43 protein-coding genes (2 of these 43 only partly in view) are annotated in these 57,671 nt (G+C 40.5%); 16 read left to right on the top strand and 27 right to left on the bottom strand.

The window, feature by feature from the left end; translation table 11 throughout:
• The 3 genes from FG28_RS15125 to FG28_RS15110 form a co-directional block, all read right to left on the bottom strand.
• Positions 1 to 2,949 carry the 5' portion of a SusC/RagA family TonB-linked outer membrane protein gene (locus tag FG28_RS15125; RefSeq protein WP_036384248.1) on the bottom strand. 147 nt of this gene lie to the left of the window's left edge, so 2,949 of the gene's 3,096 nt are visible here — the first part of the coding sequence; its start codon is at positions 2,947 to 2,949; the stop codon falls past the left edge of the window.
• 339 nt (positions 2,950 to 3,288) lie between these two features.
• Positions 3,289 to 3,729 carry a hypothetical protein gene (locus FG28_RS15115; RefSeq protein WP_156102292.1) on the bottom strand — a complete coding sequence of 147 codons (441 nt, stop codon included), beginning with the start codon at positions 3,727 to 3,729 and terminating at the stop codon, positions 3,289 to 3,291.
• A gap of 9 nt (positions 3,730 to 3,738) precedes the next feature.
• Positions 3,739 to 4,800 carry a carbohydrate-binding family 9-like protein gene (locus FG28_RS15110; protein ID WP_231562640.1) on the bottom strand — a complete coding sequence of 354 codons (1,062 nt, stop codon included), beginning with the start codon at positions 4,798 to 4,800 and terminating at the stop codon, positions 3,739 to 3,741.
• 201 nt (positions 4,801 to 5,001) lie between these two features.
• On the opposite strand from FG28_RS15110, the gene FG28_RS15105 reads away from it, so the two are divergent.
• The gene (locus tag FG28_RS15105; RefSeq protein WP_036384243.1) at positions 5,002 to 6,084 is read left to right on the top strand and encodes a sensor histidine kinase; all 1,083 of its coding nucleotides are present in this window, start codon (positions 5,002 to 5,004) and stop codon (positions 6,082 to 6,084) included.
• A complete protein-coding gene (locus FG28_RS15100) occupies positions 6,081 to 6,812 on the top strand; it encodes a LytTR family DNA-binding domain-containing protein (protein ID WP_036384242.1) in 732 nt (243 codons plus the stop codon). Before FG28_RS15105 ends, FG28_RS15100 begins: the two co-directional genes overlap by 4 nt.
• Before the next feature lie 51 nt (positions 6,813 to 6,863).
• Here FG28_RS15100 and FG28_RS15095 read toward each other — a convergent pair whose 3' ends face one another.
• Positions 6,864 to 7,577, bottom strand: coding sequence for a gluconate 2-dehydrogenase subunit 3 family protein (locus FG28_RS15095; protein ID WP_036384240.1), 714 nt, complete (start codon positions 7,575 to 7,577; stop codon positions 6,864 to 6,866).
• Positions 7,578 to 7,580: 3 nt separating this feature from the next.
• Entirely contained in the window at positions 7,581 to 9,302 is a 1,722-nt protein-coding gene (locus FG28_RS15090; RefSeq protein ID WP_036384238.1) for a GMC family oxidoreductase, read from the bottom strand.
• 599 nt (positions 9,303 to 9,901) lie between these two features.
• On the opposite strand from FG28_RS15090, the gene FG28_RS15085 reads away from it, so the two are divergent.
• Complete coding sequence (locus FG28_RS15085; RefSeq protein WP_036384236.1) at positions 9,902 to 11,773, top strand: fasciclin domain-containing protein; 1,872 nt, start codon at positions 9,902 to 9,904, stop codon at positions 11,771 to 11,773.
• 111 nt (positions 11,774 to 11,884) lie between these two features.
• Here the strand turns inward: FG28_RS15085 and FG28_RS15080 are convergent, their stop codons facing one another.
• The 9 genes from FG28_RS15080 to FG28_RS15040 form a co-directional block, all read right to left on the bottom strand.
• Complete coding sequence (locus FG28_RS15080) at positions 11,885 to 13,363, bottom strand: cryptochrome/photolyase family protein (protein WP_036384234.1); 1,479 nt, start codon at positions 13,361 to 13,363, stop codon at positions 11,885 to 11,887.
• Positions 13,360 to 14,778 (bottom strand): SDR family oxidoreductase, encoded by a 1,419-nt coding sequence (locus tag FG28_RS15075; protein ID WP_036384232.1) that lies wholly within the window; start codon positions 14,776 to 14,778, stop codon positions 13,360 to 13,362. Before FG28_RS15075 ends, FG28_RS15080 begins: the two co-directional genes overlap by 4 nt.
• An 8-nt stretch (positions 14,779 to 14,786) precedes the next feature.
• Positions 14,787 to 15,416, bottom strand: a complete 630-nt coding sequence (locus tag FG28_RS15070; RefSeq protein WP_036384230.1) for a flavin reductase family protein — start codon at positions 15,414 to 15,416, stop codon at positions 14,787 to 14,789.
• Positions 15,416 to 16,726, bottom strand: a complete 1,311-nt coding sequence (locus FG28_RS15065; RefSeq protein ID WP_036384228.1) for an AarF/ABC1/UbiB kinase family protein — start codon at positions 16,724 to 16,726, stop codon at positions 15,416 to 15,418. The genes FG28_RS15070 and FG28_RS15065 overlap by 1 nt, the downstream gene beginning before the upstream one ends.
• Positions 16,727 to 17,383: a TetR family transcriptional regulator C-terminal domain-containing protein gene (locus FG28_RS15060; protein ID WP_036384226.1), complete on the bottom strand. Its 657-nt coding sequence runs from the start codon at positions 17,381 to 17,383 to the stop codon at positions 16,727 to 16,729. It abuts the gene before it with no gap.
• Positions 17,384 to 17,460: 77 nt separating this feature from the next.
• Positions 17,461 to 18,855 (bottom strand): TolC family protein, encoded by a 1,395-nt coding sequence (locus FG28_RS15055; protein WP_231562639.1) that lies wholly within the window; start codon positions 18,853 to 18,855, stop codon positions 17,461 to 17,463.
• 4 nt (positions 18,856 to 18,859) lie between these two features.
• On the bottom strand, positions 18,860 to 20,209 hold the full coding sequence (locus FG28_RS15050; protein ID WP_036384224.1) for an HlyD family secretion protein: 1,350 nt from the start codon (positions 20,207 to 20,209) through the stop codon (positions 18,860 to 18,862).
• A gap of 5 nt (positions 20,210 to 20,214) precedes the next feature.
• The gene (locus FG28_RS15045; protein WP_036384222.1) at positions 20,215 to 21,882 is read right to left on the bottom strand and encodes a peptidase domain-containing ABC transporter; all 1,668 of its coding nucleotides are present in this window, start codon (positions 21,880 to 21,882) and stop codon (positions 20,215 to 20,217) included.
• Complete coding sequence (locus FG28_RS15040; protein ID WP_036384221.1) at positions 21,875 to 22,561, bottom strand: TetR/AcrR family transcriptional regulator; 687 nt, start codon at positions 22,559 to 22,561, stop codon at positions 21,875 to 21,877. The genes FG28_RS15045 and FG28_RS15040 overlap by 8 nt, the downstream gene beginning before the upstream one ends.
• A gap of 314 nt (positions 22,562 to 22,875) precedes the next feature.
• On the opposite strand from FG28_RS15040, the gene FG28_RS15035 reads away from it, so the two are divergent.
• Positions 22,876 to 23,934, top strand: coding sequence for a PAS domain-containing sensor histidine kinase (locus tag FG28_RS15035; RefSeq protein WP_036384220.1), 1,059 nt, complete (start codon positions 22,876 to 22,878; stop codon positions 23,932 to 23,934).
• Positions 23,935 to 23,947: 13 nt separating this feature from the next.
• On the opposite strand, the gene FG28_RS15030 is transcribed toward FG28_RS15035, so the two are convergent.
• Positions 23,948 to 24,712, bottom strand: a complete 765-nt coding sequence (locus FG28_RS15030) for an exodeoxyribonuclease III (RefSeq protein ID WP_036384218.1) — start codon at positions 24,710 to 24,712, stop codon at positions 23,948 to 23,950.
• A gap of 206 nt (positions 24,713 to 24,918) precedes the next feature.
• On the opposite strand from FG28_RS15030, the gene FG28_RS15025 reads away from it, so the two are divergent.
• Complete coding sequence (locus FG28_RS15025; RefSeq protein WP_231562638.1) at positions 24,919 to 26,130, top strand: MFS transporter; 1,212 nt, start codon at positions 24,919 to 24,921, stop codon at positions 26,128 to 26,130.
• Positions 26,131 to 26,175: 45 nt separating this feature from the next.
• Here FG28_RS15025 and FG28_RS15020 read toward each other — a convergent pair whose 3' ends face one another.
• From FG28_RS15020 to FG28_RS14990, 7 genes are all read right to left on the bottom strand, one after another.
• Positions 26,176 to 27,060 carry a dienelactone hydrolase family protein gene (locus tag FG28_RS15020; protein WP_036384217.1) on the bottom strand — a complete coding sequence of 295 codons (885 nt, stop codon included), beginning with the start codon at positions 27,058 to 27,060 and terminating at the stop codon, positions 26,176 to 26,178.
• Positions 27,061 to 27,629: 569 nt separating this feature from the next.
• Positions 27,630 to 29,363: a hypothetical protein gene (locus FG28_RS15015; RefSeq protein WP_036384216.1), complete on the bottom strand. Its 1,734-nt coding sequence runs from the start codon at positions 29,361 to 29,363 to the stop codon at positions 27,630 to 27,632.
• Positions 29,350 to 30,591: an MFS transporter gene (locus tag FG28_RS15010; protein ID WP_051947393.1), complete on the bottom strand. Its 1,242-nt coding sequence runs from the start codon at positions 30,589 to 30,591 to the stop codon at positions 29,350 to 29,352. Before FG28_RS15010 ends, FG28_RS15015 begins: the two co-directional genes overlap by 14 nt.
• Positions 30,591 to 31,643 carry a glycoside hydrolase family 130 protein gene (locus FG28_RS15005; RefSeq protein ID WP_036384215.1) on the bottom strand — a complete coding sequence of 351 codons (1,053 nt, stop codon included), beginning with the start codon at positions 31,641 to 31,643 and terminating at the stop codon, positions 30,591 to 30,593. Before FG28_RS15005 ends, FG28_RS15010 begins: the two co-directional genes overlap by 1 nt.
• A 93-nt stretch (positions 31,644 to 31,736) precedes the next feature.
• The gene (locus FG28_RS15000) at positions 31,737 to 33,221 is read right to left on the bottom strand and encodes a RagB/SusD family nutrient uptake outer membrane protein (protein ID WP_036386702.1); all 1,485 of its coding nucleotides are present in this window, start codon (positions 33,219 to 33,221) and stop codon (positions 31,737 to 31,739) included.
• 16 nt (positions 33,222 to 33,237) lie between these two features.
• On the bottom strand, positions 33,238 to 36,294 hold the full coding sequence (locus FG28_RS14995) for a TonB-dependent receptor (RefSeq protein WP_036384212.1): 3,057 nt from the start codon (positions 36,292 to 36,294) through the stop codon (positions 33,238 to 33,240).
• A 274-nt stretch (positions 36,295 to 36,568) separates the two neighbouring features.
• Positions 36,569 to 40,762 carry a two-component regulator propeller domain-containing protein gene (locus FG28_RS14990; RefSeq protein WP_051947389.1) on the bottom strand — a complete coding sequence of 1,398 codons (4,194 nt, stop codon included), beginning with the start codon at positions 40,760 to 40,762 and terminating at the stop codon, positions 36,569 to 36,571.
• Positions 40,763 to 41,415: 653 nt separating this feature from the next.
• Here FG28_RS14990 and FG28_RS14985 point away from each other — a divergent pair.
• The 6 genes from FG28_RS14985 to FG28_RS20850 all read left to right on the top strand — a co-directional run bounded on the left by FG28_RS14985 (position 41,416) and on the right by FG28_RS20850 (position 47,716).
• Positions 41,416 to 42,081 carry a peroxiredoxin gene (locus FG28_RS14985; RefSeq protein WP_036384211.1) on the top strand — a complete coding sequence of 222 codons (666 nt, stop codon included), beginning with the start codon at positions 41,416 to 41,418 and terminating at the stop codon, positions 42,079 to 42,081.
• Between the two features lie 53 nt (positions 42,082 to 42,134).
• Positions 42,135 to 43,463, top strand: a complete 1,329-nt coding sequence (locus tag FG28_RS14980; protein WP_036384210.1) for an MBL fold metallo-hydrolase — start codon at positions 42,135 to 42,137, stop codon at positions 43,461 to 43,463.
• An 86-nt stretch (positions 43,464 to 43,549) separates the two neighbouring features.
• Positions 43,550 to 44,896, top strand: a complete 1,347-nt coding sequence (locus FG28_RS14975; RefSeq protein WP_036384208.1) for a cytochrome ubiquinol oxidase subunit I — start codon at positions 43,550 to 43,552, stop codon at positions 44,894 to 44,896.
• A gap of 13 nt (positions 44,897 to 44,909) precedes the next feature.
• Positions 44,910 to 45,947, top strand: a complete 1,038-nt coding sequence (gene cydB, locus FG28_RS14970) for a cytochrome d ubiquinol oxidase subunit II (RefSeq protein WP_036384206.1) — start codon at positions 44,910 to 44,912, stop codon at positions 45,945 to 45,947.
• A 167-nt stretch (positions 45,948 to 46,114) separates the two neighbouring features.
• Positions 46,115 to 47,572, top strand: coding sequence for an NAD(P)/FAD-dependent oxidoreductase (locus FG28_RS14965; RefSeq protein ID WP_036384204.1), 1,458 nt, complete (start codon positions 46,115 to 46,117; stop codon positions 47,570 to 47,572).
• A gap of 6 nt (positions 47,573 to 47,578) precedes the next feature.
• Positions 47,579 to 47,716, top strand: a complete 138-nt coding sequence (locus FG28_RS20850; RefSeq protein ID WP_197062611.1) for a hypothetical protein — start codon at positions 47,579 to 47,581, stop codon at positions 47,714 to 47,716.
• A 776-nt stretch (positions 47,717 to 48,492) separates the two neighbouring features.
• On the opposite strand, the gene FG28_RS14960 is transcribed toward FG28_RS20850, so the two are convergent.
• Positions 48,493 to 49,764, bottom strand: coding sequence for a site-specific integrase (locus FG28_RS14960; protein ID WP_036384201.1), 1,272 nt, complete (start codon positions 49,762 to 49,764; stop codon positions 48,493 to 48,495).
• A gap of 419 nt (positions 49,765 to 50,183) precedes the next feature.
• On the opposite strand from FG28_RS14960, the gene FG28_RS14955 reads away from it, so the two are divergent.
• The 3 genes from FG28_RS14955 to FG28_RS14945 are packed head-to-tail and all read left to right on the top strand — an operon-like array spanning position 50,184 to position 51,992.
• Positions 50,184 to 51,398, top strand: coding sequence for a site-specific integrase (locus tag FG28_RS14955; RefSeq protein ID WP_036384199.1), 1,215 nt, complete (start codon positions 50,184 to 50,186; stop codon positions 51,396 to 51,398).
• A gap of 40 nt (positions 51,399 to 51,438) precedes the next feature.
• Complete coding sequence (locus tag FG28_RS14950; protein ID WP_036384197.1) at positions 51,439 to 51,708, top strand: helix-turn-helix domain-containing protein; 270 nt, start codon at positions 51,439 to 51,441, stop codon at positions 51,706 to 51,708.
• 8 nt (positions 51,709 to 51,716) lie between these two features.
• The gene (locus FG28_RS14945) at positions 51,717 to 51,992 is read left to right on the top strand and encodes a hypothetical protein (protein WP_036384195.1); all 276 of its coding nucleotides are present in this window, start codon (positions 51,717 to 51,719) and stop codon (positions 51,990 to 51,992) included.
• Between the two features lie 63 nt (positions 51,993 to 52,055).
• Here FG28_RS14945 and FG28_RS14940 read toward each other — a convergent pair whose 3' ends face one another.
• Genes FG28_RS14940 through FG28_RS14925 form a run of 4 tightly spaced genes read right to left on the bottom strand, consistent with a single transcriptional unit; the run spans position 52,056 to position 55,889 of the window.
• Complete coding sequence (locus FG28_RS14940) at positions 52,056 to 53,402, bottom strand: Fic family protein (protein WP_036384194.1); 1,347 nt, start codon at positions 53,400 to 53,402, stop codon at positions 52,056 to 52,058.
• A 54-nt stretch (positions 53,403 to 53,456) separates the two neighbouring features.
• The gene (locus FG28_RS14935) at positions 53,457 to 54,158 is read right to left on the bottom strand and encodes a TIR domain-containing protein (RefSeq protein ID WP_036384192.1); all 702 of its coding nucleotides are present in this window, start codon (positions 54,156 to 54,158) and stop codon (positions 53,457 to 53,459) included.
• A gap of 4 nt (positions 54,159 to 54,162) precedes the next feature.
• Positions 54,163 to 54,759, bottom strand: coding sequence for a hypothetical protein (locus tag FG28_RS14930; RefSeq protein ID WP_036384189.1), 597 nt, complete (start codon positions 54,757 to 54,759; stop codon positions 54,163 to 54,165).
• On the bottom strand, positions 54,741 to 55,889 hold the full coding sequence (locus FG28_RS14925) for a toll/interleukin-1 receptor domain-containing protein (protein WP_197062610.1): 1,149 nt from the start codon (positions 55,887 to 55,889) through the stop codon (positions 54,741 to 54,743). Before FG28_RS14925 ends, FG28_RS14930 begins: the two co-directional genes overlap by 19 nt.
• 686 nt (positions 55,890 to 56,575) lie before the next feature.
• Between FG28_RS14925 and FG28_RS14915 the strand changes: the two genes are divergently transcribed.
• Positions 56,576 to 56,956, top strand: coding sequence for a plasmid mobilization protein (locus FG28_RS14915; protein ID WP_036384186.1), 381 nt, complete (start codon positions 56,576 to 56,578; stop codon positions 56,954 to 56,956).
• 1 nt (position 56,957) lies between these two features.
• A protein-coding gene (locus FG28_RS14910; protein ID WP_036384184.1) for a relaxase/mobilization nuclease domain-containing protein crosses the window boundary here: on the top strand, positions 56,958 to 57,671 show its beginning. Its footprint extends 1,587 nt past the window's final position; only the first 714 of its 2,301 coding nucleotides appear in the window; it begins with the start codon at positions 56,958 to 56,960; its stop codon lies beyond the right edge, outside the window.

Here is a 57,671-nt window from a genome sequence, read left to right as displayed (position 1 = left end):
TATCAATCCCAAAGATGCAGAGTTGAGGCCTATTTTTTGAACCAAGTCCCTACTAAAGTTATAGGTAAATGCAAATTCCCTCAATCTCACGTTGGTTTGCTCGTATACATAGTTTTCGGCAATACCAGAAACGGCACCCCAGTATTCTTGAGCAGTAATACTCTCTGTATTGGCTGAGCCCGTATCACTATTAATGGCATCCACTACAACACCACCATCCCTATACAGTAAACTTCTTTCGGAAACACCCGCACCATCAAGGCTTGCTGACGTTACAGAGTAAATTTCACCGCCTACACGTCCATCGATCAAGAAACGGAGGGAAAGATTTTTGTATGAAATAGTGTTGGTCAAACCACCAATCCAATCGGGTTGTGCATTCCCCAAAAGTTCACGCTCTGAGGAAGCCATTGGAATACCTTCGGCATTGACCAATCTGTTTCCGTCATCATCAGTGGCCCAAACGGTTCCATAAATATCGCCGATACCACCTCCAACATTTGCCGCAATAGCCACGTTACCTGAGTTGGTTGTGTTTAAAATGGTGCCATCCAAGCCTTCAATCAATGAATTTACGGTGTTTTTGTTTTTAGAGAAGTTAAAAGATACATCCCAAGAAAAATCTTCTGTTCTCACCGGCATACCGCCTATCAAAAATTCAACACCCTTGTTCTGCACCTCACCAATATTTGATTTGTAAAAGTTGAATCCTGTGGCCGCAGGTACGGGCAGATCATAAATCATATCATTGGTGGTGATGTTATACACAGAAAGGTCGAAATACAAACGGTTTTTGAAGAAACGTCCTTCTGCACCAAATTCAACAGACTTTACGCTTTCTGGTTTTAGGTCTTCATTGTATCTGATATCGGGCGCACTCAAGGTGGTTAATCCCAAATACCCTTGTTGTGGCACATCAAAAGTTTGATACAACTGATACACTCCAGTATCGTTACCTACTTCGGCCCAACTGGTCCGCAATTTAAACATATCCACTACGTTTCTTTCTGGATCGATAAATCTGTCCAACAGAAGTGCAAAACTCGCAGATGGATAAAAATAAGAACGGTTATCAGCCGCCAAGGTTGACGACCAATCGTTTCTGGCTGTTAAATCCAAATACATGAAATTATCATATCCCAAGGATACAGAACCATATAGTGAGTTTACTTTTTTGGTTTCCATTGGCGTGTGCGTACTGGACTGGATGTTGGTGTTGGCCAACAAAGCCCTTGTAGGAATCTTAAACTGTGACCCCACAACTCCCATTCTTTCAGCGGTACGCTTTGACAAGTTACCACCCACATTGGCCGTAAGATTGATTTTTTCGCCAAAATCCTTGTTTGCAGTGATCAAGAAATCTGAGTTCATTTCGGTATATTTATCTGTGTTGAACTCCACACGACCATATCTATTGAAATGGTGTCCTACTGGGTTGATGAAGTCGGTTCGTACATTGGTAACATCGCCACCTACCCGAATGAAGGCTGACAACCAATCATTGAACTCATAATTCACTTTACCAAAACCAATGAAACGATCGCGTCTTTGGTCATTGGTGTCCTCATACTGAATCCAATATGGGTTACCAATACTTTTACCGCTTCCAGAATAACTGATCACATCATACTCACTGATTCCATTGTTTGGATCGTACAATGCAGGGTTGGCAATTTGATAGGTTTTAAGGTCGTTCACATCAACACTTCTGGGCATGTAGTACACGTATCCCAAAACCCCTTCGGAACCTAGATTTACCCTATTGTTCAACTCTTGGGTAAAGTAAGTGGCTTTTCCATCAAAGCTCAATTTGTCCGAAATGTCCACCAACGTTCTTAAATTAAAGTTGTGGCTATTTAATTTGGAATTTGGAATAATGGATGTTGTACTGTTATTGGTATAGGAGAACCGCATACTGTAATCATCTCCGCCTTTATCCACAGATACAGAATTGATAAGTTTTTCACCTGTTTCAAAATAATCCTCCACATTATTGGGCTGTGCCGAGTAGGCCTTTTGTTCCCCTGTGAAATAGATTTGCTGGGTACCATCCATTCTAGAACCCCAAGAAGAGGTTCCCATACCGGCAACATCAGGATAAGGAGCACCGTTGGTTCCTTGCCCATATTCATTCTGATACTCTGGCAAAAACATGGGATTTTCCAAGGTTACATTTGAATTGAAAGAAATACCAAGACCTCTGCCCTTGCTTCCTTTTTTGGTAGTGATCAATAAAACCCCACTGGCAGCACGTGATCCATAAAGTGCTGCTGCGTTTGGTCCCTTCAACACCGATACGGATTCAATATCCTCTGGGTTAAGGTCGGTGATACCACCACCGGTAACCGTACTACTGTACACACTACCTCCAGAAGATGTGTCGGACATATCAATAGGGATACCATCCACTACGATCAATGCCTGGTTGTTCCCAGTGATGGAATTGTTACCCCGAAGTACAATCCTGGAACTGGAACCTACACCACCGGATTGGTTCACCACCAATCCAGCGACCTTACCCACCAAGGAGTTGGCTACGTTGTAGTCCTTTACGGTGTTGATTTGCTCTGATTCCACCTCGGTTACCGCATAACCTAGTGATTTTTTCTCTCGACTGATTCCAAGAGCAGTAACCACCACCTCGTCAAGAAGTTCCGTATCTTCCTGCAGGGTTAGATCAATCGTTGTTCGGCCCGAAACTGGAATTTCAATGGTCTGGTAGCCTAAATAAGAAAACACCAAAGTGGCACCGCTGTCTGATACAGTAATGCCATAATTTCCATCGAAATCGGAAGTAACACCATTGTTGGTTCCTTTTTCAACAATGTTGACTCCAGGTAAGGGTGTCCCAGCTTCGTCAGAAACCGTTCCGGTAATTGTTTGCGCCATGGCCCCCTGAATGGAAACCATTACCGCAAAAACAAGTACATACTTAAGTTTTTGAATCATGTTAGTTTATTTGAATCGTTAGTAATTAAAAGATACGTTAATTTAAAGTTAACATACGTAGTGAAAATCCCTATTTGTTAAGGATTTCTGAAAAAATTTCGACCAACAACAAACGTGAAAAGCCGAAGGGAGTTTTTGTTTGCCAAAAGCTTATTCAATGGGTATCTAAAAAAGGGAATAGGTAAAATATACTTGCTTTTGTTATAAGGTTTTAAACCAAATCCATGTATGGGAAAAGATAATGCAATGCTGTGGAATTTGCCTGTCAGAACCAAAACCAAAAGTTTGCTGTAGTGGTTATGCCATATAGCTATTATTTAGGTCCGAAGTTCTAAACCTCTATTCTGATTGTGATGCCTTAATGACCTTGAACTGCTCATTGGTCAAAGTGGTCTGATCAAAGAAGAATGCTCTTTTGGTTCCATTTTTCTTGGCCTGTTCAATAGCTTCCTCCAATTTGTCGGCATTCATTGCAGGAATACCCAGTGCCTTATGCACCTCCAAACCTTCGCTCTCTGCCAATTCCACCAAATGATCTAAAAAAATAGAATCTGTACTAGCATTAACCAGAATAACATTTAGGTCGTTGGTCCTGTACTTTTTAAATTCATTCAAATAAAAAGTATCACCTTTTTTAGCATCAGCAGTTACGCATACCCAATAGGCAATATCTTTATCTCCCTTAGATGTGATATTGGCATTGGGTTTCATACCAATATTGTCCATACAGGAAACCAAGAATACGGATAGAAGCAATATAATTATGTAGCATATCCTCATTTCTACTTCTTATTTGATTTGCTGATATTTCCCATCCTGACCAATCACAAATACAGACCCCGTAAATGGACTTTCTGCCTGAATGGTCCATCCCATTCGGTGCAACTCCAAATCAAGGTTCACTTTTGTACCATCCTTCGCAATGGGTTCCAATCCGAGTTCATCCAATTGGGTTGCCCAGGAGCCATTTTGGGTTCGATATTTTTTTTGTGCTCGATAAAATGTATAGAGCATCCATCTGATCTGTTCATCTTCTGGAATCTTAAAACTATCCACTTCACCAGCGGCTTTTGGCGAAAAATAGGCATATCCCCAATGTTCGGGTTCGTGCATGTTAACAACCCCTTGTGGGGACCACACCCAATTATATTCAGGGAGAAATTTGCCGTTTGCGTCCTTTTTCCGTGCATATTTTCCATTAACAACATCAAAATCCCAGTTTACCCTTGAAAAATTGATGCGCCAAAAATCACCTTCCGGGATAGCATTGCTACCACTGGCCTCTTTCAAAACCTCCCAAGGCATGGCCACCTCAACACTCCACCCTTTATCAATATCATTGGGGTCATTCAAAGTACCATTGACATGCACAGCCGATTTTAAACCCAAAATTTCCCAACTATCCACAATGGGAGCACTTTCCCTGTACGGTTTTACTATGAACAAATCCCAAACAGTATTGAGGGCATTCATTTCAAACTCATAATAATTGTGCGTATCCCCATCAGGGTCGATGAAAATTTCAAAATCGTTGTTATAGAAAATAACCGTATCTCGCTGCTTTAAGGTTGCCCACACATGTGGTTCTTCCATTTCGGCTAAAAAATACAGGTATGTTTCGTCCCAAAGCATACGCACATTGGTTTTGTAGGTTGGGGTCTTCACACCTTCAATGTCAATAAAGTCATTGGAAACTTCAGCCTTTTCCCAAGATGCCTCATTGGCCAAACCATCAACCTTAACAGGTTCGTTGGTCTTGTACACAATAATGGATTCTGGCGCTGCTCCACGCTGCCCGGCACAAGAAACCGTGCCTGCCATCGCAAAGTACAACACCATTATTTGGAACATTTTTGACATTTGATTGAAATCAACGATCCATAAATTATAAACTTTACTTTGGTTACATTTGGCATCAAGCAGCACCTTCATAAATCCAAATAAAGTTTACTTTTTTGTAAAAATTCCTAATTTCATCCAGATTTATGCGCTTTATTAGACCAATGACAGCTGAGGGAAGCCAAATGTTCAAAAAATGTAATTCATAGCCAGATGCAACTTCAAAAACAAGTCAAGAATAGGTTTTTGGTAAATGCTGCAACCCAGTTCAAGATTACCCCATTGCACCATGTAATTTTCTGGCTTATCTATTTTACTTTTAATTTTTTGAGATGGGGCAGCTATTTCAATGATTACCTGTATTCTGTTAAAGCCAATCTCTTAGGGTTCCCCATCCATATTTTTCTAACCTACTTCACCATTTACTATTTGATTCCACGCTTTATTTTTAAGCGAAAGATCATACTTTTTATTCTGATTTTATTCTCCTCCATTTTTGTTATGGTGGTCATTAAATACCTGCTCACCTTTTTTTTGATAAGTTATGATGTATGGCCCGAAGGCCCTGAAACACATAGCCTTACCTTCAACTATACCATAGTGATGATGTTGGGTGAACTCTACGTGATTACTTTTGTGGCATCAATTAAATTGACCATCGACTGGCTTCGGGAAACAGGAAGGGCGGCAAGATTGGAAAAGGAGCAATTGGAAACCGAACTCCGTTTTTTGCGGGCCCAAATTTCCCCGCATTTTTTCTTCAACACCTTGAACAATATTTATTCACTGAGCCTGGAAAAATCAGACAAAACCCCTGAGACCATTATCAAACTTTCCGATTTGATGCGCTATGTGCTATATGAAACCAAGGACAAAAACCAAAGCCTAAGAAAAGAGCTCATTTTTATAAAAAACTATCTAGATCTTGAAAAGATACGGTACAACGAAAACCTGCAACTTGAATTTGAGGTTACCGGAGACCCCAAAGGGAAAAAAATCGCACCCATGCTATTGGTCCAATTTATCGAAAATGCCTTTAAACATGGGGCCAACCAAAACATTGGGAAAGTACGGATAAGCATAAAAATACTGATTGAAAAAAAGTTTCTTTACTTTGAAATCAGTAATACCAAACCCAAAAACCACTTGCAAAACAAAGAAAAATACGCTGGGGGAATAGGGCTTTTGAATGTCGAGAAAAGATTAAAACTACGGTATGGAGAAGATGAATACAAACTTGACATACATGAAGAATTGGATGAATATATTGTGAAACTAAAGCTCAAACTCAGATGACTATAAAATGCGTAATCATAGATGATGAACCCCTGGCCATTAAGGTCATCCAAAATTATATGGAACAAATTAAGGAGTTGCAGGAAATGGCCGTTTTCAACAATGCCATTGACAGCCTTGCCTACTTACGGGAAAACAAGCCCGACCTCCTTTTTTTGGATGTAAATATGCCTATTATTGACGGATTCAGTTTTCTTGATAGCCTGGATGAAAAACCTATGGTCATCATTACCTCTGCACATGCGGAACATGCTGCAAAAGGCTTTGATCAGGAAGTATTGGATTATTTGGTTAAGCCCATTTCCCTATCCCGGTTTATAAAGGCCGTGAACAAGGCCATAACAAAGGCCAAGGACCATCCCAAATGGGACGCAACCCGTGAGCACATTTTTGTGAAAGTGGACAAAAAGAAAATGAAAAAAATCTATCTGGACGAAATCATTTTGGTTGAAAGCTTAAAGGACTATATCAAAATCATTACCACAAAGGGCAACCATATTGTGCATAAAACCCTGAGTGCTTTCACAGAGGAGCTTTCCAATGATAAATTCATCAGAATTCATAGGTCGCACACCGTATCCATGGATAAAATAGACGCTTTGGAGGGCAATAGCGTTGAAATAGCGGGCAAACGGTATGTGATAGGAAGAAGTTATCTGGATGCCGTAAAAACCCATATTTTGGAGCGCTCCATTTCCACCACTGGAAACAAATCCAATCCAGAATAAAAAAAGCTTGCCAAAATTGGCAAGCTTCATTTTTTATTTTCTATTGGGAAATCAGGTGATTAAATTTCCGTTCTCGTCCCATTCAGCAATATCGTTACGTTTGCTCTGGTCCACACATTTGGCAATCCATTCCGGGTCATAGGAGACCCCGTGTTGCTCCAAAACATCCTCGGGAACCCCGTCCCAAACATTGGGCATATTCCCTTTATAACCCAATTCCTCAATGCCAATTTTTGAGGTATAGAAACCGGTCATGGTGAGGTTCCGTACCAAAGAGAAAAAATTAACCTCAAAGGGTCTTTCATCCTCTGGGATTTCCGGATCATAATAGGCTATTTTGTCCAAGATGCTTTTCTGTTGTTCTTCTGTGGCCGATTTAAATTCCACATTGAATTCCGTATTGCTCTTGTGGTCCAACCACATGAGTCCACCTCTAAGGTCGGTCTGCATCTCGGGCATATCCTTGGCCATAAATTCAATAAAAGAGACCACATCGGCATCTGAGGCACTTTTGAACTCATCACTACCTGGCAGAATTAAATCACAAAGCACGGTCATGGTGGCTATTTCATATTCATTGAAAAATTGCTCATCGTACAGTTTGGCAACTTCCTCATTTTCCTTTTCAGTACGCCATTTGACCGCTGAGCTCTCAATGGTCTTATCGTCAATGGCAACTTCGGTTCCGGGCTTACATCCGTTCAATGCCAGACCTCCGGCCACGGACCCCAATACAATCGATTTTAAACTTTTTCTTCTGTCCATTGCCTATAGATTTTGTTTTTTCAATTGGTCCACAATATAGTCCGATGCCCTCCATGAAAGTGCCAAAATGGTCCAGGTACAGTTTTTATCTGCCTGGGAAGTAAAAGGCCCGGCATCCACAACAAATACATTATCGGCATCATGTAGTTGCTGATATTTGTTGGTGACCGATGTTTTTGGGTCATCTCCCATTCGGGTGGTACCTACTTCATGAATGATTCGTCCGGGAACATGAAGCCCATAATCCACATCCTTACCCGGCTTTTTACCAACAGGCTCTCCGCCTAGATTCACCAAGATTTCTTCGAAAGTATCCTGCATGTGCTTGGCTTGATTACGTTCGTTATCGGACCATTTATAATGAAAACGCAGTACTGGAATTCCCCATTCGTCAACGGTATTGGGGTCAATTTCGCAGTAATTGTCCCGCATCGCGATAGATTCACCGCGCCCGCTGAGGCCAACAAGGGCACCATAGTATTTTTTGGCGTCGCTACGGAGCATATCTCCATAACCACCAACCTTGGTTCCAAAGAACTTATTGAACTCATTCACATTGAAACCAAAACCATAACTCGGCATTCCCATGCCACCCCATATTTCAATATGGTACCCTCGTGGAAAATCCAATTTGGAGTTATCGCCCCACCAAGGTGAATAGACGTGCATTCCACCCACACCATCTTCGTTATAGGATACTTTTCGGTTCATCAAATCGGGAACAAAGGCCATTCGGTCTGCTCCTGTGGAATCATGAAGGTATCTACCCACATTATCACTACTGTTCCCCAATCCGTTGGGATGTTGTGGACTTTTTGAATTTAATAGGATTCGAGCTGAGCTGCAAGCCGAAGCTCCCAGCACCACCACTTTACCTTTTAGTTTGTACTCTCTTCTATCTTCTTTGTTGATGTAGGAAACCCCAGTGGCTCTACCTTCATCATCGGTGGTAACTTCCCGCACAACACAATTGACAAAAAGGTCCACTTGTCCCCCATTCTTTTGGGCTGGAAACACCAGGCAGGTTCCTGCGGAAAAATCAGCATACACCTGACATGCCCTGGAGCATTGTCCGCAATAAAAACATACGCCTCTCTCATTGTTTATTCGCTTGGTGAGCATGGACAAGCGGGAGGGGTATACTGGAACACCTGATTTTTTGGCGCCTTTTATATAGAACAGCTCGTGCAATCTTGGTTTTGGGGGTGGCAAGAAAAATCCATCTGGATCATTGTGAAGTCCTTCTTTGGTGCCAAAAACCCCGATTAACTTATCCACCTTATCGTAATAAGGGCTAACATCGTCATAACTGATGGGCCAATCATCTCCGTGGCCATCAATGCTCTTGTGCTTAAAATCATCTGGTCCAAATCGCAAGGAAATGCGTCCCCAGTGGTTGGTTCGGCCTCCCAACATGTGGGAACGGAACCAATCAAATTTTGTCCCATCCTTATGGGTATAGGGTTCCCCTTCTATTTCCCAACCTCCATAAGCGGCATCAAAATCACCAAAGGGCCTTACCGTTCCTGCTCCCCTTCTTGGAGATTCATAGGGCCATCTTAGCTGTGTTCGTTGTTCGGGGTCCGCTGGGTCAAAAAATGGACCTGCTTCTACCACGGCCACCTTGAGACCTGCATCGGCCAAAACTTTTGTGGCCATGCCTCCACCTGCTCCTGAGCCAACTATTATGGCGTCGTAGACCGTTGAATTTTCTATTATCTGCATTGTGTTTTAAAACTACTTATTAACACTGATTAAATTCTATTTTATCACCTTAAAACGCAGGGCTAAAAATCTGCACTCCATTTCTATTCAGTTATATTTCTTGGGTGAATGGTTAATATTCATAATTTCCATACTGGAATCCCTACTTTTTAGACCAACGACCCACACCAGCGGCTTAATAACAACAAAAAAAGCTTAAGGGCAAATACCCTACAAGCTTATTTTTTTTTTTGATTTTGGTGAATTACCGAGTCATTACCATACAACAAATTGACACAAAAGATAACTCTCGTTTCCAATTCCAAGCCATTCCTGTACCCAGCAATCATTTCTATACAGATAAATATCGGTAAAATTTAAAAATCATTGACCCTACATGCAAATATTACATTTTAGGGAATTTCAATTTTAACGTAACTTTTTAAGCTTCAACTTTTTAATACCCCGTTATTTTAACTACCACTGTGGTAGGGTTCTATAAAGCCCGATACGTCGCATCCAAATTATAATTTTGTTAAACTTTTAAAAAATAATCTTAAACAAAAAATATATTGTTTAACTTTAAATCATATTTATTAAACATTTTAAACAACAATCCCATGAAAGCACTCTTAAGAATAACCAAACTAACTTCATTGGTTTTCCTGTTCATTTTCGCATCCTGTTCGGATGACGACGATGGAATGGTGGACCCACCAGAGACAACCGTTAACATTGTCGAAGCCGCTCAAGCCACATCAGATTTAAGCAGCTTGGTTGCCGCCTTACAAAAGGCTGATGAAAGCGCTAACAACGACTTAATAACTGCCCTCAGTGGCGATGGACCTATTACGGTATTTGCACCAACCAATCAGGCCTTTGCCGATTTACTGATTCAATTGGATGGATTTGACTCCTTGGATGATTTTAGCTCTCAAGAACTTCAAGATTTATTGGCTGTTATTCTAACCTATCATGTGGTTCCAGGAGCGGCTGCAATGTCTTCTGATTTGGCTGATGGACAATCGTTGACCACACTGCAAGGCCCTACCCTTAATGTAACTATCGATGGAGGTGTTTATATTGGTGATGCCACTGATACAGATGCACAGGTCACTACCCCAGACGTGGTAGCTTCCAATGGGGTAGTACATATTATTGACAAGGTTCTTCTTCCACAGACCATTATTGACCAATTGGGAGATATCATTTTGAAACCCATTACTGACTTGGCCATCGGAAATGAGAACTTGGAAAGCCTAGCAGCCGCCCTTGTTGCCGCTGATGGCGATTTACCCACTGTTCTTAGAGGTGATGGTCCATTTACCGTTTTGGCTCCAACAGATGAGGCTTTTGAAACTTTCTTGGACGGTGCTTCCCTTGATGACATTCCTATCGATATATTGACTCAGGTACTATTGAACCATGTAATTGAGGGTGAAATTTACAGCACAGACCTCCAAGGTTTAGGTGCTGGATATACCTCAACCATGGCCAGCGGAGCACAAGATGAAAATATTAGCATCTTCTTTGATACTTCTGATGGAGTGACCTTCAACGGGGTTTCAACCGTCGTCGCGCCAGACGTAAAAGCATTAAATGGAGTAGTTCACGTAGTGGATGCTGTAATTGATTTGCCAAACATTGTAGATCACGCCGTGGCCAATCCTAATTTATCTTCTTTGGTGGCAGCTCTTACAGATGGGGGCAATACTACTTTCACAGACCTTCTTTCCAATGAAGAAGAAGATTTTACTGTTTTTGCACCAGTCAACGATGCCTTTGCTGCCTTTACAAATCCTAACTCCAATGATATCAATGCGATTTTATCCAACCATGTTGTGGTTGGAGCATCAGCATTCTCATCAGGATTGACAAATTCTTACGTGAACACCGCAGCAGAATTCGATACAGACGAAAATCTTAGCCTTTATATTAATACAGATGACGGAGTCACCCTAAATGGTGTGAGCACTGTGGTAGCCGCTGATATTGTTGCAACCAACGGTGTCATCCACGCAGTTGATGCGGTGATAGACCTACCAACCGTAGTTACTTTTGCAGCAGCAGACCCCAACTTCTCCACTTTGGTTCAGGCTTTGACCGAACTTACACCAAGTGTTGATTTTGTGAGTGTCCTCTCTACGCAAGATGGCAACGGAGACGACCCATTTACCGTCTTTGCCCCGACCAACGCTGCATTTGAAGCTCTTTCAGCCATTCCAGATGAAGCTGACTTAATTCCAATCTTGCAACATCACGTAGTGGCGGGTGCCAATGTTCGTTCAGGTGATTTATCCGATGGTATCATGGCCACAACCCTTGAAGGTGATGCCATTACCATCAACCTGCCAGGAACTGGCGACAACATTGCAGATGTAACCGATGGCGCTGGAAATACCGGAATTGGCATTGATGCTGTAGATGTGCAAGCCATCAATGGAGTTATCCATGTTCTGGATGGAGTATTGATCCCTGATACTACAAACTAAGAATTGAATGTGAACGATTTATGTATTGTTTAGTTAAGTTAAGTTAATGTAGAAAGCCCTCAAGAAATGAATCTTGGGGGCTTTTCAATTTAAACAATGGTCTTTAAAAACTTAGGAAGCATCCAAGTTGTCCAAATATTCTTTTGCGTTTTGCAAATGCCGCTCTTTGGTATCCGGATTCATTTTGTCAAAATTTCGTAGTAACATGGCCAGTCTAGGGTTTTGCTCAAAAAATTCTCGATTCTTATCCATAAAATTCCAGAATAATCCATCCCATATTTCTTGCCATTGCCCCCCTTCATAATCCCCCATTTTTTTGATATAGTTACTACTGCTGATGTAAGGTTTGGTACTCATGAGACCCCCATCCGCAAAGAGCCCCATTCCATATACATTGGGTACCATGACCCAATCATATGCATCAATGAACAGTTCCATGAACCATTGGTATATATCATCTGGGTCAAATTCACACAATAGCATAAAATTGCAGAGCACCATCAACCGTTCAATATGATGGGCATAGCCTATTTTCAATACTTTTTTGATGGTGGTGTCCACAGGGGTAATTCCTGTTGTGCCATCATAAAAGGATTTTGGAATCTTTCTTGTATGATTCCAAAAATTACGGGTGCGTTCCTCGGTTCCTTTTATTTCGTAAATCCCTCGGATAAACTCCCGCCAGCCTATAATCTGTCGAACAAAACCTTCCAAGGAATTAAGTGGCACCTTATTTTCTTTCGCAAATGAAATTGATGTGTGCAGTACCCCTTCCACAGAAATCAATCCCACATTAAGTAGGGGCGACAATACGCTGTGATGCAAATATGAGGCGTCTTTCACCAAGGCGTCCTCATAATCCCCAAATTTGTGGAATCGGTTTTCCAAAAAATCCTTGAACCAACGGTCTGCTGACTCAAAATTTGTGGGATACAAAGGCGTTGGGGTAAGCGACCCTATATTATCCTTGTAATGGGATTCCACATAGCTTTTTGCTTCTTTAAAATAGGTGTCGGCATCTGGAAAAGAGATGGACGGAGGGGTTCTATTTTTCGGATATTTTTTTCGATTTTCCACATCAAAGGTCCACTTCCCTCCTTTTGGTTTTCCACCTTCCAATAAGATTTCCCATTTTCGGCGCTGCTGTTTATAAAACGTCGTTTGAAAGAAGTTTTTCTTTTGGGGTTTGAAAAAATGTGTCAAGTCATCTGTGGAATTCAAAAAAAGTGGGGAGTCGTACCACCTTACGGCAACATCTGAAGTGCTTGATTTGATTCGCTTTTCCAGCCAATTGTCCGTCGGGTCAATCATGTGGAATTCTTCGCATCCTTCAGCGACCAGTTCTTTCAATAATATTCTGATATCGGAACGTTCTTCCTGTGCATCAATGTAATGGACATCATACCTCTTTTCGGAAAGAAAGTCGGCATAGAACTTCATGGTGGCCCGGTGAAACAAAATTTTCTGTTTATGAAAATTATATTGATTGAAGAACAGGGTTTCTTCCACCAAAAAAACAGGAACATCCTCTGGAAGCAAATCTAGATTTTGAAAAAGCTGATGCGGGAAACGTATGCTTGCTTTTTTCATTTATGCACCAGAGAATTGATCATTCCTTGGAAAACCAGAGCATGAAAAGGGAGGACCATGTACCAATACACACGCCCCCAAAGTCCTTTGGGTCTAAAAACCGCTCGTTGGAACAAGGTATCTTCAACAATTTTAAACTCTAACCATGCCTCTCCGGGTAATTTCATTTCAGCAAACAGCAGTAGTCGCTTTTGCTTTTTGTCGGCCAGCAGTACACGCCAAAAATCCAAGGGGTCCCCGGCTTCCAACTTTGTATCATGTCTACGACCTCTGCGCAGCCCTACTCCGCCAAATATTTTGTCCAAATACCCCCGAATGCGCCAAAGACCATTAAACCTATACCATCCATTGACCCCGCCTATGGACCATATTTTATGAAGTGTATATGTTTCATCCTCTACTCTCTTGGAGCGGACATCCTTAAAACAACCATGATTGGGCACTTGGATATGGTCGGCCAACTGATCGTGAAAAACACCGCTACTTATGGCATCTTTCCAACTGGAGATTACCGAGTTCTGTTCAATTTTTTGGAAAGCCAACCGTACTGCCTCCTTATACGGCATGGGTTGCACATTGAGCATTTCATTGATATGACTGGGTTTGGCTATCACTTCCACCTTCATGCTATCCACCAATGCCTTTGCAAGATTAAATGAGGTTGAGGTTACAAAATAGAGCCAATAGGATGATAACCTGGGGGTAAGCACAGGCAGGGTCAGGATGTATCTTTTTAATCCCCTAACCTCACCAAATTGATACAGCATTTGTTTATAGGTGAATATCTCCGGACCACAAATATCAAATGATTGGTTCATTACCTCATCTGTTCCCGCTGCCCTTTCCAAGAATTGAAGTACATCACGTATGGCCAAAGGCTGCGTTCGGGTGTTCAACCATTTAGGGGCCACCATTACCGGCAGTTTTTCAACAATGTCCCGGATAATTTCAAAGGAAGCGCTACCACTCCCCACAATGATACCGGCCCTAAAAGTCGTCAATGCATACACATCCGATTTTAAGGTATTCTCAACGGCCAATCGAGATTTTAGGTGTTTTGATAGCGATTCATCGTTTACAATACCTCCCAAATAAATAACCTGTTGACAGGCTGTTTTTTCAACCAAACTCTTGAAATTTTGCGCACATTGTTTCTCCATATCGGCAAAATCATCCCCCGTGGCCGCCATGGAATGAATGAGGTAGTAGGCGACGTCTATATCTTCAGGAAAAACCACATCTTGAGTATCCAAAAAATCCACTTTAATGAATTCAATGCCTTTTTTGGATTCAATTTCGTCGGGAATACGGTTTAAATCACGAACACAACAGATTATTCGGTGATCTTTTTCCAGTAGGTTCAACACCAATCTCTTGGCAATATACCCTGTTGTTCCCGTCACCAATATCCGCATAGTACATCTTATTTTTTAGCTATCTGCTTGGGGTATTGAAATGGATATCTATTCTCCAATTTTGTAAGTGCATAACCGTCTGGCCCATTTACGGCCACTACATTTCCTTTGGAAAGATCAACAAACCCATCAACTCCCAATAAAGCATCTTCCATATAAACAGCGGTGATTTCGCCAACCATTAAAATGGTGCCATTGAATGCTATGGGGTATTCTTCCAGATATTTCATGGCTATTTTAATAGGGGCTTGTGCCACAAACGGGGCTCTAAAATCTTCCAGATACTCTGATTTTAAGCTGGTCATGTCAAACTCTGACACATCCCTTTCATACTTTGCAGATGTATGGTGGCCATCTTCCATAAGCTCTTTGGAAAGATGGTTGATGGTATAGAATCCTGTCTGCTTTATATTTTCGTAGGTGTTTCCTTCAGCTGTGATGGGCCTATGGATAAATCCCAAAATCGGAGGGTCCGATCCCAAATGAATCACAGAACTGAAAATTGCCACATTCTCGTTTCCATCCTCAGAAATGGTCCCTATTAAATTGGCTGATTTAAACCCAGAGAGTCCATTGATCAAGTTTATTCGATACAATCCATCCAAAGAACTTAAGTCCGATTGTGTAAAACACTTCATTACAACAAAATATAATTATTGATCTTAATTTGACTTGCTTTAAGTTCATGCAAAAGATTGTAAAGGCCAAAAAAAGTTCTGTTGATGTAAATAAAGTGTTTAGATCCCCTATTTCCATTCATTCGACGGAGTTCGGTGTTTTGGGCATATTTTTTTCCCAATTCGGTGATTTTTCCAAAAAAGACTTCATCAGAAAAATCAAACACCTCATTATGGAAAGGTTGGGTGAATAGGCTCAACATTTCCTGGAACATGGCTGTAAAGAACTCGATTTCCCCTGGGGAATCATCTGGACGTAGAATTTCCAGTTCAAAAAGTTTCTTTTCAAAAAATTCCGGATTGGAAATATTCTCCTTTTTAGCCAATTCAAAATAGGGAATGTAAAACGAATCGGGTATGGTCTTTATGCATCCAAAGTCCAAAACCACAAGTTCATTATCCTTCGAGACCAAAAAATTGCCCGGATGGGGGTCTGCATGTACACTTTTCAATTTATGAATTTGGTACATATAAAAATCCCAAAGTGCCTGCCCCAAGGTATTGGAAATATGGGTGTTGGAATTGTGCGCCGTAAATTCGGACAGGTGTTCTCCCTCCATCCAGTCCATGGTTATTACCTTTTCTGAAGAAAGATCCGTATAATAACTAGGAAATTTGATGTTGGGCAAGTGCTTACAAGCTTCTACAATGGCCTGGCTCTGTTCAACTTCCAACAAATAATTGGTCTCTTCCAGTAACTTGTCCCTGACCTCTTTAAAATACTTGTCACTATCCTTTCCCTTAATGTTGAACATTTTTAAGGCGATGGGTTTAACCATGGCCAAATCTGCGGCAATACTTTCAGAGACACCTGGATATTGAATCTTTACGGCCAGTTTCTTTCCATCTTTTTCGGCTTGGTGTACCTGTCCAATACTGGCACCATGGACAGCTTCGGGATTGAAAGAATCGTAAACCGCGGATGGAGACTTTCCAAAATATCTTTTAAAGGTTTTGTTTACCAAGGGCGCTGACAGCGGTGGCACTGAAAACTGGGAGAGCGAGAACTTTTCCACATAGGCTTGCGGCAACATATTCTTCTCCATACTCAGCATTTGGGCCACTTTTAGGGCACTGCCCTTTAGTTCTTTGAGGCCACCATAAATATCCTCCGCATTGTCTTGGTCGAGTTTTTCCTTGGCCTCTTTTTCCGAAGTGGTTATTTTGTTGCCATAATACTTGAGGTAATTCACACCTACTTTGGCACCGGTCTGGACCAGTTTTGTAGCACGTTGAATTTTGGAAGTGGGGATACTATCTATTGTTTTCATCTACGACATGGCCATTTTTTCCTTGAAGATGAACTTCCCCAAATCCACTAGACTTTGCAACGGGGTAGCCTCCAAAACATCAAAGGAACTATTCACGGTTTTCTCAATGAGAATATCGGTTTTCTCAAAAGATGGCGAACTGTCATCCAGCCAAAATTTTAGAATGAAAAGCAACTGTCCCCAAGCACTTTCTGAAATCGCCTTGCGCTGCATCTTTTCCATACGCTCTTGCTTGAGGTCCATTGTTTTGATATCCAGACCATCCACATACTTTTTAAAATCTTCCCTCAACTTTTGCAAGGTTTTGAGATTGTCCAAGGCATGCTTTCTATTTTGTAGGGTCAGCACAACATAACTTCTATTAGCTGTTAAAATCTCAAAAAAGGTAAAGTAAAAACTCAACAATTGGTTCCGTGCACTGGACGTCTTATAAGTTTCGTCTTCGTGCAATAATTCCAATGTATTCCCAAGAAATGTTGAGAATATGGAGGACTTGATGGAGCTAAAGGAACCAAAATGCTCATACAAACTGCTTTCATCCAGATTGTAGGTTTTGCAGAATTTATATATTGAAGTGGGTTCTTGATCGTGTTCCAGCACATATTCCATGAACCATGAGATTATTTGCTGCTTGGAAATATTCTTCTTTTTAGCCATTATCCTTGTTTTCTGTAAAGATACGAAATGTTTAATTTTTTTATTTCAAACATTAAACATTTTTGACAAGGTCTGTGCTATAGATTTTCTGGATTGATGGCCAAGCTCTTAAATAGTTTTGCCTTGGTATGAAAAAACTTGTTTTGCATCTCATTTCGTTTTAAGTAAGCATCAATCAACTTGCTTTCTCTGGAATTGATCAAGAACAATGAGCTTTCCCCAAAACTGAACTTACGTTCCTCTGCTTCCAACATGGTGGTGTAGTCATTTACAATGTCCGCAATCAATTGGTTTTGGTTGGTATACGAATCCAGCTCCCTGTAAATGGCAATTACCTTATTCTGGATCTCCACTTGTGCATTATCCCGCTCAAACTCAGCATCCATCAATTTGAATTTGGCCAATTTAAGGTCTCCCCGCTCCTTTCGTAAAAATAAGGGCAACTGAAATGTAATTCCGCCTTTGTAGTTTTCTGTGACAAAGGAGTTTATTCTATCTGGTGATTCAGCAAGGAAATTGTACTCCACATCCAATTTCGGTAACAGTTTGTTGGCCTTGAGTCGCTTATCCACAGTAAGCCCGTCAATTTTGTATTCCAGCGATCGTAATTTGGGATGGTTCTCCAAACTAAAACTGTCCAAAGGCTTGCCCAAAATTTCCAATGTAACATCAATCTCATTTTCTGTATTAAGGTCTGGGGTCACATCGGGCTGTAGTTCAACAGGTACGTCCTCAATCCACAAAAAGTTGGAAACTTCCAACGATTTCTTCATCAATTCCACTTTGGCCTGCTCATACCCAAGTTCCCGGTTTCTAACCGCTATTTTAGCCTCTATGGTATCGATTATGGCAATATCTCCGGCCAGCGCACTTTCACGTATGCCTTGGAATCGAATATCGGCATTGTCCAAAAAGTCCTTGAACACTTCAGCGTCATTAAAAGCTTGCATCCAATCAAAATAGGCGATGGATGCTCGGTACAACACTTCATTGACCATAATATCCTGATCCGCTTTGGATTGCTCTCTAAAAAACTTGGCCTTGCGCAAGGTTGCCATCCGCTCATTGGCCCAAAGGCCATCCAACAAAGACATGGACACGCCTGCACTGTACAACCCATCTTCCGGCAACGTCTCATCAGGATTTAGATAGGTCCCCTCATTTTGTTGGTAATTCCCTTTGATTTCAATCCCAAACCACGTAGGGATTTTAAAGGTAGTATTGAGACGGTCCCAATACTCGGTACCTTTAAACTCCTTTCGGTCATAATCCACTTTCACTTTAGGGTCAAATCCACCTCTTGCCTTCATGAGATTGGCCTGTCCAGCGGCAATGGTCAATTGCGCCTGCTTGGCAATGGGATGGTATTTTTTCACATACCCCAAATACTCCTTAAAGCCCAAGACCAAACTATCTTGTTGGGCCTGTAGAGCAAAAGCGGTAAGGAAAAAAATCCAAACAAGATGATTCATCCTACTACTTTTTGGCATCAGCGGTTGAATTTTGAGGTTGATAATAATTGGGAGGAAAACCATTGAGTTGTCGCCACAGCTCAAACCAAATGGGAACATCTTCCAATAGAGCCATGGTACTTGCGCCGGAACCCACTCTTATATCCTTTGGCCATTCGGTGTCCTTTTCATCCGGAGCCAACAGCACCCTGTATTTTCCATTGGGGCTGATAAAGGTTTCGATGGCGACAACCTTTCCGCCAAATGTACCGTAAGAAACATTGGGCCAGCCACTGAAAACAATTGCTGGCCAGCCATCAAACTGAATTCTTACCTTCTCCCCCACATGGATCAGGGGCAGGTCAATGGGGTCTACGTAGGTCTCTACGGCCATGTCATATTTATCGGGCATAATTCCAACGAGCCTATCCCCTTCCTTGAAGGTTTCTCCCAACCCCGACTGCAATGCCTTATTGATGTAACCGCTTTGTGGTGCGCGTATAAATTGCAGACTATTGCGTATTTCGTAGTTGGTGTACGCATTTTCCAACTTGGTCACTTCGGCCTCAGAGTCGAATTGATTGGATTGGGCGGTATAGAGATCACTGCGCGCTTTGGAAATCTTATCCGTGTACTCTGCTTGTACCCTATTGATCTCCATCTGGGCATTGATGACATCATTTTTGCTGGCCAACAACTTGTTCTCTTGTGAAATTATTTTTGCTTGGGCTTCTTGAAGTTTTAACCGCTTTTCTTCCAAATCAGTCACTGCTTTCAATCCTTCCTTTTCCAATTGCACCACCCGATCATATTGCCGCTGCGCAATGGCGATGTTGGTCTTTGCCGCCTCCAAGTCAATGCTATCACTTTTTACCTTGAGCTTGGTCTGCGTAAATTTGTTTTTAGCTTGTTCTAGCTTCAATTGCCGCTCTTGGGTCAATGCTTGAATTTGGGTCTCCAATGCCCCCACTTTTTCTTGATATGAGGTAACCGACATGGATTTGGCCTTGATCTGCTGCCCGGTACGCTCTACTAGTTTGGGATCAAAATATTCACTCTTTACTTCAGAGATTTGGAGAATGGTGTCTCCCTTTTCTACATAATCTCCCTCTCTCACAAACCACTTTTCTATACGTCCTGGAATTTGGGATTGAATGGTCTGCGGGCGTTGATCCGGTGTTAAAGTGGTTAAATAGCCCCGTCCTGAGATGGTCTGGGTCCACGGCAGGAACATTACCACGAATGCCATGATGAAAAATACAGCCAAAAAACGATTGAACTGTTTGTAGTGGCGTTTGTGAAACACTTTCAATCCTGCCCTATACGTAGTTATATCTACCTTTTGGTTCAGTTTGTTATGGGATATATTCAACATGGCTTTTAGCTTTCTTTAATCAACCTTCCGTTCTCAATGACAATTGTTCTATTGCACAGGCTCACCCATTTGGGGTTTTCACTAACAACAACCAATGCCCACCCGTTGGAGGAATCTGTTAAAAACTCCATAATCTGATTAGTCTCTTTTTCCGAAAATTGATCCAAGGGGTCTTTAAGAATTAATAGTTTTGGGCGACGCACAATACTCCGGGCCAAAACAATCTTTTTTGAAATGGTATAGGGTATTTTCTTTCCTTCGGGATAGAGTATGGTTTGAAGTCCATTGGGCTGTTCTTTCACAAACTGGGTGAGTCCCGTTTTCTCAATGGCCCAATACACATCTTCCATGGAAATGTCCTTGTTACCGAAGGTGATATTGTCCAACATTGTTCCTTCAAAAGGGTATTCTTCGGTAAGGGACTGCCCCAAATAGGACCTGTATTCATTTAGATAGATCCCCTTTAGGTCAACATTATTCACATAAATTTTTCCTTCAGCAGGTTCCAGGATTCCTGCAATCAACCGAAGTAAGGTAGATCGTCCGGAACCACTGGGGCCTTTAAGCAGAATGGAGCATTGTGGGGTAATGGTAAAGGATATGTCATCAAGGATTTTCTTCTCTCTTCCCGGCACTTTATAGGTCACTTCATGAAGTTCAATGGTAAGTCCGTCAAATTCATTAAAAGGGGTTTCTCCTTTTTGGGGCTCTAATTCTTTGTCCACAACTTGCCCCAATTTTTCCAGTGAGGTCAATAAGTCATAAAAAGTTTCCAGTCCCAAGATCATCTTCTCAACAGAGTTTATCACCAAAAGAATAATGATTTCGGCTGCCACAAACTGCCCTATGTTCATTTGTTGGTCCAACACCAACAAACCTCCAATAAGCAACAGGCCCGCGGTGACCAAAACCTTAAAACCTATCATTTGGATAAACTGTATCACAATAATCCTAAAATGACTTTCCCGTGCATCCAAATAATTGGCCACAAGCTTATCATTTTTATCCATGGCATGTGAGGTTCTCCCCGAAAGCTTAAAGCTGATGATAGATCGGGCAATCTCCTGTATCCAGTGCGCTACCTTATATTTGTTCTTGGACTCTTCCAAACTGGTTTCCAGACCCTTCTGCGCAGTAAACTTGAACACCACATAGATCAACAGTACCAACAACAATCCATAAATGATGAAAAATGGATGGTAAAAAGAGAGCAAGACGAGTCCGAAAATGATCTGAAGCAAAGCGGCCGGAAAATCAATCAGTATTTTTGATAATGCCTTTTGAATGGTCAGTGTATCAAAAAAGCGATTGGCCAGTTCCGGCGGATAATAATTGCTCAACTGACTCATGCGTATTTTTGGAAACCGATAGGCAAATTCAAAGGATGATCGGGTAAAAATTTTCTGCTGAACATTCTCAATGATCCTAATCTGCATTAGCTGAAGTGCGCCTGCAAATGCCACTCCCAAAGTGACCAAAACTACCAATACCACCCACGATGTGCTTATCTGTGCACCTTGTATCAAGTTAATGATGGCCTGGATTCCCAAAGGAAGTGAAAGGTTGACCAAACCTGCAAAAATTGCATAGTAAAATACTTGGAAAACATCTTTTTTGTCCAAAGTGAGCATGCGCATTAAACGCTGCCACGAGGTAAGTATATCTTTAGCCATTGGCTTTTACATTTAGGGTTCGGTCAATTAAATCGGTGAAAAAATCAAACGGGGTAACAGATTCATTACAATTGGTAAGGACAGGAAAATGCTCCTTTAAAAAATATTGGTGCAGTGACCCCTCAAAAATGGTGCTGGCCAGACTTATTGGATAAGGGTATTCACAATCCACAGCCATGATCATTTCTGCAAGCCTGTTCACCAATCTTTTATAGACCAAAAAGTAGCCTTCCTTGTTCTCTTTATCAACTTCCTTAGTGAGATAGGATTTGGAAAATTCATTGATGACTATTTTGTTCAGGATCACTTCATTGATATGGGTAAATGAACTGTCCTCCTCTACGTTCTGGGTGAGGATCTCAACAGCCTTTTTTAACTTTTTAATCTCATTTGGGATACCGTAAGTGGCAAACACCATCCTATACTCCAGCCAACCCCAGTACCAAGAGGCCAAATAAAGCAAAAGTTTGTGTTTGTTTTCAAAATAGCGGTAAATGGAACTTTCATTGGAATTGATTGCGGCACCAAGTTTTTTAAAAGTAAAGCTTTCAAAACCCATATCATTTATCATTAAAATGCTCTGCTCAATGATTTTTTTGCCAAGGTCTGATGACTCTGGGTCCTTTAGATATAGTTTTTCATTTATTCCCATACGTAGCGATTGCATTAACCGTTCCATTTTATGTGCATTTTGAAATAAACATTCGCAAATATAACAGTAATACTATTACATCATGATTGTTTAACTTTCAATTAACGGTTTTTGTTGTCAAGCCTACAAACCTTATCGGTTTCGGGCATAAAATGGACTTCCAAATCAACCTTTTTACCTATTTATAGGTTCAACCACAGTTTTATGAAGATGATAACCTAAAAATGTAGTCAATAAGTGTATATTTTTATACGTTAGTGTTGGTATTAAAACATATTGGCATAAAGGCTTCACCCGTGCCACACATGCAGTAAATTAAGGCCACTAAACAAACTAAATGAATGAATATCCAACTAGAACCCTTTTTTAACCAATCCGTGGATTGTCTTTGCATTGCAGATTATGATGGGTATTTTGTGAAAATCAACCCTGCTTTTGTAGCACTCTTGGGTTATTCCGAAGAAGAGTTGCATTCAAAAAAGATTTCAGAATTCATTTATCACGAAGACAAGGAACGCACGGCAGCACATCGAGAAAAACTGAAGAACAATGTTCCCTTGGTCAATTTTGAGAACAGATATGTGTGCAAGTCGGGAGAACTTGTTTGGTTGCACTGGACTTCAATCCCTTTAGAAAATGAACAGTTGATCTATGCCATTGCCAAAGATATCACCCACATTAAGAAACTGGAGAACGAACGTATTTCCCATTTAAGCCAGCTTCACAAAGTAAATGAGAAGCTTAAGCGGCAAAACTATACCACTTCACACGATCTTAGGTCTCCTTTGAATAATTTGATGTCCTTGACCAATTTAATCGACCTTTCCAAAATTGAAGATGCAGATACCAGGGAAATTGTCAGTCTTATACGGCTCTCTGCGGAAGGATTAAAAACTTCATTAAACGCGTTCATAGATGCTCATGTGAAACATGACACCAAAAATAATGTGCTCAAAGAGGTTTTTTTTAGTGAAGTACTCCAAAAAGTCCAGGGTTCCATTAGTGCCTTAATTCAAAAGGCAGGTGCCAAATTCCAAGTGGATTTCTCTGAAATGGAGAGCGTTCCATTCAAGGAGAATTTTATGGAAAGTATTTTTTTAAACTTGGTGACGAATTCCATCAAATATGCAAAACCGGGGGTTCCCCCTGTGATCACCATTAGCTCAAATAAACACAATGGGGAACGGTCTTTAACGTATTCAGACAATGGACTTGGCATGGATATGGAAAAAGTTGGGCATCTTATTTTTAAATTGAATGAAAGGTTTCATGGCAACGAGGATAGCAAAGGGGTAGGCCTATATTTGGTACATAACCATGTGAGCAGTTTAGGGGGTACCATAGCTGTGGAGAGTGAAGTGGATAAGGGAACCACTTTCACCATAAAGTTTAAACGCTAAGACAATGGTAGTATCACAAGTTGATATCCAATCCTATTGGGCAGTGGTCTGAACCATATACATCTGAAAAGATTTTCACCGATTCAACTTTGTCCATCAACTTAGGGCTGACCAAAAAATAGTCAATACGCCAACCTATGTTTCGTTCACGGGCCTTAAAACGGTAACTCCAATAGGTGTAGGCCACTTCATTGGGGTGTAATTTCCGAAAAGAGTCCACAAAGCCAGCATCCAAAAAATTATCCATCCCGTCTATTTCAATTTGAGTGTACCCAGCGGTCTTGTTGTAATTGGACTTATCATTCTTAAGGTCTATGGCCCTATGGGCCACATTGAAATCACCACAAACGATCACGGGCTTTTTGGCCTCCAAGTCCTTGAGATATTTCAAAAAATCAGCATCCCAGGTTTTACGGTATTCCAAACGGTCCAATTTTTGTCCAGAATTGGGAACATAAACATTGACCAAGAAAAAATCGTCATATTCCGCACATTGAATCCTTCCTTCAGAATCGTGCTCTGCAACACCCATGTCATTTTTAACCGAGATAGGCTCTTTTTTGCTTAAAAGCGCTGTACTGGAATAGCCTTTTTTTTCCGCTGAATTTGAGAACACCCTATAGTTATCCAGCTGGGTCAGTTCCTTTTCGGTCTCATGATCCTGTGCCTTGGTTTCTTGAATGCATAGTACATCTGGATCCAGGTTTTTAATGTTCTCAAAGAAACCTTTTTTGCTGATGGCCCTGATACCGTTCACGTTCCACGAAAGAATTAGCATAAACTTGTTTTTAGTTTGTTTCGTTTTTTTAAAGATAAGGATATGATGGATTTTTTTGGAAATATTCTTTGGTTTTCAAACTTCTTTTTATACCTCCACCATTTGATAAACCAACACATAATTAGGTAAAAATGCTTGTAACCCAATCAAGCATTATCACGTACCTTTGTTCCTTCATTATAATTTTGCAACCTAACAATACGTCCTTGAGTCAACCCATACATTTAACAAATAAAAACGCATTGTTGTCCCTTGCCGTTGGTGGGTTCGGGATTGGTCTAACAGAATTTGTGATTATGGGCATTTTACCCAACATTGCCAATTCCATGGACATTTCCATACCCAAAGCAGGGCATTTTATTGCCATTTATGCATTGGGCGTGGTAATCGGTGCTCCCCTAATGGCCAAGGTTATCGGAAAATTGACTCCAAAAAAATCATTATTGTTTTTGATGATCTGGTTTACGGTGTTCAACACACTCTCGGCATTTTCAGGAAACTATTGGGTTATGCTGTTGTTCCGATTTTTATCTGGAATGCCCCATGGCGCCTTTTTTGGTATTGGTGCAGTTGTTTCCGGTTATCTTGCCAGACCCGGTAAGGCCGCCCAGGCCATGGCCATAATGTTCTCCGGACTTACGGTTGCCAATGTGGTTGGTGTTCCTCTTGGAACCTATATTGGCCAAGAATGGCACTGGAGCTTTTCTTTTATACTTGTCGGCATTGCTGGGATTGCCACGCTGGCAAGCCTGTACTATTGGATGCCCAAGCAGTTGCTGGAAGAACCCGAAGCCGTTGAAGGCCAAGACCCTCCTTCTGGGATAAAAAGCAAAAAACTTTGGGCTTTGATTGCCTTGACCACCATTGGAACAGGCGGTTTTTTTGCTTGGTACAGTTATATTGCCCCTTTGGTCATCACTGTGACCCATTTGCCGGAAGCTTATGTAGGCTACGTGATGATTGTTGCTGGGGTGGGTATGTTCATTGGTAATTTTTTAGGGGCCCGAATGGTGGAAGTTTTTTCAGCACAGAAATCTGTGATCATCAGCTTACTGAGCATGGCCACCATTCTTATGGTGAATTCACTTTTGGCAAGTAGTAGCATTGCCATTTTTGTTCTGAGCTTTATTGTTGGGATTATTACCTTTTCGCTCGCCGCACCCATCCAAATATCCATTATAAAAGCTGCCAAAGGAGCCGAGAAACTAGGGTCTTCCATGAATCAAAGTGCCTTTAACATGGCAAATGCCTCCGGTGCCTATCTGGGAGGTCTTCCAATGGTATTTGGACTCCCCGTGAACTATGCAAGTGTAGTTGGAGCCATTTTGGCTTTGACCGGCGCATGCATTGGAATGGCCATTTTATATTCCCAAAAATCAAGAGAGAAGAAAAAGAGAAAAGAATCTCTTTGTACTTGAGCCGACCGAACCCATACACTACTTGACAATAAAAAGAATCATGGATTAGCTGAGTTTTTCCTTGAAAAATTCGATGGTCCTTGACCATGCCAATTCGGCTGCCTCTTTATCATACCTTGGCGTAGTTGTGTTATGGAACCCGTGATTTACATCTGGGTACACAAAGGCCGAGTATTCCTTGTTGTGTTCTTTTAGGCCCTTTTCATACGCTGGCCACCCGGCATTGACCCGCTCATCCAACCCGGCATATTGGAGCATCAATGGCGCATTGATCTTGTCAATATCTTCTGTGGGCTGACCTCCATAAAATGGAACCGCGGCAGCCAATTCAGGGACTTTAACCGCCATCATATTGGAAATCCATCCTCCAAAACAAAAACCGACGACCCCAATTTTACCGCTACAGTCATCATGAGCGTTAAGATATTCAAATGCTGCTATGAAATCTTCAAGCATTTCGTCGCGGTCTCTTTGCCGCTGTAAGGCTCTACCTTCATCATCATTCCCGGGATAACCACCAAGGGGCGTAAGGGCATCTGGAGCTATGGTAATGAATCCCTCCAGAGCTGCCCTTCTGGCCGTATCTTCAATATAGGGATTTAACCCTCTGTTTTCGTGCACCACAACAATGCCTCCTAATTTTTCTTTGGCTTCCTTGGGTTTTGACAATAAAGCTTTGATCTCCCCACCTCCTTTTGGAGAGTTATAAGTGATGTACTTGGAATCCAAATTGGGATCATTTTTATTCACCAGCATAGTGTCCACATAGTTGGGCATCAAAAAACTCATTAGCGAAGCAACCGTAATACCGCCTACGGCATAGATACCCAGTTTTTCAATGAATTCCCTTCGTTGTATTTTATTATGAGCGTAGTCGTCATACAGGTCGAAAACTTCTTGTTTAATGTCTTCTTTTCTTAATTTTTCCATGAGTGTGTTGTTTGAGTGTTTGCTAAATTTTGTGTTTGAAATAACTATGATCACACCTATTTCCTACCGATAAGTTAAGAAATTATGGTTCAGTCAAGTATCTGATATTATAAACCGAATGCTCTTAAGTCCAATAGAGCATAGCTAAGCTGCACGAGATAAGTCATTTGAGCCATTCATTGGTCGCTTGTATTGAATCCATAGCCGCTAATATGCCCAACGATGCCTAAAGAACATTAACTCAAAATCTAAATAACAACTTAAGCTAATATCAGAAAAGCTAATAACATAAAATTATACTTTGAACGACGCCTTTAAGTCTATAAACGACAAAGATCAATGTCTTGATTTAATGAAATAACCCCTATACCATTCTTTGTCATGACAATCTTTTGAAGAATACCGAATCAACAAGGTTGTTATATTCGTATCCATTAAAAGGGAGAAAATTTATCTTCTCCCTGTTAAAGAAAGAAACCAATTAAAATTAACTAAACAAATTGTCATATTTTCTTGTTGGGGCCAACCAGATATAATATCCTATGAACTTCTCATTTTAGCATTGTAGTTTACATAAATGCAACAACAATATCACCCACATAATATTTACCCTGTTTTTCCTTAATCGAACTTCCTGCTGGAATCTCCACGATCAAACTTGCCTCCTTTCCGAGAATGTCAATGGTATTTTCATTAGCAACACCCTTGGCAATCACTTGGTGGGTAATGGCATCATATAAGTCCACCTTTGATTTGCTTTGACATACATACTTAACTGTTTTTGGAGTTTCATGAGGGTTATAGAGCAAAAAGGTCGGATAAGATTCCTTTCTATAAAAGTCGGTTGCCAAACAGTTCAACTTCAATATTCCAGACACATCGGTTTTTTCTATGATTGCCCCGGCAATCCCAACATGACCACTTCCATAGACACTAAACTGTGAGACATCAGGATTGTCAGGTGTCCAATGAGGTCCATCACCAATTGCTATAGGGGCTTCCAAATGTGAATACCCTTCCAGATGGGCGTTCTTTATTAAGCCTTCATAGGCAATCACACCTTTGGTGTACTCTTTTTTATTGGGTAAAGTCTGATGATCGTCGGCCATTTCATAGGGATAGAAAAACTTGGAGGCATTGGCCGCATTCAACATCCATTTCCCAATTGCCGTTGCATATCTTGAATCATACCGTACCAATGGTACCAAAGGCCACATGGTATCGTAGGTGTTCATCAAAAAAGCGAAACCTCCGTGATCCACCGTACTACCAACCAACCCAGATACATCATAACCGTTCCAATTATCCAATAGCACACCCCATCCTTCCCTACATACCGATGTACCGTCAAAGGTCCAATCCAATATTTTATGATAGTCATAGGATGTTCCCTCTTCAGCGTTCAATCGTGCAGCTACGTATGCTCCAAATGGCATGAGTATTTCGTAAAAACGATTTTCTTCTTGCGAAAGAAGTGCCTCCATAGACGACTTTGCGGCATCCAGATATTTTGGATCTCCAAACTTCCGGTAGGCTGCATATAAAACATAAGCATGGCCAGCGGCAGCATCTTCCTGGTGGCAAATCCAATTGTCCTTGGGCTCCAGTGAACCATAATCAAAGAAGGTATGGTGGTAATTTCCTGCCATAACGGAATCTGCTTTTTGAAAACGATCGGCAATGGACCGTTGGATGAATTCAAAGTCCGGTTGCTCTGGATAAAAATCGGCCACGCCGTAGAAAAGAAGGTTAGGGTAGACATCATACCACCAATCCCTTCCATATCCCCCTCCCAACAATGCAACTTCAGGGCAAGTATTGTTCATTACAATGTTCCAGCCCGTTTCAGAATTGAAGTAGTTTTTAAGCATACCCACATAATCCTCGCCATGCTGGTTTGATTTATCGATATCCACCAAAGAGGCTCCAAGAACAGAACTGATGGTATTCAGGGATTCGTGAAACATGCCTTTATGTTTTTCAGGGCCCTGTCTTGTATCACCAAGGGCCGTATAGATACCAAAAGTTTCTTGATCGAAGTTTTTCCGTGACTTATCCTTCCAAACCAAGGGCCAGTACTCTCCAGTTTGGGTACTGTCATACACAACACGATCATAGGAAAGGGCCAATTCTTTAAAATTTAAAATTTTATAAGGTTGGGGGGTAAAAGGCATGCTATCCACACGGCCAATGGTCTTTTGGGATACTGGTACAGCCTTGACCTTTTCAGCTTTTTGGCAGCCAACCACCACCATCATAAAGGCTCCCAATATTGTTTGAAATATTCGTTTATTCCATTTCATGTTCCAGTTGCTTTTGTTTTTTCAATAGTTGTTTGGCTATGATTATTGACAGTAATTGCAATGTTCCTATGATCAAAAGGGCGTATCTAAGCGCTATTTCCACACTGCCCAAATATGCCAACCCCAAGAATGTCATGGCCCCCACAAATCGTCCCACATACAATCCAAACTCATGGTTAAGGATATAGGAAAATTCATTCCTCCCTTCAAATTTGGACAAAACATCGATCAATTTCAATTGTATGGGAAAATAAGCAATATCCAGTACGGGACGTGCAATCAACAGGAAAAGCATAAAAAGTATGACTCCTGTGGTACTGAACAACACACCATTGAACAATGCCGCTAGAAAAAAGCAGACCAACCCCACACTGAATATGATCAATCGATGTTTGGGTTTGGAAAATTTTCCCAGTAAAAGCATGATAAAGGCTGCCACCAACGCTCCTATGGACTGCGCTGTTCCCAAAGCTCCTTCGGAGCCGAAAAAGGTCATCATCAACATGGCAGGGGCGGTCACTATAAAGCCTTGTGCCAACCCTTTAAGAAATGACATTTGTATCATCTTTTTCCAGACCCTATGAAATTTGAAGTAGAGAAATTTTTCACTCTTAGGCTTTTCATAGGCTCCCAAATGGAAGATTATTGAGGCTATAATGGTAATGATGAAAACAATAATGGTCACTGTTTGATATCTCAAATTGATTCCTTCCACTTCCATTGATTTCCCGTTTACCAGGTACCATCCTACCATGATAGGTACCAAGACACCTGTCACCGTATAGCAAAATGTATCCAACCCATAGTAAAAATTACGGGTTCTGTCCGCTGTAGTAGTTAATACCAAATAATCCCTATTGGACCAATAAAGGCCAAAGGACATCCCCATGATCAAGCCCGCGCCCGTCAATCCAACATAGCTTATCTCTTGCAAAGACATCATGACCACCATAGAAACTCCGCTCAAGAGCATCCCGAGTGAAAAGAGTTTTTTAATATTTACCATATTCAATAGGTAACCGTTGACCAGAAATGTCAGTGGAATCCCTGAGTAAATGGCCAATTGATAGAGCATGACCTTGGCTGGGTCATTCGAGTTACGCATGATGTAGGATGCCACAAAAATGTCCACCACGGGCAATACAAAGGCATAGACAAGATTGGTGATGATAAGAATCTTGGCATTTTTGGAGAAATCCCCCCACCCTACTCCGATTGATTTTTCCATTAGCTATGGTCTAAAGTTTTAAGTATTTCCGATATTGATAGTGTAGCGAGTGCCACATGTTCATCTGACGCCCCATAGTACACATGGATATCATCCCCATCTATCACATGTCCATTCGTAAAGATGACCTCACCAAAAAAGCCCACTTTTTCATACGCTTCCTCGGGTTCCATTATTGGAACTTCTGAACGGGAAAGCACCTTGGAAGGATCTTCAAGGTCCAACAACAGAGCACCCAGACAATACCTGTGTTGATGATCCGCTCCGTGATAAATGGCAAGCCACCCTTTTTCTGTCTTGATTGGGGCCGCTCCTGCGCCAAGCCTTGCACTATCGAACCTATCAGGGCGGGTACGGGCTATGCATTTGTGGTTGCCCCAATGCATACCGTCCATGGATTCGGCAATCCACATGTAATTTCCTCCAAGTTCTGGGCTACTGGGACGATGGAACGCATAATACTTACCATTGACAGTTTCTTCAAAAATGGCACAGTCCTTATTGTGAGGGCTAAAAATCATGCCGTGGGATTTGAACTTTTTCCAGTCCAATGTTGTTTTTAACCCAACACCCACTCCATTGGAAGAAACCATGGTATAGGTAAGATAGTAGGTATCCTTAATCTGTGACACCCTACAATCCTCAATCCCGTAACTTTCATAGGTTCCTTGGCCAAATATTGGCGGGTATTCCGTGGTTTCCTCAAAATTGACACCATCCGTACTGAACAAAACCCTAAGATGGGAAATTGTCGTAAGGTACTGTTCTCCGTCATAGGTTATAACCCGAGCATCTGAATTATCGAGTTTTGGGTCATCCAAAGAGAACTCCATTATTTTTAACCTCCCCATTTCATCATATATGGGTACGGACACAGTTCCTTCCTTTTGCTTGGTACGTTCCGCCACCCTCAGTACAATGCCTATTTTCCCTCCATAGGTAAATGCCCCAGGGTTGAGCAGACATTCAATCACCATTTCAGGTTGACTGGGTTTTAGGTCTTTTGGAGACAATAGCGGGTTCTGCCCATGTCGGGCCACTATTTTTTTCATAAATATGTGCCTTATTATATTTTAAGGTATTGACCCAATTGGAAAGCGGCGCTTCATTCCACCGCTTTCCAGATCTTTGGGTCTTTTTAAAATCTAGTATCCTGGATTTTGGGTTATGGAACCACCTGATTTATCAATATCAGCTTGTGGAATGGGATATAAATTGTTGTGCGGTTGGTAGTTTTTGCCCAATCCCTGCAAGGTGGATCCAGCAATGCCCCATCGTTTTAAATCATTGAACCGTTGTGATTCAAAACCTAGTTCCACTCTACGTTCCGATTGTATCCAGGCACGTACTTGCGCCTGGTCATTGGTATTGGCTCTTGCGGGCAGGGTTCCTGCTGGCACCGGCGTTCCGTCCGCGGTAGGTGTATTTCTTGCCCTTTCCCTAACTTGATTGATGATGGATACAGCATCCAAGGGATTCCCGCTTTCATTAAGCGCTTCTGCCTTCCAAAGGAGTACATCTGCGTAGCGTATGTAAATCTTATTTCCTGGGGAATCATCATTCCCTTTGTAATCAGTAATCGATCCTAAAATCTTGGGCGAATGCTGGTCTGTGACATTGATTGTGTATGCCAAACGTGGATCATCGGATTCAAAGGCTGCCAAGAAATCGTCAGTTGGTGCAAAAAAGCCCCAACCGGACACTGCCGCCAAACCATTTCCATTACCAGGGTTTTCGCCGGAACGGTGATCATAGGCAAAAATCACCTCTTGGTCATTGAACTCCAAGCTTGCATCAAAAGCATCAAAATAATTATCGTTGAGATCATAGAACCCAAGATTATCCAATTCTGTTACCAAGTCCAAAACCTCAGACCAGTTTTCACTATAAAGTGAAATTTTGGCTTGGAGCGCTATGATGGCACCTATGGAAACCCTCCACGGATCGGTTGCATCATTTTTTATTTGTGGGGCCAGTCCCCTCGCTGTTTCCAAATCCAATCCAATTTGGTCCAACACCTCTGCCCTCGAGGCCCTTACGGAAACGGAAAATGCCTCTTCAAAAGATTCTGGCGATTTCAATATCAAAGGGACATCGCCAAAATTGTTCACAAGGTCAAAGTAATAATAGGCTCTTAGAAAATATGCCTCGGACAAAAGCTGGTCCCTTCGTGCCTGTGAGATGCCCGTTTTTTCCACAATCTCGGAATCGGTCAAAAACCCAATGGCCAGATTGCTCCTGCTAATACCTTCAAAATCATAGGTCCATATACCATTGAAGGCTTGGTTTTCTGGTGTAAATACAAAGTTGCCAATTTCATCCATCCATGCTTGATCGCCGTCAGGGTTCCATTTTTTGTTCATATCGTTGGCAGCCATGTCTTGTAGGATGATATCGTTCCGGAATACGGTCCCCAAGTCCCATCGCCAGTCGGGTATTATACTGTTAAGCGTATTTCTCAATGGATAATAGGCAGATTCCACAGCGGATTCCACAGTTTCCAATGTAGGGTCAGTATCCACTTGGTCCAAAGTAAGTAAACCAATGGGGTCGTTATCCAGCTCACTGGTACAGGAAACTGCAACCGCAAACGGAACAATGAACAGAAGATTTTTATATAGCTTTTTCATTTTGATTTTTTTGTGATTAGAATTTTGCATTTATACCCAACAAAACAGAGGCAGAACTAGGATATGTACCCTTATCTATCAAATCTGTAGTTTCTGGATCAAGTCCAGAATAATCCGTAATGGTCCACAGATTCTGACCGGACAAATAGAACCTGAGGCTATTGATTCCCTTGATTTCTTTCAGGCTATAGCCCAGTTCAATGTTCTTTAGCCTGATATAGGACGCATCTTCTACAAAAATGCTGGATATCCTACTGCTCCCGTTATCTTCAAAAGCCACTCTGGGAATGCTATTGGTACTGTTTTCACCATTCCATGCATTCAATATGGCCGTGGTGAAGTTAAATGGGCGCGTATCGTAATCCACTATTTTCTTTCCGTCGTTGTAACGGTCCACTCCCTCAACTCCTTGGAAAAGGAATGAAAAGTCCCATCCTTGGTAAGATGATGTGAAGGACAACCCGAAAGTAAGCTCTGGGATTGGAGCCCCTATGAAACCGCGATCATTATCGGCACTTATAATTCCATCCCCATTCAGGTCCTTGAACCTAATGTCACCTGGTTTTGCAGTAGGATTGGCTGTACCGCTCAGATGTTGGTCGATCTCTGCCTGATTTTGATAAATTCCCTCCATTTGATACCCATAATAGGCATTCAAGGGCTGCCCAACCGTAGTGCGCGTTACTTCGCCCACAATATTTGGCAGGTTGGGATGAAGTTTCTCCACTTTGTTGTCCAAAGTAGCCATATTGGCATTAATGCCATACTTGAACTTCCTTTCGGAGTTTTGATACCCGACGGAAAACTCAAATCCTTTATTTCTCACCTCTCCGGCATTTAGAATGGTAGGTTGCACATTCCCTACCACAGAAGGTAAGCTTATGGGCAATAAAATGTCACTGGTATATTTGTTGAAATACTCTACCGTGATGTTCAGTTTGTTTTGGAAAAGTCCAGCATCAACCCCAAAATTGGTTTGTTCGGAGCTTTCCCATTTCAAGTCTGGATTCCCAAAACGGTTGGTCTTGACAATACCATTTTCTTGGCTGATAAGTGTAAGATAGGTATAGTTGTCAATTTCTTGGTTTCCAAGAATACCCCAACTGGCCCTTAGTTTTAGATTGGACAACCAGTCCACCTCCTTCAAAAAGGTTTCATCGGAAATCTTCCAACCTGCAGATACGGAAGGGAAATATCCCCATTGGTTATTCTCGGCAAATCTGGAGGAAGCATCTGCCCTCAAGTTGGCTGTGAGCATGTACTTATTGTCAAAGGAATAGGAAGCTGATCCGAAATAAGAGAAAAGTGCCCATTCCGATGCCGAACCGCTATTCCATAGATCAAGCTCCGTTCCGCCATAGTCCAAGTAACGAAATTCGTCATTGGTATATGGGAACCGGGCCCTGCTTGCACCTATAGAGGAAGCATAATTGGTAATGTACTCCATTCCCAACAATGCACTCAAGCTATGCTTTTCACCCAGTACGGTCTTGTAGTTAAGGGTGTTGTTAATTGTCAAGGTAAAAGCCTCTCCTCTAGATTCATTTAAGCTATTGGGACGATTCTGTCTTCCCAGACCTGCATCAATGGGATTGCCCCCACCATCGTCATCTCCATAATTTTCATTGAACACCTTGTTGTGAAAAAAAGAGAGGTCTATACCAACATTGGTTCTGAAAGTCAAGTTCTTGTCCTTCAAGAAACGGTATTCGCCAAAGACATTGCCGAATGTTCTATATGTTCTTTCAGTATTGTCCGTGAAGTAAGCCCGTGCTATTGGGTTGCCAACCATTTCATACATACTTCGCTGTAGTCCAACATCATATCCTGTTTCGGTAAAAAAGGGCATGTCCGTGAAAGGGTCCCTTTCCGAATAGGTAGGGTCATTCACATCCTTATAAACTGGAATTACAGGGGCACGTAGTAACGCATACCGAATTAGGCTTTCTCCCCGGGAAGCTACCAAGTCTCGTTTATCATAGGAAAGTTGCAAGTTGGTTCCCACTTTTAGACGATCGTTCAAATCAGCACTTATGTTCGTGCGATAGTTGATTCTTTGATACTTGTCATTGTCGTAAACCACAATACCATCTTGGCCATAATACCCCAATGACATTAAATACTGTAACTTTTCATTGCCGCCACTAGCGGTCAATTGTAGATTTTGTGAATGTCCGGTCTCAAATAGTTCATCCAACCAATTGGTATTGGCAAAATCTGAACGTCCACGATCTGCTGTGTATGGGTTATCCCCTGTGTAGGTATTGTTCCATGCCGTTTCCAGTGTATTGATATATTGATCGGCATTGAGCAAATCCGGTAGATTTACAGCCTTATTAAAACCATTGAAGTAATCGACATTAAAGGACATTTTTCCTTTCTCCCCCTGTTTTGTGGTAATCAGGACAACACCACCGGAGGCCCGAGAGCCATAAATAGATGCTGCTGCTGCATCTTTTAATACCGTGATGGATTTGATGTCCGCTTGGTTCATAAATGAAATATCCCGTGATGGAATCCCATCCACAACATACAAGGGATCATTGTTCCCAATGGTACCTTCTCCACGAATTCGAATCTCTACAGGATCACCAGGCGCCCCAGTACTCGCTGTAACTTGAACCCCAGCAACCTGTCCTTGAAGTGCCTGAGATACATTGGGTACTCGGGTTTTTTCCAATCTCTCCACATCCACAACGGCCACTGCCCCTGTTAGATCTGCTTTCTTTTGGGTGGTATACCCGACCAGGACAACCTCTCCGAGTTTTTGTGTGTCTTCTGTCAAGACAACCTCAATAAAACTTTTGCTCCCCACAGATACTTCTTGGGCAACAAATCCAATACTGGTAATTACCAGCACATCATCAGGCCCGACGTTCTCCAAGGAGAAATTTCCATCAAAATCGCACGCTGTCCCATTTGAGGTTCCTTTTACCACAATACTGGCTCCTGGTATGGGAACCTTTCCATCTGACACATAACCTGTGATATTTTTCTGGGCATGTGCGCGAACCATCCCCATTATCAGGAAGAAGGTGATGGCCATTACTTTTAAGATTGGGTTAGATTTCATTTTTCGCAATATTAGTTTGTTTAAGTTTGTTAATGTGCATTTAAGCAGTTGGTAATTTGTGAAATTCTCAACCTATTCAAATATATAGAGGGGTCTTGTACCAGGGTGTGCACAATACTTCCAAAAGTGTACACTTCCTTTTATATCTCTTAATATCAGATAGATAAATACAAAGGGTGGCTTATTGTTCCAATAGAAGGCCTTTGTCACCAACTTTTTTTATATAGAAATGATATACCTAAACTTTGTAGTTGTTGCAGGATGGTTGCATAGTTTATGATGAAGGTATTTGTGTGGTTGCTTGTTCATCTATGCTCCTCTTATGGAACAATTGGAAATCTTTTGGTGTTTTTTGATATAATTTCTTGAATTCCCGATGAAAATAGGACCTATTATTAAAGCCAGAACGAAAACACACTTCCGATACCGTTAAATTGGTTTTTTGTAGTAGTTGGGAGGCATGGCGCAAACGCATGGTCCTGATAAGATCACCGGGGGAAAAGCCCATCAGTTCCTTAGTTTTCCTATAGAGCTTGGAGGTACTTATGCCCAACTCTTGTTCCAAAAAACTACTTTGGAGCTTTTCATTATCCAAATTGTCATTTACCAAAGCAATGAGCTCCTCAATAAAGACACGGTCTTCATCTTCTGTGGCCAGCCCGACCAAATCTTCAAATGGTGATCCCTGTAAAAAATGCTTTTGAATGCGCTCCCTTTCTTCCAATAATTTTTGAATCCTCAACAATAGGTAATCTGGGTGGAAGGGCTTTGATATATAATCATTTGCACCACTATCTATGCCTTCCAGTTTATTTTTGATAGAGTCTTTGGCCGTTAGCATGATAAAAGGGATATGGCAAGTATCGAGATTTCCCTTTACCCGCTTACAGAGCTCTACGCCGTCCATAATTGGCATCATGACATCGCTCACAATTAGATCTGGTTCCCTGTTTTTGAGTTCCTCAAGAGCCTCTTTTCCATGTGTCGCCATGCGCACATAATACGTGTCCCCCAACAATTCTTCCAAAAGATTCTGTACTTCAGGATCATCTTCCACCAAAAGAATATATTTCTCTCCTTTGTTGCTGAATTGCTCCAGCGTATCCAGCTTATGGCTTAGGGTTCCCATCCCCTTTTCCTCCTTTCCTTGATCGGCAATATTTTTAAGATGGGGGGAAATCGTAAATGATTTGGCCACAACCTCAGCTTCGGGTACATCCTTGTTGTTACAAGGAAAGTCCACATGAAAAGTGGTGGTTTTTCCTGGACTACTTGCCACAGAAATACTGCCCTCCAAAAGTTGTACTAATTTTTTGGTGTATGCAAGCCCTATCCCTGTTCTGAACATATTGGCCCCCACTTCCTTATCCTGCTCCAACAAATAAAATTTTTCAAAGATCTGTTTCAACTTTTCCTTGGGAATCCCATCACCGGAATTGGTAATATTCAGTTCCAACCTTTTTGTGTCTCCAAGTTCCACTATTTTTATTTCCAGTTTGATCAAACCCTTTACCGGAGTGTATTTAAAGGCATTGGAAAGAAGATTGAAAATAATTTTCTCCAATAGATCTTTGTCAAACCACCCCATAAGATTTTTGGGAAGGTCCACTACATAGTTGATGTTCTTTTTTAGAGCGAGTTCATCAAAAAGTTCCGCTATCTGTTCTGCCAAATTGACCAGATCAAAATATTCCTTTTTTATATTTAAATGACCATCTTCCGCTTTTCGAAACTCCAAAATCTGATGGGTCAGAAAAAGCAGTCTGGAAGTATTCTTCTTTACCATTTCAAAATACTTCCCTGCCTTGTTATCAAAATGCATTGTTTCCCCTAGGCGTTGGATCGGCGCCACCATCAACGTCAAAGGTGTCTGTAACTCATGGGCAACATTGGTAAAGAAGTCAAGTTTGTTCTCATGGGCTTCTTCTTCCCGTTTTCTTATAAGGATACTGCGTTGCAGGGACTGTCTTTTCTGATAATAGCCCAAAACAAAAAGAACAAAGAGGATAAAAAGCAATACATAAAGTGTCCAAGCAAGGCCCGAACGCCAAAATATCGGGGCAATCTGAAACTGTGCCGCTTCTACTGGGGCACTCCATACCCCATCCCCATTGGTCCACTTGAGCCACAATGAATATTTTCCGGGTGGGATATTGGTAAAGGAAAGATTGGTACGTGTTCCGATTTGGTTCCACTCTGGGTCAAATCGTTGCAATTGATATGCATAACTACACTTTTTATTATTGATAAAAGTGAGGGCGGAAAATTCGATGTTGAGAAAGTTTTGATCGTGCTTCAATTTAATAACAGGAGCGGAGCCCTCTTCCGGGCTTATTACCAAGTTTCTATAATATGGTTCACTTCCATCCTGTCCAATGATTCTGTCTATGAACAGGTTCGGTACTTTTTCCGAAACATTTATTTGCTCAGGCATAAAATAATTAAAACCCTTTCGGCCACCCATAAAAATATAATCCACCCCTGAATAGGCGGCACCATCGCCAAACTCATTGTCCTGAAGTCCTTCTTCTTTGGTATAGTTGTAAAAAACTTGTTCATGAACATCCAATTTGGACAATCCGTAATTTGTGCTCACCCATAGATTTCCCTCTGTGTCTGAAGTGATCCCATGTATGGTGTTGCTGGGCAATCCTTCATTTACGGTATAATGGGCAAAAGTGCCCTCCCCTTTGTACACGTTGAGACCAAAACTTGTGCCTATCCACAAATCTCCATCATTGGTCTTATGCATGCACAATATGTCATTATTTGAAAGACTGTTTGGATTTTCCCCCTCATGCCGATACACCTCAAAGGTCCCTTTTTCCTTATTAAAGAGGTTCAATCCCCCTAAACGTGTTCCAATCCATAACGAATGTTCATCTCTTGGTACAATCGAGAAGATTATGTTGCTGCTAATTTCCCCCTCTGTTCCACGGTTTCCCATATATTGGTCGAAACTTTCCAATGTAGCGCCATCATCGGTTCGTTTCATTTTAAGTCGGACAACACCATACCCGCTGGTGCCTGCCCAAACAATCCCGTCTTCGTCTTGGTACAATGCATATACGGACTTGAATCGAGGCTGCCCAGGAACCCCATCCACATCTTCCCAAGCTATCAATTTATCTTTTTTCAAATCAAACAATGAAAGACCTTGTCCATCTGTACCCATGAGCAATAGGCTATCCTTGGTAACAAGCAGGGAATAAACAGCATTGTTGATTGAGCTATTGCCCTGGTTGAGGTTCTCATAAGAGAATCCGTTTGTTTCGGTATCCAAAAAATCAGGCTGAAAACGAAATACGCCGTTCCCTTTGGTCCCCACCCATAGGGAATGCTTCGGTATTTGAAGAAATGAACGAACAATTGTCCCTTCAAAATCAGGCACTTGTTGACTTGACACTCCATAGAAGGATTTACTTTTAGGGTGTACCTTAAAAACTCCTTCACCATCAGTAGCTGCCCAATAAATGCCCTCCGATCCATGAAAGAGAGTGGTCAGTTTGTTCCCTTTTAGCATATCCAACCATTTTGGAACTGAAAGCTTATGATCTAACCCAACCAAATAATGATCAAATCCAGTGGATATGACCACCCCTTCTTGTACATTGCCTACTATTGAACAAGGCTTGTCAATATTGAGTCTTTCCAGTCTTGGACCATCAATCGAAAAGATGAATGATGTACCATCGAAATCAACTACAAGTATGCTTCCATTACCAAGAGTTTCGAAATTGAGGATATCTTCGGCGATTATGGAGTGGCCCATAGTCCTAACTATTCCAGTTTCCCTTTGAAGTTGGAGGGTTGATAGTTGACCCGATGCATCCAAAATGAGGAGCTTATCTTTTTCCAAAAACTTCATCTGCACAATTGATGACTCCAACAATGTGTCTTCCCAAATTTTTTGAAAGGCATCCCCATCAAACACACCTATTCCCCATTCTTTGGCATAGGCAAAAAGTTGCTTGTCGGGTGACAATGCCATGTTGAACTCGGTATCCGTCAATGTGGCCTTATCCTTTTTTGAAAAATAAAAACGATCAAAATTGCCTGTGTGTTTATCATAACGGCTTATCCCATGCATGGTCAACACCCAAATATTTCCGTGTTCATCTTCGGTAACCTTCAATACAACCTGATTGCTCAAGGAAAAATCATTGTTGATTTCCGGCCTAAACACTTTGAAGGTACGCCCATCATATCTATTCAAGCCATCCCAAGTACCCAACCAGAGTAGATTGTCCGAGTCTTGAAAAACAGTGTTGACAGAACTATGTGAAATCCCAGAGGTATTATCCAACTGCTCCAAAACATACTCTGGCTTTGGGGAAGGATTATCTATTGATATTGGTAATTGCTGATAAATTAAGGAATTCAAGGAGTTTTTACAGTACAAGTTTGGATAAAAAAGTAATCCATATACCATCAAGACAACAGTTGCAATATGTTTGTTGTGCCACATTGAATAAAAGTATGAAATAACGCCTAATTAAATTTTGATCTCAGCCCAATTATGGCATTTAGTTCTTATACCCGATGTTTCGCTGAAAAATTCATGATAGAACTGTCATGATATAACTATATTGAATGAATAACTTTTAAATCATAAAGGTTTTGCAAATTGTTTGCAAAAAAACAGGCCTCAGAAAGAGAAACTCTCTGAGGCCCTATGATTACTGGTGATCGCGGAAGGATTCGAACTCCATTCGCTATCCCTTATTTTTACTAGCTTTTTCCTTGCTGATGTTTTGTCACTAACCGAATTACAGACTACTATGAGCAATCTCCTTTCGTAAACAGCAAATCTAATCATAAAATATTAAAAGAAATATTTATCAAGAGTTTCTTTAAAAAAGGATTCAAGAGATTTATTGCATAATAAGATACTCTCAAATACATAAGTTGTCATTTAAAAACAGTAACGTTATTTCGTAATGTCAACCTTTTCCTCAAATGCGCTGTTACCCCTTGATTTTTTTAAGTTCCCGTTCCACCCTGCTTACTGATTGATTAACAATCAGAAAAAAGTTTGTGTAACATACGTTACTGCCATCACCATAACAATAGATTAATTTTATCATTAAAATAATTATAATAAATTATACTTATATTATTATGGAAAACTCTTATGTAGAAAAGGAAAAAGTAAATCAGATGCCCCGAATCGGGGATTTTGCACCCGATTTTGAAGCTGTGACCACAAAAGGTAAAATTAAGTTCTCAGAATTTGCCAAGGATAAATGGACCGTGATGTTCTCACACCCCGCAGATTTTACACCTGTATGCACTACCGAAATGAGTGGATTTGCACAAAGAAAACCAGAATTCGACGCTTTGAACACCGAACTTCTTGGTTTAAGCATCGACAGTATCCACGCCCATTTGGGTTGGGTGCATAGTGTTAGGGAAAACACGGGTGTTTATTTCGATTTTCCGATTATTGCTGATTTGGATATGAAGGTTTCCAAATTATACGGAATGCTTCAACCCAATGAGAGCGAAACTGCCGCAGTTAGGGCGGTATTCTTTATCGACCCTTCCAAAAAAATTAGGTTGATCATGTACTATCCATTGAATGTTGGACGTAACATGGACGAGATTCTAAGAGCTTTGGAGGCCCTTCAAACTTCTGATGAGCATAAAGTAGCTATGCCATTGGATTGGAAAAAAGGAGATAAGGTAATTGTGGGTGCTCCAAAAACCTTGGATGAACTGAATGCGCGTTTGGAAGATGATTCCTTGGAAAAAGTGGATTGGTACTTGGCTAAAAAAACAATTTAATAATTTTCATCATGGGCATCTTGCATTTAAGGTGCCCTTAAAAACATTATTCTATGGAAATAAAACAGTTTGAATACAAACCCCTGGCCCACTATTCCTATGCCATTGTGGACAATGGTGAAATGGCCGTTATAGACCCTGAAAGAAATCCGATGCAGTATTATGCCTTTGCGAAGGATCAAGATGCTAAAATAACCGCGGTTATAGAAACCCACCCACATGCCGATTTTGTGAGCTCTCATTTGCAAATACACAACGAAACAGGAGCTCCTATTTATCACAGTAAAGATTTGGGTGCCGACTATGAATATGAGCCTTTTGATGAAGGCCAAAGCATTATGGTAGGTAATATCAAAATCTCAGCCTTGAATACCCCAGGGCACTCTCCTGATAGCATTACCATTGTTGCAGAAAAAGATGGAAAAACCGCACTCTTTACTGGTGATACCCTTTTTATTGGGGATGTAGGAAGACCAGATTTACGTGAAAACGCAGGAAATATGACCGCAAGGCGTCAAGAACTGGCCGAAATGATGTACGAAACCATCCAAAACAAATTCAAGGACTTACCCGATGAAGCCTTGGTATACCCTGCCCATGGCGCGGGATCCTTGTGCGGAAAAAACCTCAGCTCCGACAACAGCAGCACTCTAGGTAATGAAATTATGGGCAACTGGGCATTTCAACCACAATCGAAAGAAGAATTTGTACATACCATTTTGGATAGTCAGCCCTTTATTCCATCTTATTTTGGGTTCAATGTAGACACCAACAGACAAGGCCCTAAAAATCTGAGAACATCCCTAGCCAAAATACCCCTTCGATTAAATACAGATACGGATGGCTTAATTGTGGATGTCAGGGATGAATCCGAATTTAAAAAAGGTCACCTGCCGGGAAGCATCAACATCATGGCGGTTTCCGAAAATGATAAATTCGAAACTTGGTTGGGCTCAATCGTGGCACCAAAAGAGCCGTTTCATTTGGTTATAGGGAATCCAAAGGATTTACCTAATATCTTGGAAAGAGTATCCAAGATTGGTTACGAAACACAATTACAATCCATCATTACATTAGGTAAGGAACATTTGGTAAAAAGCGCCATTTTGAATCTGAAGGATTTTCAGAACAACCCATCTGATTATACTATTGTCGACATTAGAAACCAAAGTGAGCTATATGATGGAAAGTTTTTTGAGCAGTCAATTGCACATCCTTTGAACAAATTGAGGGATACTATGAATAAAATACCTACAAATAAGCCCATTGTGGTACATTGCGTAGGTGGCTACAGGAGTGCGGCGGGAAGCAGTATTCTAGAACGTGGACTTAGGAATACAACCATTTTTGACCTCAGTGAAAACATTAAGGATTTCATTTAAAAAATTCATTTTTACCTGTTTTATGTAACTGGGGTTACTTGATATAAACGCCATGCCAAATACATTTGATTTAAATTTTCAATGCTATGGAAACTGAAATTCTCGCTCGGATACAATTTGCCTTCACGGTAGCTTTTCATTATATCTATCCACCCCTTAGTATTGGTATTGGCCTTATTATGGTAATTATGGAGGGACTTTACCTAAAAACTGGAAACAAACAATATGAAGTTCTCACACGCTTCTGGCTAAAAATATTTGCCATAACCTTTGGTATCGGTGTGGCTACCGGAATTATAATGGAATTTGAATTTGGGACCAATTGGGCGGTATACTCTAGGTATGTAGGTGATATTTTTGGTAGTGCCTTAGCTGCTGAGGGGTTATTTGCCTTTGGTTTGGAAAGTGCATTTTTAGGGGTTTTGATATTTGGATGGAATCGGGTGTCTCCCAAGGTGCATTTTATATCGGCAATTGGGGTATTCTTAGGGTCTATGTTCTCAGCTGTTTGGATTGTGGTGGCCAACAGCTGGCAACAGACACCGGCAGGTTATCATATCGTCGGTGAAGGGTTTAATGCAAGAGCAGAGGTCACAGATTTTTGGGCAATGGTTTTTAACCCTTCAAGTGTTGATAGAATTGTTCATGTGTGGCAAGGAGCCTTTTTGGCAGGTGCGTTTTTAGTCCTAAGTGTACATGCGTATTACCTTTTAAAAGACAGATACATAGAAATCTCGAAAAAGGCATTTAAAATAGCATTGGGGGTGGCGACCGTCATCTCGTTGACACAATTGGTATCAGGCCATAGTTCCGCGGATGGTGTTGCAGAGAACCAGCCAGCAAAATTGGCTGCAATGGAAGGGCATTACGAACCCTCTGCTCCCGCAGACTTATACCTCTTTGGGTGGGTGGACAACCAAACGCAGGAAGTGACAGGTATTAAAGTGCCTGGCGGTCTGTCTTTTTTAGTGCATCAGGATTTTGAGGAGCCTGTGACGGGCTTAAATGCATTCCCTGAAGAAGATAGGCCGAGTCAGGTGAATGCCGTTTTTCAATTTTATCACATCATGATTTCAATTGGTATGTTTTTGATAGGCCTCACCCTATATGCTAGCTATCTCTGTTGGAAAGGAACACTATTTGATAAAAAATGGCTACTGCGAATTTTTGCATTCTCCGTGCTTTTGCCCCAAATTGCAAATCAGGTGGGATGGTTTGCCGCAGAGATGGGCAGACAGCCATGGATTGTCTACGGCCATTTAAGAACAAGCGAGGGTTTTTCCCAAGAAGTTTCTTCCAATCAAATACTATTTTCGCTGATACTGTTCCTTGTGGTCTATACCCTACTCTTTCTATTGTTTATGTATTCTTTGAACAAAAAAATAAAACAAGGACCCTACGATGAAGCTAAAAATGCATTAGAAATTATTTAAATAGAACAATCAGATGGAAACTTTTTTAGGTATAGATTATCCAACGCTTTGGTACTTAGTAGTGGGTCTTTTGTTTTCGGGATATGCCATTTTGGAGGGGTTTGACTACGGTGCCGGGGCATGGCACCTGTTCTTTAAAAAAGACTTAAGCCGTCGTATCGCCATTAACGCCATTGGACCTTTGTGGGACGCCAATCAGGTATGGCTAATTATTGGTGGCGGGGCCCTGTTTGCGGGATTTCCGGTAATGTATGCCACTATGCTATCTGCCATGTACATTCCTTTTATGCTCTTCTTAATGTTGCTGGTGTTACGTTCTGCCGCCATAAAATTCCGAAGTGCGGAAGAAATGAAATGGTGGCGAAAAAGCTGGGATATTATTTATTTCACATCCAACATACTGATTGCCTTTTTATTGGGTGTTGTCCTGGGAAATATATTAAAAGGATTTGAAATTGGTGAAAATTTTAGCTATCAAGGTGGTATTTTCTTCTCTTTCCTAAATCCCTACGCAATTATGGTCGGCTTAACAACATTATCAATATTCATGACGCAAGGCGCTATTTTTTTGTTGTTGAAAACCGAAGGACGTTTGCACGCCAGATTAACGTTTCTACTTAAAAAAGGCATGATTTTCTTTATACTTAGTTTTGTATTTACATCGTTTTATACACTTATCTATCTTCCTGGTGTAACCGATAATTTTAAAGCAAACCCAGTTTTCTTCATTTTACCAATCTTGGCTTTTTTGGCCGTTGCCAATGTACCTAGACTCGTATCCAAAAAGAAATATGCGCTTGCCTTGGTGTTTTCATCATTGACCATGGCTTTTTTATTAATGTTGGTTGCTTTTCAGCTATATCCTGTTTTGTTACCGTCAAGCATAGACCCAGAACATAGTGTAACTATATATAATGCTGCCTCATCTCAGAAATCACTTGGTATTATGTTGACTATTGTGGTTATAGGAGCACCTCTTTTAGCTGGTTATTTTCTTTTTTTATATAAAACTTTCCATGGTAAGGTTAAATTGGATGATACAAGCTATTGATTCAGCCTCAAAATTCAACACCTCGTATTTCTTATAATAAACAACACCCATTGTCATATTCCATAGTTGGTCCGCAAAGCAACCCCTATGAACAGCTTGTTCATGGGTAACATAGGTTACTGTGCACGCAGAACGGTTCATCTATATTTATTGAAAATAATATAGCAGTGTCTAAAATAGTAATCTTAGGAGCAGGTATTGCAGGGCATGTAGCCGCTTCTCACTTACGCAGAAAACTACCCAAAGAGCATGAGGTTGTCGTTGTTTCACCAAACAGCAATTACCAATGGATCCCATCCAATATTTGGGTGGGAATCGGTAGAATGAAACCAAAGGACATCTTGTTTCCATTGGCACCCTTGTATGCAAAAAAGCATATCGATTATAAACAGGCTAAAGCCATAAGTTTTTACCCGGAAGGAGATGCAGAGGAGGTAAAACCTTACGTGCTGGCAGAATACATAGCAGGGGCAAATAAAGGAACCACGGAAAAAGTGACGTATGACTATCTGATCAATGCCACCGGTCCAAAACTAAACTTCGAGGCCACCGAAGGACTTTCCCCTGGAAAGAACAAAACACATTCGGTTTGTACCTATACCCATGCCGATGAGGCCTGGAACGCATTGAATGATCTGATTCAACAAATGAAACAAGGAAAACAATGCAAAATACTTATTGGAACAGGTCACGCAAAAGCCACCTGTCAAGGCGCAGCATTTGAATATATTTTAAATGTAGAGCAAGAATTGAGAAGGCACAAAGTGAGGGACATGGCCCAGATCACTTGGATTTCCAATGAATATAATTTAGGAGATTTTGGGATGGATGGTATGTTGATGAGTTATGGCAGTAATATCATGAAATCCAGTGAGATGGTAGAAATGATCTTTGAAGACAGGGGAGTTTCTTGGATTTTAGGTGCTGGGGTCAATAAAATAGAAAATGGGGTAGCCCATTACGAAACTTTGGAAGGCGATTATAAAACGGAAAGTTATGATTTTGCCATGCTGATCCCTTCATTTTCGGGTCATGGTTTTAAGGCCTACAATAAGGATGGAGAAGATATAACGAACAAACTTTTTAAAGGTTTTATGATCGTGGATGCAGATTATACATCAAAACCCTACGAAGAATGGAGTGTACAAGATTGGCCAGAAACCTATCAAAATCCATCCTATCCGAATATTTTTGCTCCAGGCATTGCCTTTGCACCGCCTCACAGCATTTCCAAACCAAGGAAGAGCAAAAATGGGACAGATATCACACCTGCTCCTCCAAGAACCGGAATGCCATCGGGTATTACGGCCAAATTGGTTGCAGATAACATTATCGAGATAATCAAACACTCCAATAATGAACTGCATCACAAAGGATCAATGGGCAACATGGGTGCTGCATGTATCGCTTCTGCTGGTTTTGGTATGACCAAGGGAAGTGGTGTGAGTATCACCACCTATCCCATTGTGCCCGATTACAACAAATATCCAGATACCCAAGGCAGGAAACAAGGCAAGACTTTTGGCACCATCGGTCTTGCAGGTCACTGGCTTAAGTTGGCCCTGCACCATGCCTTCATATATAAAGCAAAAATGAAACCCTTTTGGTGGTTGATTCCAGAATAAAAAGTTATGACACGAAGAATATCCAAATACAAACGATTTCTAATGATGAACCCAATAATACAGTTCTTTAAGTTCATCTATTTAAGCATCAAAATAATGATTGTAGTAGCTGGTGGACATGGGGGTACCCGAGAGATGAATTGAACAACTATTAATAATTTCTAATTACTATTTTCTGTTCTAAATACCTGGAGGTCGTGTAGCCTTACCCCTTTTGTAGCCTTTCCTAAAAACAAGACAGATTAATTAAACGGTGGCTTAAGAAAACAAGGCTTTAATTGAAATCCATAAAAAAAGCGAGCGAAACCAGGTTTCGCGCTGCAAGCCCAAATCTTACAAAAACTAATACTACTGAGCGAGGTAACCTTTATTCAGATGCATCATTAATTGACATATTTCCGTGAAAAACACCTTGATTTTACTTAGCTGAAGCTCCCTTTCAGTGAAAAAGTATTTGTTTTCAAAATCTAAAACATATATAAAGAATTGAAGAAACCTAGATTCAAAACACCAATATTCAATTTTTAAGCTAAAAATTCCTTGGTTTTATTGGGCTGAGAGCATTTTTAAGCTAAAAATGATCTAAAAGTACTGAACTGGGCTTTTGCAAAAACCCTTAAAACATGGGTTTTTCCGAAGGAAAATGAATCAATAGCGCTGCGTCAGCACGCTATCCTCTTGCTCTTCATTTTTTCTTTGCAAGCAAAGAAAACATAAATAGCCATGTTCAACAAGATGGAACATTGAAGTATTCAATCATTGCAAATAGGTCATTGCACCCTATTCCAATTTTACTTCACGCTTATCTTTCCGAACTCTATAAAATTGAAACAGGAACCACGTGTAAAAGTAGGGGTAAGATTGGGACAAAAAATCTTGTATATCTTTGGATAGTTGATTAACCGATCAATCCCAACGACTTAAAACTTAGAATTCCTCAACTTCTCCCCGTCACGACTTGAGTCAGAAAACTTGGTTTCCAAAATTGATTCCAAGCCGCTCATATCTTCACTGATTTTTTTATCCAACACTCTAGCATACACTTGGGTTGTGGCCAATTTTGTATGACCTAAAATTTTGGAAACAGTTTCTATCGGAACCCCATTACTTAAAGTAATAGTGGTGGCGAAAGTATGTCTGGCCACATGGAAGGTTACATTTTTTGTGATGTCACATGCATCCGCTATTTCCTTTAAATAACTGTTTAATTTTTGATTGGATATTCTGGGGAACAGTTTTTCAGATACCCGTTTAGGATGATATTGATATCGTTTAATGATAGACAATGCCGGACCTACCAATGGAAGCTTAAAGCTATTTTTGGTCTTCATCCTTTTTGTGCTTATCCAATATTTTCCATCAATACCCAGCACAAGGTTATCTTCAGACAAGTCCATTAAATCACAATAGGAAATGCCTGTATAACAACTAAAAATAAATAAGTCCTTCACAATTCGTAACCGCTCAATCCCTGTAAAATAATCTTGAATTTTTTGAAGTTCCGATAAAGTCAGAAACTCTCTTTCCTTTCTTTCCATCCTGACCTTGAACTTTTGAAATGGATTTTTATCTATCCATTCATTATCAATGGCTATCCTAATCATTTTACGTAGGCGCTGAATATGCTTCATAGCGCCATTGTTTGAAAGGTTTCCATGATGGTTTATTGGATGCAGTTTGCGTAGATATGTTTCAAATCCTACGATAAATTGGTAATTGAGCTGTGATAATCTGTAATCATCACATTTATATTGCTTCTTGATATACCTTAATAAGTACTTTTGACAGGTCTTGTAATGACTAAGAGTAGCCTTGCAAAGAATATGTGCATTGTGCGTATTGTGATACTCGAACAAATTCTTTAAAGTAAATTCACTCACATCTTCTCCAAAATAGTGAGCCTTGACCATCTGTGGAGTTATATGAGGCGTTCTAGATCGAAGTTCACGATAGCATTGGAATAGTTCTGTCTCAACCTCCATAAGATAAGTGTTGATTTCCTGCGCTTTTTTAGTCCGACCCAGAACCTTCGACCCCTTTCTATCCCAAACTTCTGCCGGAATAGTATACTTAAGGCTCATGTTAGCCCTTTGCGAATCAACGGTAATTCGGGCATAGATCTTCGCGGTGTTGTCACTCCTTCGGGAAGTGCTTATCCAGAAACTGATTGAAAATGTTGACCGAGTTCTCATAGGTTTTGTATTAAATTGAACAAAAATCACCTACGAAAGTCAAATACTAAGTGGTTGTAATATAGTCAATTACACGCTTATTCGGTTAACACTTTGAAGAAAAAAATTTACTAACCGAATTACAAACCAAAACATACCAAATAAAACCAATTTAAACAAGGGTCTAAAAAAATTAAAACCTTGCAAATCAATAAGATATGCAAGGTTTTGTTTTTGTTTGAACTCTATAAGTGATCGCGGAAGGATTCGAACCTTCGACCGTCTGCTTAGAAGGCAACGGATTTATGGTTTTATGCATTTTAAAAAATATTTAAATATATTGAAAATCAGTGAATTAAAAATTATATGAATTCATATAAAACCATATAATACTTGATTTTGAGTGCAAATTGAGTGCAAATTTTTCGTATCTTCAAAATATGAAAACCAATATCACTCTTTCCATTGACACTAGGAGAAAACGAAAAGATGGCATGTGCCCAATTATTTTCAGATTGAGCCACCATCGAAAAACAATTGCCATTTCCACCGGGTTTGCCGTTCCACCGGAATACTGGAATGAGAAAAATCGAGAAGTCAAGAGAACCTATAAAGGGGTTTCGTCCGTTGCTCGTTTGAATAATCTCCTTACCAAAAAGAAAACCGAATTACGGGACGACATAAATAGCCTAGAAGAAAATAAGCGTTTAGAAGGTCTAAGTATAACCGACTTAAAAGACATTCTGACCAAAACGACAAAAAAGATTACCTTCTTCGAATATACCCAACAACTCATTGACGAAATGGAAGAAGCTAACCGTTTTGGCAATGCCAGAGCCTATAAGAGTGTATTGGGAGCCTTAAAGAATTTTCATGGAAAGAAGAATTTACGATTTGAGGAAGTAAACTATACTTTTCTCAAGAAGTTTGAGACTGCTCATTTAAAGAAGGGGAACAGTATCAACGGGTTATCGACCTATATGCGCACAATCAGGGCTGTTTACAATAAGGCCATACATCAAGGCATAGTATCAGCTGATAACTATCCCTTTAAGAAGTACAAGATAAAATCACAGCCCACTGCAAAACGAGCCATTAGCAAGAATAAAATCAAGCGCGTTCTAGATTTAAAGCTTGCACCGGATTCCCCGCTTTTCCATACACGAAATTATTTTCTCTGTTCATATTTGATGAACGGCATTTCCTTTATTGATATGGCCTTTTTGAAAGTAGGCAACATCATTGATGGCAGAATCCAATACCGAAGACAAAAAACAGCCAGACCTTATGACATAAAAGTAACCGAACAATTGTCCTCAATAATTGGCTACTATTTAAAGGACAAGAAAAAATCGGAATTTATCTTTCCAATTGTAAGAAGGGAAGCCTTACAGGATCAATACTATGATGTACAATGGGAACGGAAGCGATATAATAAAAGGCTCAAAGAAATCGCCAAACTGTGCGACATTGAAGAAAAACTAACAAGTTATGTTAGCCGTCATTCAATGGCAACAAATCTTATCCTCAATGACGTACCCATAAATGCACTGAGCAAAATGCTCGGTCATAGCAAACTCCAGACCACTGAGATCTATATTAAAAATCTTCCAACCCATATTATGGACGAATATCAGGAAAGACTGGAAATCTGACCATTTTTTCCGATATTGGTCATTTAACCAATCCATCGATATGCAAGTCGTCTGTCTACAAGAAGAAGCTTTTTATGCCCTGTTTGAAAAAGTAATCGAGCATGTGGAGGCCAAAAGAAGGGACAAGCCAGATAAATGGATCGACGGCGAGGAGGCCATGCATATCCTCAGAATAAAATCCACGACCACTTTACAGAAGCTAAGGGACGAAGGAAAGATCAGATATTCCCAGCCCCAAAAGAAAATAATACTCTATGACCGTGATTCCTTGAACGACTATCTTGAACTTCACGCCCGTGAAACCTTTTAAATACGAGTATGGAAAACAAAGTTGACAAAAAATATATTAGGGAATTCAATCTTGGCTACGAGATGGCCAAGGAACTGAAATTAGAAAGGCCCATGCTTCAAGGTCAGGATATTTCCCAGGCACCTCCAGATAATCCGGTGCATGCAGGCATGTTTCAATATTTTAAGGAAGTGGCCCTATCTAAGAGTAAGGACCTTGGGAAGTCTATAGATTCACGTAGCAATCCATTAAAAGAGGAGGGCAAGGAAAAAGACAAAAATAAAGGCAAAGGTTTGTCTCTATAAACCAGCCTTCTTTTTCTGGCTAGACTATGAATATAGCTTCCAATTGAACATCAGTAAATTTTATTAAGCTTTCCTATCCCGACCTTTCTGGGTCAGTTTATATTTCTGCTTGCTGCTATTGGGCTTGTCCGGGATTGTCAATTCGATAATGCCTAGTTCGATAGCCGGTTGCAAATAGTTATATAAAAACGTTGGGCGATGTTTGACCCCAACCAATTCCATTATTTCTGCCCGTGAATATTCATCACTGTTCATCGCTTGAATAAGGCTTTCAACTTGTTCGGTGACTTGTTCGGTATCTTGTTCGGTGACTTGTTCGGTGGAGTAAACAGGTTCTGCCGAAGGAAACACCATCCGCAGAAAATTATCGGAGAACATGAAACACTCCTTACCATAAGATTGCAAGATTCTTGGAATACCCGACCCCAATTGTTCTACCAAGTCCAAATCTTTGAAAATCCGCATAAGTTCTTTGTTACGCGGAACGGAAAAACCTTCAAAAAACTCACTTTCGCTTAACCCTTCAGGTAAAGACCCAACAGAAGTGATTTCTATTCTATCCTGGAATATCTCGAACTTGGGCGCTATTTCTTTAGTGTAATCATTATGTACAAAGGCATTGATAATCGCTTCACGAAGTGCAATACTGTTCCAAAGCCTTTTTTCCAAACGCTCTTTAGACGTGATTTTCGTGATAGTTCGGTTTTCTAATTCTATCTTGTCGAGTACACTTTTAGTGGCCTTGATGAGCGATACATAACCATACTCATTGCTTTCTGCCAAATCAACCCTTGTGCTGTCTTTGTACTTGGCTACTTTTACAGAAACATTGTTTTCATCTGCCAATAGGTAACCCACATAATTTAAATCCCCTTGTGGGGTAAGGAGTTCTAAATTCCTTTTAAACTGTTTATTGAGTGGCTTCCGCTTTTCTTCGTAATAAATACGTAATTGCTCAAAACTAACATCCTGTCTATTGGCCTTTATTTTGCCAATAGAATTACGTGTGCGGGAAGCAAATAATTCTTCTATCATTTTCTGGGGCATGGGCTCAGCTGCCGTACCAATACGGAGAAAACAGCCTTTCTCGGTCATTCCGTATTTCTTTTTGAAATAAGGCTTTTCGCTTCCACTGGCAACAATGATCTTGATGATGGTTTTACCATCTTTTTCTTCTGAAACCACATCAAACAAGCCCATAGCCGAAGGTGAGATATTGTTTTTAATGCGGTCTTTTATTTTCAGCATATCGGCATCGGAGTCTGCAACGCCCAACGTTTTTCCTGTTTTATCGATACCGATATAGACCAAACCGCCTTCATGGTAGTTTAAAAATGCCACGACTTCCTTTTCTAAATCTAAGTCCTTGGTAAGTTCGGCTTTATATTCTATGCGGTTGGTTTCTGTCATTCTTATTCCAATATTAACTTCTTTAATTTAAGTTTCTTTATACCCAAAAGGAAATTAGTCTAAGTTAATATGAATATCATATGAGCTTTCATCCTCCTTTATCTCAATTGCCTTATCAAGGTAGTAGCCATAAGAATTACCGTTCATAAAAACACCCCATTTCACGGTTTTAATGAACGAAGGCTCATCTTTAATGTGAATTTTTGATCCATTGCATTCCCTAAACTCCTTTTCAAGAATGTTGAACATATTATCCTTTAGAATTTTGAATAATTGGCCTGTGTGATGAGTTATACTATTGCAATAAGGATTTGATGTATAGTACCAATCATAATTTCCATTTTCATCTGGAAGTACAACCCCTAATATTGCATTTCTTTGTTTTGTGTTTCCGCCTGTTGGCACAACCCTTAAAGAGTATGATATTTCCCACGGAATCCATTGTTCTTTTTCAGACTCCATGGTTTTCATTCCTTTGGATATGAGGACAATTGTAATACTACATTGTCGAATTCTTTTCTTTAATGCCGATTCTATTTGTTGATTGGAAAAGTCTTCAAGGCTCTCTCCATCTTTTTCGCCAAGATTAATGTTATCTGCTCCAATTTTCTCTTGTATTCTATCAACATAATCACGAACTCTCGTTTTTCTATAATTGAACTTCATTACTCCGTCGACCTCCTCGTAATAGAAATCTTGAATTTTTGCAACTTTTTCGTCTTTGTACTTATAGGAAACGAATACTTTTTTTGCCATATTTTTAAATTTTATCCATTATAAACTTTTGGAACAAAGACATATATCCATAATCCTTTTCAAACCTTGGGTTTTTGAGATTTTCAGGAACCAGAGTGTCATAAACAATTTTGGTTGCAGCTCCAGTACTTGCAACTGGTATTAATAAAACATTGGGGTGGTATTCTATGAACATCCTGTATTCATCTTCAATTCCATTCATTCCACCAATAAAAACGGCAGCAGAAAACTCATTTTCTGAAAACATTCTTTCTCTCATAAGCTTAATACTTGAAGGAATGTCACTTTGTCTTTCAGTGAAAACTATGTTTTCAAACTTGTTATTATCTTCCGGGAACCTTTCTTCAAACCATAAAGACTGATACAATTTGACGTGTTCTTGGATATTCAAATCCAGTTTTTCCATAACGTAATAGATTAAAGGAGTTATGGAAGGATGACCTCCCCAGATAATCCGATGATATGGTAATACTACTGTTGTTAATGCAATAACTGCATCTCTAATTGCAATAATGTCTGCTGTGTCAATATATTTTGCATCTCTGTTTGGTAACGGAATACTTGCGGATAGAAAAATATTTTTTATGCTTTTTGTAGCCATGACTCGAAATCTTGTTTTTTCAATGTCTTTATATCCTTTTTAAAATTGTCGTTTAACCAATCCAAATGTTTTAACCACCTATCTCGTATTCTTAAATCGTCATAGATCAATCGAATAGAAACCTCGTCATAACCCATCAACTCTTTTTTAATTTCAGCGGATTGACAGCTTGTAGATTGGGGAATGCCAATAGTAGGTATGTATATAATGTGTTCTCCGTTGGGTCTATTTTCGGTTAGAATCTTTTCTGGTTGAACGGTCACCATCCTATTGTTTTTCTCAGCAATATTCCTGAACTCTGTTATTAAGTTGTCTTGTCTTGCTGCCAAATTCCTTGCACGAACAGATTCCACTTCCTGAAGGACATTCTCCACAAATGTCTGAATAAATCTACCTTTATTATCATAAACCCCATCAATGAAATTATCTGTTTTTAACTGAATTGGATAACTTATATGAGAGGAACTATCAATATCTTTGATTTGATGATTTGGCCATACCAATTGAACAATTCCAATTTGCTTTGCACCAGCTTCTGCAAATTCTTCTTTACACCAATGGCTTTCAAGAAACCCTGGAGTGTTCAATAACACAATTACATCACAATCTGTCATTCGATGCCACAGCTCTTCTTGAAAAGGTTCACCTTTTTGAATTGAATGAGTGTCAAGAAATACATCAAAATTATTACTCTCTAACGCCTCATAAAGCTGAATAGCTATGGAAGTAGATTCTGTTCTTCTATAACTAATAAAGACCTTTCTTGTACTACGTAGTAATTCAAAAGCTTCCAACACAATATTGGCAATTCGATTTACTTCATTATTACTGTATTGAATTCCATTTTGATTTGACAGAATGATAGGAATATCCGCACGAAAATCATTATAAAAGATTGGAAGTACCATTGTTCCATCTTTTAAAAGATTTTGTATTGCATCTAAATCCTTAAAGTCACCATTTACATCCCCAAAATAAAGAGCAAATGCAGGTTGATTTCCTTTATATTCTGTCTCCAAGGAAGATGCTGGAATGACTTTAATGAACTCTTTAGGTAGATTTAGGTTTTTGAGTTCAATATCAATTTGACTCAATAATTCTTGTTTTTCCTTGACATCTGAACCTAACATGATTAGTTGGTATTTATAGTTCATAGCCTACTTCTTTTCTTTTTGTTCTACTAATAGCTGACCCCAACATTTAAAATTGCTGCAAACCAGTATAAATCTTCCGAGTTATGCTGTCTTTGATTCTGAGTGTCGAAATTGAACATGTCATAGCTCTTTCCCATTTGTTCTATCAGCTTTTTCAATAGGATTTCCTTCTATAAACAGCCTTTATCCTATCCATTTCATAAGTCTTTTCCTTCTTCATACTAAAATAGGCAAGTTTTTCTTTTATCTCATGTGATGAGTATTAAAACAACCTTCCTAAACGAATGTGCTTTTTATAAAAAGATTTTCAAAATAAAACCCAAGCCCCTGCGGAAGCCGCCCGACATCCTCAGCGCGCCCAAAAGCACAAGCGGCCTTTTGCCGCTTGCTCTTTTATCTCCCTACCCACAAAAACAGACACACTTTTCCTTTCCTTTTTGTGGTTATACAATTCCCATATCGGAACATTTAAAAATGCTTATTGTACTCATTTGGTTCCATATGAATCAATATGATTTTACTAGTTAAAATATTGATATTTAATTGATTATATTCAAAATCAATAACTTATATTTATCCGTGGAACGGATTGCAAGTTGTATTCTAAGTAACTCAGAATTGTCTACTTCTATCGAAGTGTTCCCGCTAAAAAAACAGCTAAAATGGAACAAAGGAAAAAGGGCCGGAAACGTTTGGGAAACAGGAAGCGGAACCATAACGTAATGCTGCGTTTCAACGACAGGGAATATGAAAAATTGAGATCGATCTGCGAATCCTACCATCTGGACATTTCTCAACGGGGAACCATAAGTCCATTGTTGAGAAGGTTGGTCCTGAACGGCCAACTGGAGGAAAAGGACAAGCTCCCGAACACCTCGAATATTTCCTACCATTTGAACAGGATAGGGAACAACATCAACCAATTGGTAAAACTGGCACATCATAAAAATTTGAGAAGTCCTAACACCTCTCTGGAAAACGAAATTGGGAAGACCAATGAACTCCTGTGTTCACTCATTGAGATTGTAGGAGAAAACAAATAGGATGATAGGGAGGATACTATACCGGGAAAACTGCCAAGGAATTTTGAACTATGTGTTCGGCAAGAAAGGGGTGAGTATCCTTGGTTATGGGAATATGTATTCTCAGGACATATCACAAAGATTCTTCGGGAACGTACTCCATTTTCAAGGGCAGCGCAATGCCACCAAAAACCGCTATGCCCACATCACCTTGAACCTTCCCCATTGCGAACATCTTGATGACAAAGCCTTCCATGAGTTATCGGAGGAATATATGGAACAAATGGGCTATGGGGAACAACCCTATGTAGTGGTCAGGCACAACGACACCAAGCACGAGCATGTCCATATCGTGACTACCAATGTGGACGAAGCGGGAAAGGTCATCGGGATCTTCAACAGCCATCGAAGGAACATGGCCACCCAACGCCATCTTGAAAAAAAGTATGGCCTATCCCCTTCTCCGGAGAAAAAAGAACAAAGGGAACTTCCCCTTTATAGATTGCCCCAATTACAGTCCGACATGGACCATGCACAGGGAACAAAATTCTATTTACAGGATGTGCTCAACAGTATCCTTCAAAAGCACAAGGTCCGGGGTTTTGAAGAACTGGCCAGATTGGTCAGGCCCTATCACATCGAGTTAAAACTGACGAAGAACGAAACAGGAAGGATAGGGGTCTCATATGGACTGGACAACCAAAACGGATACAGGACAAGGTTCATTAACGGTTCC

The sequence above is a fragment of the Muricauda sp. MAR_2010_75 genome (assembly GCF_000745185.1).
In the GTDB taxonomy this organism is placed as follows: domain Bacteria; phylum Bacteroidota; class Bacteroidia; order Flavobacteriales; family Flavobacteriaceae; genus Flagellimonas.
This window is presented reverse-complemented; position numbering and strand designations above follow the sequence as displayed.

Bases quoted from the DNA above. Each gene is read 5' to 3' on its own strand.
- FG28_RS15115 (WP_156102292.1), bottom strand. From the start codon at position 3,729: ATGAGGATATGCTACATAATTATATTGCTTCTATCCGTATTCTTGGTT.
- FG28_RS15110 (WP_231562640.1), bottom strand. From the start codon at position 4,800: ATGTTCCAAATAATGGTGTTGTACTTTGCGATGGCAGGCACGGTTTCT.
- FG28_RS15105 (WP_036384243.1), top strand. From the start codon at position 5,002: ATGCAACTTCAAAAACAAGTCAAGAATAGGTTTTTGGTAAATGCTGCA.
- FG28_RS15100 (WP_036384242.1), top strand. From the start codon at position 6,081: ATGACTATAAAATGCGTAATCATAGATGATGAACCCCTGGCCATTAAG.
- FG28_RS15095 (WP_036384240.1), bottom strand. From the start codon at position 7,577: ATGGACAGAAGAAAAAGTTTAAAATCGATTGTATTGGGGTCCGTGGCC.
- FG28_RS15090 (WP_036384238.1), bottom strand. From the start codon at position 9,302: ATGCAGATAATAGAAAATTCAACGGTCTACGACGCCATAATAGTTGGC.
- FG28_RS15085 (WP_036384236.1), top strand. From the start codon at position 9,902: ATGAAAGCACTCTTAAGAATAACCAAACTAACTTCATTGGTTTTCCTG.
- FG28_RS15080 (WP_036384234.1), bottom strand. From the start codon at position 13,363: ATGAAAAAAGCAAGCATACGTTTCCCGCATCAGCTTTTTCAAAATCTA.
- FG28_RS15075 (WP_036384232.1), bottom strand. From the start codon at position 14,778: ATGCGGATATTGGTGACGGGAACAACAGGGTATATTGCCAAGAGATTG.
- FG28_RS15070 (WP_036384230.1), bottom strand. From the start codon at position 15,416: ATGAAGTGTTTTACACAATCGGACTTAAGTTCTTTGGATGGATTGTAT.
- FG28_RS15065 (WP_036384228.1), bottom strand. From the start codon at position 16,726: ATGAAAACAATAGATAGTATCCCCACTTCCAAAATTCAACGTGCTACA.
- FG28_RS15060 (WP_036384226.1), bottom strand. From the start codon at position 17,383: ATGGCTAAAAAGAAGAATATTTCCAAGCAGCAAATAATCTCATGGTTC.
- FG28_RS15055 (WP_231562639.1), bottom strand. From the start codon at position 18,855: ATGAATCATCTTGTTTGGATTTTTTTCCTTACCGCTTTTGCTCTACAG.
- FG28_RS15050 (WP_036384224.1), bottom strand. From the start codon at position 20,209: ATGTTGAATATATCCCATAACAAACTGAACCAAAAGGTAGATATAACT.
- FG28_RS15045 (WP_036384222.1), bottom strand. From the start codon at position 21,882: ATGGCTAAAGATATACTTACCTCGTGGCAGCGTTTAATGCGCATGCTC.
- FG28_RS15040 (WP_036384221.1), bottom strand. From the start codon at position 22,561: ATGGAACGGTTAATGCAATCGCTACGTATGGGAATAAATGAAAAACTA.
- FG28_RS15035 (WP_036384220.1), top strand. From the start codon at position 22,876: ATGAATATCCAACTAGAACCCTTTTTTAACCAATCCGTGGATTGTCTT.
- FG28_RS15030 (WP_036384218.1), bottom strand. From the start codon at position 24,712: ATGCTAATTCTTTCGTGGAACGTGAACGGTATCAGGGCCATCAGCAAA.
- FG28_RS15020 (WP_036384217.1), bottom strand. From the start codon at position 27,060: ATGGAAAAATTAAGAAAAGAAGACATTAAACAAGAAGTTTTCGACCTG.
- FG28_RS15015 (WP_036384216.1), bottom strand. From the start codon at position 29,363: ATGAAATGGAATAAACGAATATTTCAAACAATATTGGGAGCCTTTATG.
- FG28_RS15010 (WP_051947393.1), bottom strand. From the start codon at position 30,591: ATGGAAAAATCAATCGGAGTAGGGTGGGGGGATTTCTCCAAAAATGCC.
- FG28_RS15005 (WP_036384215.1), bottom strand. From the start codon at position 31,643: ATGAAAAAAATAGTGGCCCGACATGGGCAGAACCCGCTATTGTCTCCA.
- FG28_RS15000 (WP_036386702.1), bottom strand. From the start codon at position 33,221: ATGAAAAAGCTATATAAAAATCTTCTGTTCATTGTTCCGTTTGCGGTT.
- FG28_RS14995 (WP_036384212.1), bottom strand. From the start codon at position 36,294: ATGAAATCTAACCCAATCTTAAAAGTAATGGCCATCACCTTCTTCCTG.
- FG28_RS14990 (WP_051947389.1), bottom strand. From the start codon at position 40,762: ATGTGGCACAACAAACATATTGCAACTGTTGTCTTGATGGTATATGGA.
- FG28_RS14985 (WP_036384211.1), top strand. From the start codon at position 41,416: ATGGAAAACTCTTATGTAGAAAAGGAAAAAGTAAATCAGATGCCCCGA.
- FG28_RS14980 (WP_036384210.1), top strand. From the start codon at position 42,135: ATGGAAATAAAACAGTTTGAATACAAACCCCTGGCCCACTATTCCTAT.
- FG28_RS14975 (WP_036384208.1), top strand. From the start codon at position 43,550: ATGGAAACTGAAATTCTCGCTCGGATACAATTTGCCTTCACGGTAGCT.
- cydB (WP_036384206.1), top strand. From the start codon at position 44,910: ATGGAAACTTTTTTAGGTATAGATTATCCAACGCTTTGGTACTTAGTA.
- FG28_RS20850 (WP_197062611.1), top strand. From the start codon at position 47,579: ATGACACGAAGAATATCCAAATACAAACGATTTCTAATGATGAACCCA.
- FG28_RS14960 (WP_036384201.1), bottom strand. From the start codon at position 49,764: ATGAGAACTCGGTCAACATTTTCAATCAGTTTCTGGATAAGCACTTCC.
- FG28_RS14955 (WP_036384199.1), top strand. From the start codon at position 50,184: ATGAAAACCAATATCACTCTTTCCATTGACACTAGGAGAAAACGAAAA.
- FG28_RS14950 (WP_036384197.1), top strand. From the start codon at position 51,439: ATGCAAGTCGTCTGTCTACAAGAAGAAGCTTTTTATGCCCTGTTTGAA.
- FG28_RS14945 (WP_036384195.1), top strand. From the start codon at position 51,717: ATGGAAAACAAAGTTGACAAAAAATATATTAGGGAATTCAATCTTGGC.
- FG28_RS14940 (WP_036384194.1), bottom strand. From the start codon at position 53,402: ATGACAGAAACCAACCGCATAGAATATAAAGCCGAACTTACCAAGGAC.
- FG28_RS14935 (WP_036384192.1), bottom strand. From the start codon at position 54,158: ATGGCAAAAAAAGTATTCGTTTCCTATAAGTACAAAGACGAAAAAGTT.
- FG28_RS14930 (WP_036384189.1), bottom strand. From the start codon at position 54,759: ATGGCTACAAAAAGCATAAAAAATATTTTTCTATCCGCAAGTATTCCG.
- FG28_RS14925 (WP_197062610.1), bottom strand. From the start codon at position 55,889: ATGTTAGGTTCAGATGTCAAGGAAAAACAAGAATTATTGAGTCAAATT.
- FG28_RS14915 (WP_036384186.1), top strand. From the start codon at position 56,576: ATGGAACAAAGGAAAAAGGGCCGGAAACGTTTGGGAAACAGGAAGCGG.